General features: G+C 72.8%; 47 protein-coding genes and 2 tRNA genes (1 of these 49 running past the window's edge). 39 read left to right on the top strand and 10 right to left on the bottom strand.

Translation table 11 applies throughout. The features are described from left to right. Window positions 1-513: 513 nt before the first annotated feature. Both A3IG_RS31315 and A3IG_RS31320 read right to left on the bottom strand, forming a co-directional pair. On the bottom strand, window positions 514-909 hold the full coding sequence (locus tag A3IG_RS31315) for a PIN domain-containing protein (protein ID WP_018386455.1): 396 nt from the start codon (window positions 907-909) through the stop codon (window positions 514-516). Between the two features lie 206 nt (window positions 910-1,115). Continuing rightward, the gene (locus tag A3IG_RS31320) at window positions 1,116-1,388 is read right to left on the bottom strand and encodes a hypothetical protein (RefSeq protein ID WP_018386456.1); all 273 of its coding nucleotides are present in this window, start codon (window positions 1,386-1,388) and stop codon (window positions 1,116-1,118) included. 301 nt (window positions 1,389-1,689) lie between these two features. On the opposite strand from A3IG_RS31320, the gene A3IG_RS0125685 reads away from it, so the two are divergent. The 5 genes from A3IG_RS0125685 (at window position 1,690) to obgE (ending at window position 9,327) form a co-directional block, all read left to right on the top strand. Beyond that, on the top strand, window positions 1,690-2,529 hold the full coding sequence (locus tag A3IG_RS0125685) for a TIGR03936 family radical SAM-associated protein (RefSeq protein WP_026220662.1): 840 nt from the start codon (window positions 1,690-1,692) through the stop codon (window positions 2,527-2,529). A 254-nt stretch (window positions 2,530-2,783) separates the two neighbouring features. Next, window positions 2,784-6,914 carry a ribonuclease E/G gene (locus A3IG_RS0125690; protein WP_018386458.1) on the top strand — a complete coding sequence of 1,377 codons (4,131 nt, stop codon included), beginning with the start codon at window positions 2,784-2,786 and terminating at the stop codon, window positions 6,912-6,914. 201 nt (window positions 6,915-7,115) lie between these two features. After that, complete coding sequence (gene rplU, locus A3IG_RS0125695) at window positions 7,116-7,433, top strand: 50S ribosomal protein L21 (RefSeq protein ID WP_018386459.1); 318 nt, start codon at window positions 7,116-7,118, stop codon at window positions 7,431-7,433. A gap of 12 nt (window positions 7,434-7,445) precedes the next feature. After that, the gene (gene rpmA, locus A3IG_RS0125700; RefSeq protein ID WP_026220663.1) at window positions 7,446-7,706 is read left to right on the top strand and encodes a 50S ribosomal protein L27; all 261 of its coding nucleotides are present in this window, start codon (window positions 7,446-7,448) and stop codon (window positions 7,704-7,706) included. A 181-nt stretch (window positions 7,707-7,887) separates the two neighbouring features. After that, complete coding sequence (gene obgE, locus A3IG_RS0125705; RefSeq protein WP_018386461.1) at window positions 7,888-9,327, top strand: GTPase ObgE; 1,440 nt, start codon at window positions 7,888-7,890, stop codon at window positions 9,325-9,327. A 47-nt stretch (window positions 9,328-9,374) separates the two neighbouring features. Here the strand turns inward: obgE and A3IG_RS0125710 are convergent, their stop codons facing one another. Further along, window positions 9,375-11,684, bottom strand: coding sequence for a hypothetical protein (locus A3IG_RS0125710; RefSeq protein WP_018386462.1), 2,310 nt, complete (start codon window positions 11,682-11,684; stop codon window positions 9,375-9,377). A gap of 349 nt (window positions 11,685-12,033) precedes the next feature. On the opposite strand from A3IG_RS0125710, the gene proB reads away from it, so the two are divergent. The 4 genes from proB (at window position 12,034) to A3IG_RS0125730 (ending at window position 16,417) form a co-directional block, all read left to right on the top strand. Then, the gene (gene proB / locus A3IG_RS0125715; protein ID WP_018386463.1) at window positions 12,034-13,140 is read left to right on the top strand and encodes a glutamate 5-kinase; all 1,107 of its coding nucleotides are present in this window, start codon (window positions 12,034-12,036) and stop codon (window positions 13,138-13,140) included. A 144-nt stretch (window positions 13,141-13,284) separates the two neighbouring features. Continuing rightward, window positions 13,285-14,553: a glutamate-5-semialdehyde dehydrogenase gene (locus A3IG_RS0125720; RefSeq protein WP_026220665.1), complete on the top strand. Its 1,269-nt coding sequence runs from the start codon at window positions 13,285-13,287 to the stop codon at window positions 14,551-14,553. Between the two features lie 91 nt (window positions 14,554-14,644). Then, complete coding sequence (locus A3IG_RS0125725; protein ID WP_018386465.1) at window positions 14,645-15,178, top strand: SCO2584 family spore wall biosynthesis protein; 534 nt, start codon at window positions 14,645-14,647, stop codon at window positions 15,176-15,178. A gap of 144 nt (window positions 15,179-15,322) precedes the next feature. Further along, window positions 15,323-16,417, top strand: a complete 1,095-nt coding sequence (locus A3IG_RS0125730; protein WP_018386466.1) for an SCO2583 family membrane protein — start codon at window positions 15,323-15,325, stop codon at window positions 16,415-16,417. 23 nt (window positions 16,418-16,440) lie between these two features. Here A3IG_RS0125730 and A3IG_RS0125735 read toward each other — a convergent pair whose 3' ends face one another. Further along, window positions 16,441-17,547, bottom strand: a complete 1,107-nt coding sequence (locus A3IG_RS0125735) for a M48 family metallopeptidase (RefSeq protein WP_018386467.1) — start codon at window positions 17,545-17,547, stop codon at window positions 16,441-16,443. Window positions 17,548-17,669: 122 nt separating this feature from the next. On the opposite strand from A3IG_RS0125735, the gene A3IG_RS34425 reads away from it, so the two are divergent. The 11 genes from A3IG_RS34425 to A3IG_RS31330 all read left to right on the top strand — a co-directional run bounded on the left by A3IG_RS34425 (window position 17,670) and on the right by A3IG_RS31330 (window position 28,325). Then, window positions 17,670-17,834 (top strand): hypothetical protein, encoded by a 165-nt coding sequence (locus tag A3IG_RS34425; RefSeq protein ID WP_018386468.1) that lies wholly within the window; start codon window positions 17,670-17,672, stop codon window positions 17,832-17,834. Between the two features lie 143 nt (window positions 17,835-17,977). Next, window positions 17,978-18,130, top strand: a complete 153-nt coding sequence (locus tag A3IG_RS34680; RefSeq protein WP_026220666.1) for a hypothetical protein — start codon at window positions 17,978-17,980, stop codon at window positions 18,128-18,130. Between the two features lie 21 nt (window positions 18,131-18,151). After that, window positions 18,152-18,817 carry a nicotinate-nucleotide adenylyltransferase gene (gene nadD, locus A3IG_RS0125750; protein ID WP_078500945.1) on the top strand — a complete coding sequence of 222 codons (666 nt, stop codon included), beginning with the start codon at window positions 18,152-18,154 and terminating at the stop codon, window positions 18,815-18,817. A gap of 24 nt (window positions 18,818-18,841) precedes the next feature. Next, window positions 18,842-20,752 (top strand): LytR C-terminal domain-containing protein, encoded by a 1,911-nt coding sequence (locus tag A3IG_RS0125755; RefSeq protein ID WP_018386471.1) that lies wholly within the window; start codon window positions 18,842-18,844, stop codon window positions 20,750-20,752. A gap of 208 nt (window positions 20,753-20,960) precedes the next feature. Beyond that, window positions 20,961-21,446, top strand: coding sequence for a ribosome silencing factor (gene rsfS, locus A3IG_RS31325; RefSeq protein WP_018386472.1), 486 nt, complete (start codon window positions 20,961-20,963; stop codon window positions 21,444-21,446). Window positions 21,447-21,481: 35 nt separating this feature from the next. Beyond that, window positions 21,482-22,096: a histidine phosphatase family protein gene (locus A3IG_RS0125765; RefSeq protein WP_018386473.1), complete on the top strand. Its 615-nt coding sequence runs from the start codon at window positions 21,482-21,484 to the stop codon at window positions 22,094-22,096. A gap of 76 nt (window positions 22,097-22,172) precedes the next feature. Beyond that, window positions 22,173-22,245: transfer RNA gene (locus A3IG_RS0125770), tRNA-Ala, on the top strand. Between the two features lie 225 nt (window positions 22,246-22,470). Continuing rightward, a tRNA-Ala gene (locus tag A3IG_RS0125775) sits at window positions 22,471-22,543 on the top strand. A 259-nt stretch (window positions 22,544-22,802) separates the two neighbouring features. After that, window positions 22,803-23,990, top strand: a complete 1,188-nt coding sequence (locus A3IG_RS0125780; RefSeq protein WP_026220670.1) for an aminotransferase-like domain-containing protein — start codon at window positions 22,803-22,805, stop codon at window positions 23,988-23,990. A gap of 389 nt (window positions 23,991-24,379) precedes the next feature. Beyond that, on the top strand, window positions 24,380-27,259 hold the full coding sequence (gene leuS / locus A3IG_RS0125785; RefSeq protein WP_018386475.1) for a leucine--tRNA ligase: 2,880 nt from the start codon (window positions 24,380-24,382) through the stop codon (window positions 27,257-27,259). A 418-nt stretch (window positions 27,260-27,677) separates the two neighbouring features. Beyond that, window positions 27,678-28,325: a hypothetical protein gene (locus A3IG_RS31330; protein ID WP_018386476.1), complete on the top strand. Its 648-nt coding sequence runs from the start codon at window positions 27,678-27,680 to the stop codon at window positions 28,323-28,325. Window positions 28,326-28,632: 307 nt separating this feature from the next. Here the strand turns inward: A3IG_RS31330 and A3IG_RS0125795 are convergent, their stop codons facing one another. Further along, on the bottom strand, window positions 28,633-28,953 hold the full coding sequence (locus tag A3IG_RS0125795; RefSeq protein WP_018386477.1) for a hypothetical protein: 321 nt from the start codon (window positions 28,951-28,953) through the stop codon (window positions 28,633-28,635). 306 nt (window positions 28,954-29,259) lie between these two features. Between A3IG_RS0125795 and A3IG_RS0125800 the strand changes: the two genes are divergently transcribed. From A3IG_RS0125800 to A3IG_RS31335, 3 genes are all read left to right on the top strand, one after another. After that, window positions 29,260-30,105 (top strand): DegV family protein, encoded by an 846-nt coding sequence (locus A3IG_RS0125800; protein ID WP_018386478.1) that lies wholly within the window; start codon window positions 29,260-29,262, stop codon window positions 30,103-30,105. 111 nt (window positions 30,106-30,216) lie between these two features. Then, window positions 30,217-31,371, top strand: coding sequence for a helix-hairpin-helix domain-containing protein (locus A3IG_RS33080; protein WP_078500947.1), 1,155 nt, complete (start codon window positions 30,217-30,219; stop codon window positions 31,369-31,371). Next, complete coding sequence (locus tag A3IG_RS31335; RefSeq protein ID WP_018386480.1) at window positions 31,368-33,821, top strand: ComEC/Rec2 family competence protein; 2,454 nt, start codon at window positions 31,368-31,370, stop codon at window positions 33,819-33,821. The genes A3IG_RS33080 and A3IG_RS31335 overlap by 4 nt, the downstream gene beginning before the upstream one ends. Window positions 33,822-33,894: 73 nt before the next feature. Here the strand turns inward: A3IG_RS31335 and A3IG_RS0125815 are convergent, their stop codons facing one another. Next, window positions 33,895-34,491, bottom strand: coding sequence for a TetR/AcrR family transcriptional regulator (locus A3IG_RS0125815; protein WP_018386481.1), 597 nt, complete (start codon window positions 34,489-34,491; stop codon window positions 33,895-33,897). 70 nt (window positions 34,492-34,561) lie between these two features. Between A3IG_RS0125815 and A3IG_RS0125820 the strand changes: the two genes are divergently transcribed. The 4 genes from A3IG_RS0125820 (at window position 34,562) to holA (ending at window position 38,207) form a co-directional block, all read left to right on the top strand. After that, a complete protein-coding gene (locus A3IG_RS0125820) occupies window positions 34,562-35,383 on the top strand; it encodes a class I SAM-dependent methyltransferase (RefSeq protein ID WP_026220672.1) in 822 nt (273 codons plus the stop codon). A gap of 327 nt (window positions 35,384-35,710) precedes the next feature. Further along, complete coding sequence (locus A3IG_RS31340) at window positions 35,711-36,415, top strand: RNA polymerase sigma factor (RefSeq protein ID WP_201787550.1); 705 nt, start codon at window positions 35,711-35,713, stop codon at window positions 36,413-36,415. Further along, entirely contained in the window at window positions 36,412-37,146 is a 735-nt protein-coding gene (locus A3IG_RS32145) for a hypothetical protein (RefSeq protein WP_018386484.1), read from the top strand. Before A3IG_RS31340 ends, A3IG_RS32145 begins: the two co-directional genes overlap by 4 nt. A 71-nt stretch (window positions 37,147-37,217) precedes the next feature. Beyond that, window positions 37,218-38,207: a DNA polymerase III subunit delta gene (gene holA, locus A3IG_RS0125835; protein WP_040912362.1), complete on the top strand. Its 990-nt coding sequence runs from the start codon at window positions 37,218-37,220 to the stop codon at window positions 38,205-38,207. A gap of 160 nt (window positions 38,208-38,367) precedes the next feature. Here the strand turns inward: holA and A3IG_RS31350 are convergent, their stop codons facing one another. Beyond that, complete coding sequence (locus A3IG_RS31350) at window positions 38,368-39,261, bottom strand: hypothetical protein (RefSeq protein WP_157862358.1); 894 nt, start codon at window positions 39,259-39,261, stop codon at window positions 38,368-38,370. Between the two features lie 291 nt (window positions 39,262-39,552). Further along, window positions 39,553-39,819 carry a 30S ribosomal protein S20 gene (gene rpsT / locus A3IG_RS0125845; RefSeq protein WP_018386487.1) on the bottom strand — a complete coding sequence of 89 codons (267 nt, stop codon included), beginning with the start codon at window positions 39,817-39,819 and terminating at the stop codon, window positions 39,553-39,555. Between the two features lie 493 nt (window positions 39,820-40,312). Here rpsT and lepA point away from each other — a divergent pair, with 493 nt between their 5' ends. The 3 genes from lepA to hemW all read left to right on the top strand — a co-directional run bounded on the left by lepA (window position 40,313) and on the right by hemW (window position 45,546). Beyond that, window positions 40,313-42,187 carry a translation elongation factor 4 gene (gene lepA / locus A3IG_RS0125850; RefSeq protein ID WP_018386488.1) on the top strand — a complete coding sequence of 625 codons (1,875 nt, stop codon included), beginning with the start codon at window positions 40,313-40,315 and terminating at the stop codon, window positions 42,185-42,187. 148 nt (window positions 42,188-42,335) lie between these two features. Next, a complete protein-coding gene (locus A3IG_RS0125855; RefSeq protein WP_040912365.1) occupies window positions 42,336-44,225 on the top strand; it encodes an AMP-dependent synthetase/ligase in 1,890 nt (629 codons plus the stop codon). 88 nt (window positions 44,226-44,313) lie between these two features. After that, window positions 44,314-45,546 carry a radical SAM family heme chaperone HemW gene (gene hemW, locus A3IG_RS0125860; protein WP_018386490.1) on the top strand — a complete coding sequence of 411 codons (1,233 nt, stop codon included), beginning with the start codon at window positions 44,314-44,316 and terminating at the stop codon, window positions 45,544-45,546. Between the two features lie 26 nt (window positions 45,547-45,572). Here the strand turns inward: hemW and A3IG_RS0125865 are convergent, their stop codons facing one another. Together A3IG_RS0125865 and A3IG_RS0125870 are read right to left on the bottom strand one after the other, a co-directional pair. After that, complete coding sequence (locus A3IG_RS0125865; protein ID WP_018386491.1) at window positions 45,573-46,400, bottom strand: DUF3097 domain-containing protein; 828 nt, start codon at window positions 46,398-46,400, stop codon at window positions 45,573-45,575. Between the two features lie 26 nt (window positions 46,401-46,426). Further along, a complete protein-coding gene (locus tag A3IG_RS0125870; RefSeq protein WP_026220673.1) occupies window positions 46,427-47,164 on the bottom strand; it encodes an MBL fold metallo-hydrolase in 738 nt (245 codons plus the stop codon). A gap of 153 nt (window positions 47,165-47,317) precedes the next feature. Here A3IG_RS0125870 and hrcA point away from each other — a divergent pair, with 153 nt between their 5' ends. The 9 genes from hrcA to A3IG_RS31360 form a co-directional block, all read left to right on the top strand. Next, window positions 47,318-48,334, top strand: a complete 1,017-nt coding sequence (gene hrcA / locus A3IG_RS0125875) for a heat-inducible transcriptional repressor HrcA (protein ID WP_018386493.1) — start codon at window positions 47,318-47,320, stop codon at window positions 48,332-48,334. After that, window positions 48,335-49,474 (top strand): molecular chaperone DnaJ, encoded by a 1,140-nt coding sequence (dnaJ, locus tag A3IG_RS0125880; RefSeq protein ID WP_018386494.1) that lies wholly within the window; start codon window positions 48,335-48,337, stop codon window positions 49,472-49,474. Between the two features lie 25 nt (window positions 49,475-49,499). Continuing rightward, window positions 49,500-50,567 carry a nitronate monooxygenase gene (locus A3IG_RS0125885; RefSeq protein WP_018386495.1) on the top strand — a complete coding sequence of 356 codons (1,068 nt, stop codon included), beginning with the start codon at window positions 49,500-49,502 and terminating at the stop codon, window positions 50,565-50,567. Then, window positions 50,564-51,313: a 16S rRNA (uracil(1498)-N(3))-methyltransferase gene (locus A3IG_RS0125890; RefSeq protein WP_026220675.1), complete on the top strand. Its 750-nt coding sequence runs from the start codon at window positions 50,564-50,566 to the stop codon at window positions 51,311-51,313. The genes A3IG_RS0125885 and A3IG_RS0125890 overlap by 4 nt, the downstream gene beginning before the upstream one ends. Window positions 51,314-51,424: 111 nt before the next feature. Then, on the top strand, window positions 51,425-51,802 hold the full coding sequence (locus tag A3IG_RS0125895; protein WP_157862359.1) for a hypothetical protein: 378 nt from the start codon (window positions 51,425-51,427) through the stop codon (window positions 51,800-51,802). Between the two features lie 583 nt (window positions 51,803-52,385). Then, window positions 52,386-55,595, top strand: coding sequence for a S41 family peptidase (locus A3IG_RS0125900; protein WP_018386498.1), 3,210 nt, complete (start codon window positions 52,386-52,388; stop codon window positions 55,593-55,595). 48 nt (window positions 55,596-55,643) lie between these two features. Next, window positions 55,644-56,003, top strand: a complete 360-nt coding sequence (locus A3IG_RS0125905) for a histidine triad nucleotide-binding protein (protein ID WP_026220676.1) — start codon at window positions 55,644-55,646, stop codon at window positions 56,001-56,003. Between the two features lie 20 nt (window positions 56,004-56,023). After that, window positions 56,024-56,995 carry a ribonuclease Z gene (locus A3IG_RS31355; RefSeq protein WP_018386500.1) on the top strand — a complete coding sequence of 324 codons (972 nt, stop codon included), beginning with the start codon at window positions 56,024-56,026 and terminating at the stop codon, window positions 56,993-56,995. Between the two features lie 154 nt (window positions 56,996-57,149). Next, window positions 57,150-57,671 carry the start of a PhoH family protein gene (locus A3IG_RS31360; RefSeq protein WP_018386501.1) on the top strand. 567 nt of this gene lie beyond the right edge of the window, so the window shows 522 of its 1,089 coding nt (coding positions 1-522); the start codon lies at window positions 57,150-57,152; its stop codon lies beyond the right edge, outside the window.

The following is a 57,671-nucleotide window of genomic DNA, read 5'->3' on the forward strand; positions in this document are numbered from 1 at the left end:
GAAGGAGGGGGCGGTGGTGTCGCGGGTGATGGTGGATCGGTTGGCGTCGATGACCAGGCGTCCGGTGATGTCGGGTAGGGGTGTGGTGAGGGTGTAGGTGCAGCCGGGGCGGAGGGAGAGGCTTCCGCCGCCGGCGTTGTTGGCGGCGGTGATGGCGTCGCGGAGGGCTGTTTCGTTGCAGTCGACGGGGGTCTGCGCGGAGGCGGGGGTGGCCAGGGACGCCGCGGCGGCCACGGCGCCGATGCACAGCACGCGNGCGGTGTGCGCCAGGAATGTGCGCATGGTTCACTTCCTTCGGATTTGGGGGCCTCAAGAATTACCGCACCGAATGCCGGCTTTGGTTGATTTTCCGGCGTATCCACCTCAATGGTGGTTAAGGGGGTGATGTTCATTGACGGGATGTTCGGTCCCCAGCGTGGGTGCCCAGCGCAGGTGTCCAGCCTTGGGCAGCACGCTCCGGCCGGAGCGCGGTGCGCCCAACGGTGCGTGCGATCGGTACGGCCCGGAGGGCCCTCAGGCGGGGACGACGGTGACCGTGGCTCCGGCAGGACCGAGGCGGACGAGCAGGCGACGCAGGCCGTCCTCGTTCGAGGTGGGAACCACCGCGCGCAGTCGAGCGGCGAGCACCACCACCGCGGCGTCCACCGGGTCGGCCGTCCCAGCCCGCTCCAACAACTCCCCGACCTCCCGGGCCATGGCGTGGTCCAGCGGCACCACCTGGCAGCCGCGCAACAGCAGGCTGAGCCGGGACTTGGCGACCCGGACCCGCCAGGCCTCGACCACAGCGGCTGCGGGGACCCGGGGCACGGTGCCGGCCAACAGGTAGCCGCGGTGGCGGTGCCACACCGTCCGTTGCGCCCTCCCGGCCGCGATGAGCGTCCCGGTGTCGTACACCACGGGCCTGTTCACCAGTCCCCCCTCGTCGGTCGCACCACCTGCCCCATTGCGAACCGGGCGCCTTCTGCCGCGGACCAGCGACGGCGCACGGCGCCTGACGGACGGTGGTCCGGGAGCGGCTCGCCGGCGTCGCGGCCGGAGGGTGCGGCGCGCCCCACCGGCTCGGGCCCCACCGGCTTGCGCCCCTCCGGCTCAGGTCCCGCCGCGAACGGTCCTGCTCAGGCGACCCGATCGGTGGCCGGAGGGCGGTCGGTGGCGGCGTCGGACTCCAGATCCACCAACGCGTCCACCCCGCTGCGTCCCTCGGGTCCCGGGGGCCCGAGCTCGGCGAGCACCTCGTTGGCCGCGGCCAGCCCGTCCTCGATCTTCGCCGCCCAGGCGGCGGCCCGGGAGAGCCAGGCGGACACGCTCAGACCGTCCCGCTCCGCGGCGGCCCTGGCTGCCGCGAGGGTTTCGCTCGGAATGGTGATCGTGATTCTCTCCAAGCTCATATTCCGGATCGTATGGATAGTGCCGCGGAAGGTACCGGCTTCCCCCCATAGTTCACCCGAACGGGGAAACGGCAGGCCAGGGCGTGGGCAAGGGCGGGGTCCCGGCCTTCCGCCCGGGGCGAGTGGCGGGGCTCGGCGCGCAGCCGCCACCGCTGCTCCGTGTCCAGCCGTCCGCGGGTCGGGCCTCCGGCACGCGGTGTCCGTCAGGCCGCGTACCCTGGTCTCAAGGAACCTCCGACATTCGAAGGACTGAACGACACTGGGACGCCGACAGCCCGAAGGGCCGCCGCCTGCGCCGGTGGTGCAGCGCATCCGACTGCGTTACACCAAGCGCGGTCGCCTTCGGTTCACCAGCCACCGCGACTTCCAGCGTGCGTTCGAACGCGCGCTGCGGCGGGCCGAGGTTCCGATGGCCTATTCCGCGGGGTTCACCCCGCATCCCAAGGTCTCCTACGCCAACGCCGCACCCACCGGTGTGGGCAGCGAGGCCGAGTACCTCGAGATCGCCCTGTCGGCGGCGACCGATCCGGAGCGGCTCCGGGCGTTGTTGGACGAGTCGCTTCCCCGCGGTCTCGATGTGCTGGCCGCCGTGCCGGCCCTGACCTCGGGATTCGCCGAGAGGCTCGAGGCGTCGGTGTGGCGGGTGCGGCTCTCCGGCGTCGACCGGTCCACCGCCGAGGCGGCGGTCGGGAAGTTTCTGGCCGAGGACCGGGTTGAGGTGAAGCGGATGACCAAGAACGGCATCCGGGGCCTCGACGCGCGCAGCGCCGTGGTGGCCCTGGAGGTGCTCGACGCGACAGACGAGCAGGTCGCCGGGGACATCAACGGCATTTTCGAACGTGAGGCCGATAGGCCGCAGGGTGTTGCCTGTGCGATACTGCGGCTGGTTGTTCGGCACCTGACACCTGCCGTGCGACCAGACGACGTCCTTTCCGGCCTCCGCGCGGTGGCCGACCTGGCGCCGCCGGTCCCCGCAGAGGTGACCAGGCTGGCGCAGGGGCCGCTCGACGAGGAGTCCGGCACGGTCACCGACCCGTTCGCGCCCGACCGCGAAGCCGCCACGGCCGATCCCACCACGACCGGCGGGCTGTCCGCGGTAGGGGGTGCCCCCGACGGGGGGACACAGGCAGGGACCACCTAGGACCGTCGTCGACGCGTCACCGAAGCGCCAGGGAGCCCTCCTCCTCGCCCGTCAGCGAGCCGGAGAAGCCCAGGGGCCCGGACGGCGCGCTGACACACACAAGACTTTCGTCCGAGCAGTGGAGACAGCGCGGACGAGTGAGACAACAGCTCCTGTGCGGCGCCCACGCCGATCGGAAACGGCACCGCCCCGAAACGGGGCCCATGCCAGGAACACGGCGCGGCGCCCGGGAGCGTGACGGGAGAACCGCCCGCATGCTCGAGAACACCGAGCCGAACAACGAGACCACACCGACCACCGAACCCGCCGAGACCACCGGCACCGCCCCGGCCCAGGAGGCCGCAGCCGCGCCGCGTCGCCGGCGCAGGGCCGCGTCCCGCCCCGCGGGCCCGCCGGTCAGCGCGGACACCAGCACGCCGATACCGCAAGCGGCACGGCTCGCCGGAGCCACCGAGGACGCGCCCGCCAAGCCGCTCCAGGAGGAGCGCGCCCACCCCGACACCGCCCCCGCGGACGAGCGGCCTGAGCCGGCCCCGGAGAAGCCCAAGCGGGTGCGGCGCAAGTCCACGGCGAAGGCCGCGGAGCAGCCCGAGGAGACCGCCACCGCCACGGACGCGCCGGCTGAGCCGGCTCCCCGGCGGACCCGCCGCCGGGCCACGGCCGTGGCGGCCCCCGAGCCGGCGCCCACCGAGCAGCCCGAGGACACCGCGCCGCAGAAGCCGGAGGCGGTGCCCGCCACGACGGACGAGCCCCAGCCCACGCCCCGGCGGACCCGTCGCCGCGCCACCGCCCCGGCGGGGGCCCCCGAGGCGGCCACCACGGAGGACGGCGCCGAGCCGGCCGCACCCGTGGCGGAGCCGGTCGCCGAGGAGCAGGCCCCCACGGAGCCCGCGCCCCGGCGCAGGCGCCGCCGCGCCGAGGCGCCGGCCGGTGCCCCGGCCCCGTCCCCCGCCGAGGGTCCCGCCACCTCCGCCCCCACCGAGCCGCCGGAGTCCATGGTCGAACCGGAGGCTATGCCCGCGCCCAAGCGCACCCGCCGGCGTGCGGTCGCCGCGGCCGGTGCCCCCACCCCGGACCAGGCTCCGTCCGAGCCTGCCGGACCCACAGCCGAGCAGGCCGTGGCGGAGCCGGCGCCCAGGCGCACCCGGCGTCGGGCCGCCATCACGACCCCGCCCGGGGAGGTGGCCCCCGCCGACGTCGCCGCGAGCGAGGACGCGCCCGTCAAGCCGCTCCAGCAAGAGGAACAGGACCGCGCACAGGAGCAGGAGCAGGAGCAGGAGCCGGAACAGGGGGCCACGCGGCCGGGCCGGCGGCGTGCCGTGCGGCCGCCCACGGCCGTGTTCCAGGCGCCCGTCTTCGAGGCCCCGGTGTTCGCGGCGCCGGTCTTCGTCGTGCCCGAACCGGAGATCGAGGACGAGGACGTCGAGGTGTTCGAGGCCCCGGCCCGGCCCCGTCGTCGCCGGGCCGAGCCGGAGCAGCCGGCTGAGGCCGTCGAGGCGGTCGAGGACGAGCTGGAGGTCGAGGAACCCGTCCGCGACCACGTCGAGGACGAGGCCGACGAGCGGCCGTCGCGTCGCCGTCGTCGTGGGGGCCGTCGCCGTCGTCGCGGCGAGGCCGCCGAGGACTTCGACGAGCACGTCGAGGAGCCCGAGGCGGAGGAGGAGCCGGCCGAGGCCGTTGAGGAGCCCGAGGAGGAGTTGTCCGCCTCGGGGACCAGCAGCAGCCGGCGTCGCCGGCGTCGCCGTCGGCGCAGCGAGGGCGGTGTCGAGGGCGAGGTGAGCGCGGACGACCCCGAGCGCACGGTGGTCAAGGTCCGCGAGCCCCGGAAGAAGACGGAGGACGTGGACGAGGTCCAGTCCATCAAGGGCTCCACCCGCCTCGAGGCCAAGAAGCAACGCCGCCGGGAGGGCAGGGAGCAGGGCCGTCGCCGGGTCCCGATCATCACCGAGGCCGAGTTCCTGGCCCGCCGGGAGGCCGTGGAGCGGGTGATGGTGGTCCGCCAGCAGGGCGACCGCACCCAGATCGGGGTGCTCGAGGACAACGTCCTGGTGGAGCACTTCGTCAACAAGGAGCAGTCCACCTCCTACGTCGGCAACGTGTACCTGGGCAAGGTCCAGAACGTGCTGCCGTCGATGGAGGCCGCGTTCGTGGACATCGGCAAGGGCCGCAACGCCGTGCTGTACGCGGGTGAGGTCAACTTCGAGGCGCTGGGCGCCCACGGGGGGCCGCGCCGGATCGAGAGCGCGTTGAAGTCGGGGCAGCCCGTCCTGGTCCAGGTCACCAAGGACCCCATCGGCCACAAGGGCGCCCGGTTGACCAGCCAGGTGTCGCTGCCGGGCCGCTACCTGGTCTACGTGCCCGAGGGCTCGATGACCGGCATCAGCCGCAAGCTGCCGGACACCGAGCGGTCCAGGCTCAAGCAGATCCTGAAGAGGATCGTCCCCGAGGACGCGGGAGTGATCGTCCGCACCGCGGCCGAGGGGGCGAGCGAGGAGGAGCTCTCCCGCGACGTCGCCCGCCTCCAGGCGCAGTGGGAGGAGATCCAGAAGAAGGCGGCCTCCGGTAACGCCCCGAGCCTGCTCTACGGCGAGCCGGACATGACCGTCCGGGTGGTCCGCGACATCTTCAACGAGGACTTCTCCAAGGTCATCGTCTCCGGGGACGAGGCGTGGGAGACCATCCACGACTACGTCTCCCATGTCGCGCCCGACCTCGCCGACCGCCTCCAGCGGTGGACCAGCGAGGTGGACGTGTTCGCCACCTACCGGATCGACGAGCAGTTGCTGAAGGCCCTGGACCGCAAGGTCTGGCTGCCGTCCGGTGGCTCGCTGGTGATCGACCGGACCGAGGCGATGGTCGTCATCGACGTCAACACCGGGAAGTTCACCGGGCAGGGCGGCAACCTCGAGGAGACGGTCACCAGGAACAACCTGGAGGCGGCCGAGGAGATCGTGCGCCAGCTCCGGCTGCGGGACCTCGGCGGCATCATCGTCATCGACTTCATCGACATGGTGCTGGAGTCCAACCGTGACCTGGTGTTGCGCCGGTTGCTCGAGTGCCTGGGCCGGGACCGCACCAAGCACCAGGTGGCCGAGGTCACCTCGCTCGGCCTGGTGCAGATGACCCGCAAGCGGGTCGGCCAGGGGCTCCTGGAGTCGTTCTCCGAGACCTGCGTGCACTGCAACGGCCGTGGCCTGCTCGTCCACATGGACCAGGCGACCATGGCCGGGGGCGGAGGCAAGCGGCGTCGTCGGGGCAAGGCCGCGAGCACGGCCCAGCCCCCGGTCCACGAGCTGCCCGAGGCAGCCGAGGGCGTCGTCGAGCCGGTGGAGGTCGAGGCGGAGCCGGTGACCCCGGTGGAACCGGTGGAGGTGGCGGGCGTCGAGTTGGTGGACGTCACCGCGGAGCGGGAGCCGGTGGTCGAGGAGCCGGTCGCCCCGGAACCGGCGCCGGAAGCCGCGGAGGCCAGGCCGCCGCGGGCCCGTCGCCGGGCGTCCCGCAAGGCCATGGCTCCCGCGGGTCCGCCGCCCTCGGCCACGGCGGAGCAGGCGGTGGTGGTGGTCCCGTCCACCACGCCGTCGGTCGACGAGGAGGCCAGGGCCACGGAGCCCGGACCCGGCGAGCCCACCCCCGTTGAGGCGGCGCCGCTTGCGGCGACCCTCACCGGGGAGGCGGAGCCGAGTGGCGTGGAGCCCGGGGAGGCCCCCGCGGTCGAGGAGCCCGTGACCCCGGAGCCCGCCGCCGGTGAACCGGTCCAGCAGGCGCCCGCGAAGAAGCGGGCCGCACGCAAGGCCGCGACGCGGAAGACGGCCGCCAAGGCCACCACGGCCCGCAAGACGACCGCTCGCGAGGCCGTCGCCGAACGCGTCGAGGTGGAGGGCGAGGTCACGGCGCCGGCTGCGGAACCGGCCGAGAAGGCCGAGGCCGGCACGGAGACGGCTGCCAAGAAGGCCCCGGCCAAGAGGGCCGCTGCCAAGAAGGCGACGGCCAAGAGGGCGCCGGCGAAGAAGGCGGCTGCCAAGAAGGCCACCGTCGTCGAGGCCGCGCCGGTGGAGCCCGCGGTCCCGGCGGCGGGAGCCGGGGAGGCCGTCCCCGAGGGGGCTGAGGCCGGTGAGGCCGGGCTGAGGCAACCGGCGCCCCGGAAGGCGGCCGCCAGGAAGACGGCAGCCAAGAAGGCTCCGGCCAAGAAGGCCCCGGCGAAGAAGACGGCTGCCAAGAAGACGCCGGCGAAGAAGGCCACCACCGGCAGGGCGGCCGCGAAGAAGCCGGCGGCTGCGGCCGGCGCCGCCCATGCGGGTGGTGGGAGTGCGACGACTGCCGCGGCGCAGCAGGCGTCCGCGTCGGTGGTGTCCGCGCAGGTGCCGCTGGAGGACCCGGCTGACTGACTGGGCCGGACTGCCCACCCCGGGCTGGTTTGACCCCGGGGTGGGCACTTCAGTAGCGTTGTCCCTCGGCGTGTTTCACGCCGCTCCTGAGCAACCACCTCCCTGTCCCGACCTCTGGTCCTAACGGGAGAGGCCGTCCGTGTCCGTGATCCGGATGGCTGGCGTCAGGGGCTTCGTTCGAGAAGAGAGAGTGGGTTCGCGGTGTACGCGATCGTCCGCAGCGGCGGCAGGCAACACAAGGTTGCCGTCGGCGATGTTCTTGAGGTCGACAAGATTCAGGCCAAGCCCGGCGACACCGTGGAGCTCTCGACGCTCCTGGTCGTTGACGGGGACCTGGTCACCAGCGACCCGTGGGTGCTGGCCGGGGTGAAGGTGCACGCCGAGGTCGTCGACCAGACCAAGGGCGCCAAGATCGACATTCTGAAGTACAAGAACAAGACCGGTTACCGCAAGCGCCTTGGCCACCGCCAGCAGTACACGGCGATCAAGATCACCGGCATCGACTCCGCCGCGAAGTAAGGGGCGTAACAGATGGCACACAAGAAGGGCGCCTCTTCCACCCGGAACGGGCGCGACTCCAATGCTCAGCGGCTCGGCGTGAAGCGCTTCGGCGGCCAGGTCGTGAACGCCGGCGAGATCATCGTTCGCCAGCGCGGCACCCACTTCCACCCCGGAGCCAACGTGGGCCGGGGCGGCGACGACACGCTGTTCGCCCTCACCGCCGGTGCGGTCCAGTTCGGCCGCTCCCGTGGGCGCAAGGTCGTGAACATCGTTCCGGTCGCCGCTAGCTGACGCCCGCGACCGTCCGGACGGCACACCGTCACCAAGGGCGGGCTGTCCTCTCCGCCGCATCGGGGAGGACAGCCCGCCTTCGGCGTTGTGCCGGACGAACGGGAGGGGGCGGGCGGCACACCGACGGGTCGTCGGCGTGCACTATGGACATGTCACAACGAACCACCCGGGAGACACACAGATGACCACCTTCGTGGACCGCGTCGAACTCCAGATCGCCGCGGGTAACGGGGGGCACGGTTGCGCCTCGGTGCACCGGGAGAAGTTCAAGCCGCTCGGCGGCCCCGACGGCGGGAACGGCGGACGCGGCGGGGACGTGGTCCTGGTGGTCGACCCGTCGGTGACCACCCTGCTCGCCTACCACCACTCCCCCCACCGCAAGGCCACCAACGGTCGACCAGGCATGGGTGGCAACCGCTCCGGCGCGGACGGTGCCGACCTGACCCTGCCGGTCCCCGACGGCACCGTGGTCAAGGACAGCCGCACCGGTGAGACCGTGGCCGACCTGGTCGGCGCCGGAACCCGCTACGTGGTGGCCCAGGGCGGGCGCGGCGGGCTCGGCAACGCGGCGCTGGCCTCCCCGCGGCGCAAGGCCCCCGGCTTCGCTCTGCTGGGCGAGCCCGGGGAGTCCGGCAGCTACGTGCTGGAGCTGAAGACCGTCGCCGACGTCGCGCTGGTCGGCTTCCCGAGTGCCGGCAAGTCCTCGCTGGTCTCGGTGCTCAGCAAGGCACGTCCCAAGATCGCGGACTACCCGTTCACCACCCTGGTGCCCAACCTGGGCGTGGTCACCGCCGGCTCCACCGTGTTCACCGTGGCCGACGTCCCCGGGCTGATCCCCGGCGCCAGCGAGGGCCGTGGACTCGGCCTGGAGTTCCTGCGGCACGTGGAACGCTGCTCGGTGCTGGTGCACGTCCTGGACTGCGCCACCCTGGAGTCCGACCGGGACCCACTCACCGACCTGGACGCCATCGAGGCGGAACTCGCCGCCTACGGCGGGCTCGCCGACCGACCGCGGCTAGTCGCCCTCAACAAGATCGATGTGCCGGACGCGCGGGACCTCGCGGACATCGTCCGTCCCGAGATCGAGAGGCGGGGCCTGCCCACCTTCGACATCTCCGCGGCCTCCCACGAGGGCGTCAGGCAGCTCTCCTTCGCCATGGCGGAGATCGTCGCGGGGGCCAGAGCGGCACGTCCGGTGGAGGAACCCACCAGGGTCGTGCTGCGCCCCAAGGCGGTGGACGACACCGGGTTCACCGTCGCGGCCGAGGAGGACGTGTTCCGGGTGCGCGGCGAGAAGCCGGAGCGCTGGGTGCGGCAGACCGACTTCAGCAACGACGAGGCCGTCGGCTACCTCGCCGACCGGCTGGCACGGCTCGGCGTCGAGGAGGAACTGGTCAAGGCCGGGGCGCGGCCGGGCGACACGGTCGTCATCGGGGACACCGAGGACGCCGTGGTCTTCGACTGGGAGCCGTCGGTCGCCGCCGGGGCGGAGATGCTGGGCCGACGCGGCGAGGACCACCGGTTCCAGGCCCCGCGTCCCGCGGTGGAACGCCGCAGGGAGCGGCAGGCCGCGCGGGACGAGGTGGAGGCGGAGTACCAGGGGTTCGACCCGTTCGGGTGAGCGGACCCACGGGTTCGTGAGCCGGCCCCTGGGTACGGGGCCGGCGCTCACGCCACCCGCACGGTGGTGGGGGTGCCCCCGCCGGGCTGCGGCGACTCCGCCCGGGCTCCTTCGACCGCCGGCTCCGCCACGCCCTCCGCGGCGGGCTCCCCGGCCGCCGCCGCGTCCACCGGCTCCCCGGCGTCGTTCGCAACGGAGGCGACGGCCACCGGCGGGACATCCCCCGCGGACCCCCGGGGCCCGGACGGGGTGGGTGCCGGTGAGGACGGTGCGGGCTCCGCCGGATCGCCGTGAGCCGTCGTGGCACCGGCCTCGGACAGCACCTCTTCCCGCTGCGGCGGGAGGTCCGACCCGGCCGCCAGCCGGACCGCCATCCGGAGGCGCCGTTCGTCCGCCTTGGCCGCCAGGGCCAGCACCGCCTCGTTGAACCGCTCCAGGGACCTGGGCTCGGCGGGACCGAGCAGGTAGGTCTTGAGCTCGGCGCGAGCCGCGGCGAGGTGGTCCATGGCGGGGACCCGCACCGACTCCAGCAACTCGGGGATGCCGTCGCCCGACGGATCGAGCAGCGTGGCCGCCCGCACCGTCGGGAAGCGCTCCCGGAACTGCTGCTCCTCGAGACCCGAGGTGTTGGCCACCGCGTACGGCTTCTCGCTGGCGAGGTAGTCGGACACCACGCTGGAGACGTCGCTGATCAGCAGGTGGGACTGGTTGAAGCAGGAGTAGAGGGCCGGCCGGCTGCCGCTGATCACCTGGTGCTCCCACTCCGGCAGGCTGGCCCAGTACGCCTCCTCCCAGTTCCTGGTGGCCACCTGGAGGGCGGCGGAGCGCTCCGGGTCGGGCCGGCACTGCACCGCCATGCGCTCCAGCTCGTCCGCCGATGACCGGAAAGCGACGGCGGTGACCTCGGCGAGTTCCTGGGTGCGCCGTTCCAGGACCTGCTGCTTCTCCGGCCCGACCTGGGCGTTCGCCGGGTCGGCGGACCGCTGGTGGTTGGCCTCCGCGATCATCGCCTTGATCCGCTCGTTGGCCTGTGCCGCGCGCGGATCGACCGAGCCGGTCAGCGGGTGCGGCTTGTAGAGCAGGCGCACCCCCGGGTCGTCGAGGAGCTGGCGGACGAGGTTCTCACCCGCCAGGATGACCGAGGTGTTCCCCGGGTCGTCGGTCCATCCCTCCCAGGTGGGCGCGTACAGCACGGTGGTCATCTCCCCGTCCGCCGGCGCACCCCGGTACGCCTCGATCGGGGAGAGCTGCGGCCGGCCCACCTCCACGACGTCCTGGTCCTGCACGCCGACGTCCGCCAGGGCGTAGCGCTGCCGGGCCGCGGGGCCGGCCACCCAGACCTCGTCGTAGGCCTTGGCGTACGGGTTGCAACTGGAGAGCTTGTCGCTCTCCCCGTGGTTGATGAACGCGTGTTTGATCGTGGGGACGCGCAGTACCTGCGAGGTCTTGCCGGAGTTCGACGGGTGGAGCATGACCTGGAGAGTGGACTGCTCCAGGTTGAGTACGTGGGCGGCCTTGGGGATGCACACGATCGGGATGTCGGTGGCGTCGATCTTCTGCACCATGAACCGTTCCCGGAGCACGATGAGCGGCTTGCCGTCCAGCGCCGCGAGCGTGGAGAGCCACATGTTGGCCTGGTAGGCGGAGGTCTGGCCGCCGGAGAAGTACATGCCGACCGTCGGCTGGTACTCGGCCAGCCACCCGTTGAGCCACTCCAGTGCCTCGGCGCTGTTCGCCGGGCGCCTGCCGGGCAGCAGCCACGTGCCGAGCCACGCGGCACCACCCAGGGCGAGCGCCAGCGAGAGGGACAGCCCCAGCACGCCCCAGGTCGCGTCCTGGGTCCCCGCGGTCGCCATCAGCCCCGCCGTGGCGGGCACGGAGAAGCGCAGCAGCCGGTACGCGGGGCGCCGCAGCAGCTTCGGCGGCGCCGGGGAGAGCCGCAGCCCGGAGGCGTCGATGTTCCTGGTCACCACGGGCAGGGTGCGGCTGCGCCGGACCAGGATGACCAACGCCTGGCAGACGAAGTGCACCAGGTAGAAGCCCAGGAGCAGGGCGAGCAGCGGGAACTGTTCCCCCGTCGGGTCGATGCCGTCGATGCGCAGCAGCGCGATCAGGGTGAGGGTGTCCCGGAGCTGCTGACGCACCGTGGCGTCCAGGCGCGTCTTGCTGAGCAGTGCGGCCAGAGCTGGCTGCCGGTGCTGCACGTACAGGTCGATGACCAGACCCGCCGAGGTACCGACGATCAACGCGGGCACGTGGGGCAGTATCGCGGCCACGAGCTGGACGGAGAACGCCAACGCCAGCGCGACGAGGCTGAGGAGCTGTGCGGCACGGGTTCGAGGTCCGGCAGAGGGCACGGGCGTGGCTCCTGGAGCAAAGACGGGTTATGCGGGCGAAGACCACCGGGTGGAGGTCAGGCGCCCCGCGGGACTGTTCGACAGAGCCGCGGGACATGCACGTGATACATCTCAGGTTTGAAGGTTAAGGCGATCGTCACCGCGGTGACAAAGCGGCGTGGCCTGGTTCGGAACTGTGACTTCCCGACCATCTTGAGCCACTCACCGATTTACTGTCTGAAGACCCACTCGGGTTCCACAGAACGAACACAGGAGCGTGACACGAGGACGCTCCCGTACATTGCCGGCAGATCAGGCCGACGAGTCGTCGATTGTGGGGACGGGCAGGGTGGCAGCGGACAGGCAAGAGGTGGTGGAAGCCCGCAGGGTCGTGGTCAAGGTGGGGTCATCCTCCCTGACCACCACATCGGGTGGTCTTGACGCCGACCGGGTGGATGCGCTGGTTGACGCGCTGGCCAAGGCGAGGGACGGCGACGCCAAGGAGGTCGTGCTGGTCTCCTCGGGCGCCATCGCGGCGGGCCTGGCGCCGCTCGGGCTGCGCCGGCGACCGCGGGACCTGGCCCGGCAACAGGCCGCGGCCAGCGTCGGGCAGGGCCTCCTGGTGGCGCGCTACACCGCGTCGTTCGCCCGGTACGGGGTACGGGTGGGGCAGGTGTTGCTCTCCGCGGGTGACATCGCCCGCCGGGCCCACTACCGCAACGCCTACCGGACCCTGGACAAGCTGCTGGCGATGGGTGCCCTGCCGGTGGTCAACGAGAACGACACGGTGGCCACCGACGAGATCCGCTTCGGCGACAACGACCGGCTGGCGGCGCTCGTCGCCCATCTCGTCCGGGCCGACCTGCTGGTGCTCCTGTCCGACGTGGACGGCCTGTACGACGGGCCGCCCGGCACCCCCGGAGCGGCCAGGATCGCCGAGGTCAGCGGCCCCGCGGACCTGGAGGGGGTGTCGATCGGCAGCGCCGGCCGCGCCGGGGTGGGCGTCGGCGGCATGGTCACCAAGGTGGAGGCGGCGCGGATCGCGGCCGGCGCCGGCATCCCGGTGGTGCTGACCGCGGCGAGCAGCGCGGCCGACGCCCTCGCCGGACGCGCCACCGGCACCCTGTTCCACCCCACCGGACGGCGCTCCGCCGGCCGACTGCTGTGGCTGGCCCACGCCAGCGAGCCCCGGGGGGCGCTGCGCCTGGACCCCGGGGCGGTGCAGGCGGTGGTCGAGCGCCGCAAGTCCCTGCTGCCGGCCGGGGTCGTCGGTGCCGAGGGGGAGTTCTCCGCGGGCGACCCGGTGGACCTCCTCGACGAGAAGGGCCACGCCGTCGCCCGGGGGCTGGTCAACTTCGACGCGAAGGAGCTGCCCCGGCTGCTCGGCCGGTCCACGCGGGAGCTGGCCCGGGAGCTGGGCCCGGCGTACGAGAGGGAGGTCGTGCACCGGGACGACCTGGTGGTGTTGCGGGGCTGAACGGGCCCGTGCGTGCCGGGCCCGTGCGTGCCGGGGGGAGGAGCGGGGAACGTGTCGTGACGCGGTGGCCGTCCACCGACGGGCCGGCATCTCGAGTGATGAACCTCTCGAGTGTTCCTCAGGGCGGGTCAGTAGGCTCGCCGCATGAGCAGCGAATCGACTTCCCCCGTGATCGACACCGCTCGCCGCGCCCAGGAGGCCGCCGCGGAGCTGGCACCGTCGCCGCGCACCGTCCGGGATGGCGCGCTGCTCGCGATCGCCGACGCCCTGGTCGCCCGCACCGAGGAGATCATTGCGGCGAACGCCGAGGACGTGGCGAAGGCGCGGGCCGCGGGCACCAGCGAGGCCGTCGTGGACCGGCTGACGCTGACCCCTGAGCGGGTGGCGGCCATCGCCTCCGACGTGCGGGACGTGGTGGCCCTGCCGGACCCGGTGGGCGAGGTGGTGCGCGGTTCCACCCTCCCCAACGGTCTCGAGCTGCGGCAGGTCCGGGTGCCGCTCGGGGTGGTCGGCATCGTCTACGAGGCCCGCCCGAACGTCACCGTGGACGCCGCGGCGCTCTGCCTGAAGTCCGGGAACGCCGTGCTGCTGCGCGGCTCCTCGTCGGCCTACGCGTCGAACACCGCCCTGGTGGGGGTGCTGCGGGACGCGGTGGCCGGCGCGGGGCTCCCCGCTGACGTGGTGCAGCTCGTGCCGGGGGAGGGCCGCGAGTCGGTGCGGGAGCTGATGCGGGCCCGTGGGCTGGTGGACGTGCTGATCCCGCGCGGCGGCGCCTCGCTGATCCGAACGGTGGTGGAGGAGTCCACCGTTCCGGTGATCGAGACGGGGGTGGGCAACTGCCACGTCTACGTGGACGCCGCCGCGGACCTGGACATGGCGGTCAGCATCCTGCTCAACGCCAAGGTCTCCCGCCCCAGCGTGTGCAACGCCGCGGAGACCCTGCTGGTCCACGCCGACGTCGCCGAGGAGTTCCTGCCGATGGCGCTGAAGGCGCTGGGCGAGGTGGGGGTCACGGTGCACGGCGACGAGACGGTGCAGCGGTTCACCGGGATGGGCGCGCCGGTGCTGCCGGCCACGGACGAGGACTGGGAGACCGAGTACCTCTCGTACGACATCGCCGTCGCCGTGGTGCCGGACCTGGACGCCGCCGTGCGGCACATCCGCCGGTGGAGCTCGGGGCACTCGGAGGCGATCGTCACCGGTTCACAGGCCGCCGCGCGGCGCTTCGTGCAGCGGGTGGACTCCACCGCGGTCCTGGTGAACGCCTCCACCCGGTTCACCGATGGCGGCCAGTTCGGTTTCGGCGCGGAGATCGGCATTTCCACCCAGAAGCTGCACGCCCGGGGTCCGATGGGCCTGCCGGAGCTGACCTCGACGAAGTACGTGGTGACCGGCGACGGCCACGTGCGCTGACTCGGGGCCGGCCGCGGGTTCGGCCGGGGAGCGGCCCGGGGCGTCAGAGAAACTCTGTTCATGCTCATGCGTCCGGTAATACGCTGGTTGGGTGCCGGACGACGTGGGTGGCTCGCCGTTCCCGGAGGGGAGCGACCACGGAGGCGCGGACGACGAGTTCGCCTCCGTGGTGTTTGACGAGGCCTTCGTCAGCGCGGCCCGCATACACGAGCCCACCGCCCAGGAGCGCCTGGTGGCGGCGGCCCAGGCCCGCGCGGAGGCGGAGCAGACCCGCACCAGGGTGAGTCCCCACGACGAGTCCCCGGACGAGAGGGACGGCTTCGCGCACGGCCACCCGGACGACGACTACGGTCCGGAGTGGGCCGACGACCCGTTCATGGAGTTCCCCGAGGGGTACCGGCACCGACAGGGGCGCTGGCACCGGACGGTGGCCTGGGTGCTCGCGGTGGTGATGGGCGTGGGGGTCGTCGCGCTGACCGTCGCCGCCATCTACCGCGGGGCCTCCAGCGGGCGCCAGCAGCAGCCGCCACCTCCGGGGAACAGCCGGATGGACCCCTCGGGCTCCTCCACCCCGTTGCGTCCCGAGACCCCCCGATTGGTGCAACCCGTCGTTCCCCGGACCTAGGGCCTGTCTGGTGAATCCTGCCCCCGGCGTCCCACCTCGTGCGCGCCGTGGGCTCCGCCGAACCGCTCAAACGCCGCTGAATGGGGCAAAGTTGTTCGCCCGGCGAACCACCCCACGTCAGGGAGCCCGACTTACCCTGGGGGCATGACCGGGCGTGGAGACCCTCCCGAAGGGGCACCGGACGGCGCCCCGGGAGGGGACGACGAGTACGGGCGGCCCTTCGTCTTCGATGAGTCATTCGTTCGGGCTGCCCGCATCCAGGAGTACTCCGCGACCGAACGGATGCGTTCCGACGCCAGCGCGGTGCGTGCCCGGCGGACGCGGCCCGGCGGGGGAGTGTCCCGGCAGGCGCTCGCCCTGGTGCTGCTGATCGTGCTGGCCTTCGGCACCGCCGTCTACATGGGCATCCAGCACCCGTACGCCGAACCCCAGCGGGTGCCGCGGCACGAGCTCGCGGTGACCCTCGTCCCGCTGGTGCCCCGCCGGGACGCCGAACCCGTCAGGGGACCGGTCGACGAGCAACTCAGGCGCAGTCCCGCGGCGGGCTACCGGGTCGGAGCCGAGGGGATCACCCTGCCACCGGCACGCCGCACCGAGCACTACAACGTCAGCCAGGTCCTGCGGGCCAGCACGGAGGCGAAGAACTTCGTGGTGGCCTCCTCCCTCAACCCCGACGTGGTGGCGAACGGGGAGACCGACCTGGTGCGCCAGATGGTGGACCCGGCGCAGGTGGGGCAGTTCGACCGCAGTGTGCGGCGGCCCAGGAACGACGGGCGGTACGCGGCCACCGGCTGGATGGTGCGTTTCGATCCCCAGCGGGTGGAGTTGGCCGACCCCCGGGTGTGGGCGGACGGTTCCATCGAGGTCGGCGAGGACGGCTCGGGCGCGCTCCAGGTGGTCACCGACCACACCCTCGTCTACGCCCTGCGGCCGGCCGGGGGCCCCGCCTCGGCGGAAGCCGTCCGCGGGAGCGACCCGGTGCTCTTCACCGTGCGCCGGGAGCTGCGGATGCGCTTCGACCGGGAGGCCCTGCGCACGTCCCACGTCACCCTGCTGGAATCGGCGACCGAAGCGGGGCCCCAGGCGTGCTCGGCGGAGGCCGCCGGTTTCTTCCAGCCCCTGTTCGACGCCGGGGACGGCGCCGGGGACGGCGATCCCAGGGGGTCGGGCGGCACCGACCCGTTCGACCACGACCGGCCGGTCGCCGCGGCCTGCGGGGAGCTGGCGACCAACCCCTGACCGCGGCCGGCCGCCCCTCCCCCTCAGCCCTCGTCGCCGTCGCCGTCGCCGGGCCGGGAGGTGCCGTTCCCGTCGGGACGTTCCGCGGACGCCTGCCCGTTCTTGTCGGACCGCGTGCCCGTGAACCGCTCCCGGAGCTTGGTGCCGACGTCACCGGCACCGGAACCGAGGTCCCGGATCAGCCCCATCAGGGGGTCCTTGCTGTTCTTGACCGTGTCGGAGTAGTGGCTGGCCGACTCCCGGAAGGCGTCGGAGAACGAGGTGTCCTTGTCCTCGCCGCGCCGCGGGTAGTGACCGTCCATGATCCGCTGGTAGTCGCGGCTGCTCGCCCACTTCTTCAGCTCGGCGGCGCGCACGGTGGTGAACGGGTGACTGCGGGGCAGCATGTTCAGGATCTTCAGCACGGAGTCCCGCAGGTCGCCGCCCTGCTCGTAGTCGTCGGCCTGCTTGAGGAAGGCATCGACGTTCATCTCGTGCAGGTGGTTGCCGCCCGCCAGCTTCATCAGCCCCCGCATCGACGCCTGGAGGTCCTGGCCGACCAGCAGGCCGGCCCGGTCGCACGACAGCTCGGACTTGCGGTACCACTCGCGGAGCGCGGTGACGATCGCCATGATCGCTATGTTTCCGAGCGGTATCCAGGACACCTTGACGGCGAGGTTGGTGAGGAACAACAGGATGGTGCGGTAGACGGCGTGGCCGGACAGCGCGTGCCCCACCTCGTGGCCGATGACCGCGCGCATCTCCTCCTCGTCGAGGAGCTCCACCAACCCGGTGGTGAGCACGATGATCGGCTCGTCCATGCCGATGCACATGGCGTTCGGCTGGGGGTTCTGCGCCACGTACATCGCCGGGACCCGCTCCAGGTCCAGGATGTAGCAGGCGTCGCGGAGCATGTCGTGCAGGTGGGCGAACTGCTGGTCGCTCACCCGCACCGAGTCGGAGAGGAAGAGCAGGCGCAGCGAACGTTCCGGGAGCACGCCGCTCAGCGCCTTGAACACCGTGTCGAACCCGGTGAGCTTGCGGAGCGCCACCAGCGCCGACCGGTCGGCGGGGTGCTCATAGGCCCGGGAGGATATCTCCGGGAAACGGGTGCGGTTCCGGCTCGGCACGCTGTCTGCTGGCTCGGTCATCGAAGGTGTTCCCCCCTGGTTGCCGTGACGGGCTGGTCGTTGCGGCCGTGGGTCCCTCGCGCCCGGTGCGCGGGCCGGGGTTACGGTGGTTCGTCCGACCATACGCGAGGAGTGCGCCTGTGATGCCCGAGATGTCGAACCGCCTGCCCGAACTGATGACCGTGGCCGCCCAGCAGTCCGGGAACAACGATCCCGGGGTGCTGCTGAAATGGGTCCTGGTGATCTCGGTGATCGGCATCGCCTTCCTGGCGTGGTTCCTGCTGCGCGGATACCGGAACGAGGACTGACCCGGGCGCGGGCCCCGGTTCCCGGATCGGGCGGCCGGTGCCCAGAAGGACGAACGGAGCCTGCGTGAGGTTCCCCGGCGCCGCGCCCGTACCATGGGCGCACGATAACCCGCACCACTGACAGACCGTGAGGGCCTGCCGCGATGACCGCTCATAACGCTGTGACCCTGCTCGCCGAGGCGTCGGAGCACAGCAACAAGCACGAGAGCCTGAACCCCTACCTGACCGGTGGCGGTGCCCTCCTGGCGCTGCTGCTCCTGCTCTTCATCACGACGCGGTTCAACCGCGACCGCTGACCCGGCGCCCCAGAAGGACGTATGGCAGCGCAGACAGGGTTGGTACGGCCCGAGTCCGTACCCGTGGTGTCCCCACCCCCCGGGGTCGAGGGACCGGCGAAGAAACGACTCGGCGTGATGGGTGGCACCTTCGACCCCATCCACAACGGCCACCTCGTGGCGGCGAGCGAGGTCGCCTCGCTCTTCCGGCTGGACGAGGTGGTCTTCGTCCCGACCGGGCAGCCGTGGCAGAAGAGCGACCGGAAGGTGTCCGCGGCCGAGGACCGCTATCTGATGACGGTCATCGCCACCGCGTCGAACCCGCAGTTCTCGGTGAGCCGCAGCGACATCGACCGGGGCGGCCCCACGTTCACCATAGACACCCTGCGGGACCTGCACGCCGAGCACGGCGAGGCGGACCTGTTCTTCATCACCGGCGCCGACGCCCTGTCGCAGATCTTCTCCTGGCGCAACGCACAGGACCTCTTCGACCTCGCCCACTTCATCGGGGTCACCCGTCCCGGGCACACCCTCGCCAACCCCGGGCTCCCGGAGGGCGGGGTCTCCCTGGTCGAGGTGCCGGCGCTGGCCATCTCCTCGTCCGACTGCCGGGAGCGGGTCTCCAAGGGCGAACCGGTCTGGTACCTGGTGCCGGACGGAGTTGTGCGGTACATCAACAAGCGGGCGCTGTACCGAGACGTCGGATAGCGCGCGGACGACCGAAGGGACGCTGTGAACGACGCCAACTCCCCGAGGAACGACGCCGCGGACGGGTCCGGTGGTCAGCCACACCCGGGGGACACGGGCCAACTGCCGCCCTACGACCCCTATGACCCGTACGGGCAGTACCAGCAGGCCGCGTACGGGTACGACCCGTACGCGCAGGGAGGCGGCCAGCAGCACGACCCGAACGCCTACGGCTACGATCCGTACGCGGCGCAGTCGCAGCAGTACCAACAGCCACCGCAGCACTCCACGTCACCGCAGTATTCGCAGCCCCAGCAGTACCAGCAGCCCCAGCAGGTGCCGCAGCCCCAGCAGGCTCAGTACCAGCAGACCCAGTACCCACAGGGCGGGTACGCAGACCCGTACGTCGGGAACTCCCCGCCCTCCGTGGACACCGGCGCTGTCCCGCGCATCCCGCAGCAGTACCCCTACCCCGCCCAGACGCCGGCCCACCACTCCGGCCAGTCCGACACCGGCCAGTCCGACACCGGGCAGTACGACACCGGGCAGTACGACACCGGGCAGTACCCCGCCCACCCACAGGACGAGGACGCCCCCCGGGCGACACCGCCGGACAACCCCTACGACGAGCTGGCGGAGCTGCGTTCCCCGGAGCCCGAGTCCGACGGGGGGCCGGCCGGGCAACGGCCCGAGACGGGCGCGGGGGAGTACAAGACCGAACAGTTCGCCTTCGTGGATGACCAGGAGGAGGACGAGGAGGTCATCGACTGGCTCAAGTTCGCCGAGACCCGCACCGAGCGGCGGGACGAGCGGCGCCGCCAGCTTCGCAACCGACTCGTCGGGCTCTGCCTGGTCATGGCGCTCGTGCTGACCGGCGGCGTGGGTTACCTCTGGTGGCAGGACAAACTGATCTTCAGCGACTCCAGCACCTCCGCCGGACCGAACGCGGGCCAGAAGCGCGACGTGATCGTGCTGCACCTGAAGGAACTGGACAGCGCCCGCAGCTCGACGGTGCTCCTGGTGAACAACGAGACCTCCGGCAAGGGCACCAGCGTGCTGCTGCCGAACGCCCTGGCGGTGTCCACCGAGGAGGCCGGTTCCACCACCCTGGGCCAGTCGGTGGACGAGGAGGGCGCAGGCCCGACCCGGGACGCCCTGTCCACCCTGCTGGGCGCGGACATCAAGGGCACCTGGCGGCTGGACACCCCGTTCCTCGAGCTCCTCGTCGAGTCCGTGGGCGGCATCGCCGTGGACACCGACACCGAGGTGCGCGGCACCGGTAAGGAGAAGGGCAAGGTCCTGGTCACCAAGGGCGCGGGGCAGCAGTTGCGCGGTGCCGCCGCGGTCGCCTACGCCACCTACCTCGGACCGGGGGAGTCGGCCGACCAGCAGCTCGCCCGCTTCGGCGCGGTCATGCAGGCGGTGTTGAAGAAGGTGCCGAGCGAGCCCGCGAGCGCGACCCGGCTAGTGGAGAGCCTGGGCCTGGTTCCCGACCCCTCGCTCCCCGAGAACGAGCTCGGCGCCAGTCTGGCGCCCCTGGCCGCCTACGCCAAGACCGGCAAGTACCGCACCATCGCGCTGACCGCGCAGGAGGACGGGACGCTGGACGAGGAGACCACCAAGTCCGTGATCAAGGACGTGCTCGGCGGGACGGTGCGGAACACCGACCCCCAGGCCACCCCGCGGGTCAGCGTGCGCAACGCCACGGGGGACCCGGACGCCGCAGGCACCGCCAAGGTGGCCCTGGTCAACGGCGGCTACACCTACGCCTCGGGCGGCACCGCCGAGGAGCCGGTCGACACCTCCCGGGTGGAGTACGTGGACCAGGTCCGCAAGGAGGTCGCCGAGGAGGTGGCCAGGACCCTGGGCCTGCCGAAGAGCGCGGCCAAGAAGGTCCCCGGCGATGACGGCGACCTGGACCTCACCGTGGTGCTCGGCGAGGACTACTCCGGGTGACCGACCTCCCGGCCGGACCGCTCCCCGTGGACCGGTCCGGCCGGGCGCGAACCTCCGGGCCCTCCGGCCCGGCCGGAGTCGCGCGGGGGGCAGAACCCGGGCCGGCGGTCCGGGGGCGCCCGGACGAGCCCCCGGATATCGGGGAGAGCGCTGGCAGGGGGACATGTCATCCTGGGGAGGTACCCACCATCGAACGGGAAGCGTACTTGTGACCGCTACTGACCGTGCCGTCGAGCTCGCCAACACCGCCGCCCAGGCAGCCGCCGACAAGCTGGCGCACGACATCGTCGCCTACGACGTGAGTGACGTCCTCGCCATCACCGACGTCTTCCTGCTGGCGTCGGCGCCGAACGACCGGATGGTGAAGTCCATCGTGGACGAGGTCGAGGAACGGCTGCTCAAGGAGTGCCAGACCAAGCCGGTGCGCCGGGAGGGCGAGCGCGACGGCCGCTGGGTGCTGCTGGACTACGTGGACGTGGTGGTCCACGTCCAGCACTCCGAGGAGCGGGTCTTCTACGCCTTGGAGCGGCTGTGGAAGGACTGCCCCCAGCTCGAGCTGCCCGAGGACGCCGTGGCCACCCGGGGGCGTGCCGCCGAGCACGCCAGGGCCCTGCGGGAGGACTCCGGGTCGGACGGGGCGGTGTACGACGGCGCCGATCTCGGCGCCACCGGCATCCGCGGGGGGCGGCGCTGAACGGGCGGCAGTACGGCCGGGGCCGCAAGATCGTGATGTGGCGGCACGGCCAGACCACCTGGAACGTCGAACGCCGCTTCCAGGGCAGCACCAACATCCCGCTCACCGAGGTGGGGCGGACCCAGGCCCGCCGTGCGGCCCGGCTGCTCGCCGCGCTCGGGCCGGACCTGATCATCTCGTCCGACCTCGACCGGGCGGCCCACACGGCCGACGAGCTGAGCGCGGTCACCGGTCTCGAGGTCACCCACCATCCCGGGCTGCGGGAGACCTACGCCGGGGTGTGGCAGGGGCTGACCGGTGAGGAGATCCAGGCGAAGCACGGTGCGGAGTACCTCGCCTGGAAGCGGGGCGAGCCGGTGCGCCGCGGCGGTGGGGAACTGGAGACCGAGGTGGCCGACCGTGCCGCCCCGGTGGTGCTCCGCGCCGTGGAGTCCCTGCCGGACGACGGCACCTTGGTCGTGGTCAGCCACGGCGGGGCCATCCGCGTCACCATCGGCCGGCTGCTCGGTCTCGACCCGCGCACCTGGGAGGCGCTGGGCGGCCTGTCGAACTGCTGCTGGTCGGTGCTCGGCGAGGCGCTGCGCGGCTGGCGCCTGCTGGAGCACAATGCCGGTTCCCTCCCGGAGCCGGTCCTCGGCGACGACGACTGAAGGCCCCGGAGCGTTGGCGCCGGTCGGCGATTTCTCGCTCACCGGGGTGACACGCTAAGCTTCTACCAGTTGCAGCGGGGCTATAGCTCAGTTGGTAGAGCACTTGCATGGCATGCAAGGGGTCAGGGGTTCAAATCCCCTTAGCTCCACAGGACGACCGTCCTCGGGTCAGCTCGGGGTGAGTCGGTCAGATCCCGCCCGATCATTCAGATCGGGCGGGTTTTCGGCTTTGGGGACTCCTGGGACTCCTCGTTGCGGTGTCCGGCCGTGGCTCTGCTCCTGCCGGCCGGCAGGCAGGCCAAAGGCCTTGGGCAAACCCCGCGCCCGGCGTGTAAAGTAGGCCAGGTCGGCCGGTGATCCGGCGGCGATTTCTCGGGGCTATAGCTCAGTTGGTAGAGCACTTGCATGGCATGCAAGGGGTCAGGGGTTCAAATCCCCTTAGCTCCACTCGTTTTGACCTGACCGGCCGCGCATTCACGCGGGGTTTTCCGGTCGGAGCATCCCCCGCCGGTCCGTCCCTGGCCATCCCAGGCCCGACCGCCGTTCGCCCCCCTCTGGCGCGACCTCCCGTCGGGGCGTGATCGACCACTGCTGCACCGACTCCATCCCAGGTCATCCATGCCGCACATATTCTTGTAATGGCCATTTATGTTCCCGGTGTGCCGACCGGGTCCCGCCGCCGACCACGAGGGACAGGAGTCGCCCGATGCCCCCCGCAGTTCCCCCTCCAGCGCTGTCCCCGCGTGCCCGTGCCGTCGGTGGCTCGGCCGTACGGGAGATCCTGGCGGTGACCGCGAAGCCCGAGGTGATCTCCTTCGCCGGGGGGCTGCCCGCGCCGGAGCTGTTCGACGTGGCCGGGCTCGCCGCCGCCTACCAGGCGGTGCTGGCCCAGGCGGGCGAGGAAGCCCTCCAGTACTCCACGACCGAGGGCGACCCCGGGCTGCGCGCCGTGGTCGCGGCGCGGCTGAGCGCCCGGGGACTGCCGACGGGACCGGACGACCTGCTGATCACCTCGGGGGCGCAGCAGGGGCTGGCGCTGCTCGCCACCACCCTGCTCGAGCCCGGATCGACCGTGCTGGTGGAGGACCCCTGCTACCTCGCCGTCCTCCAGGTGTTCGGCTTCGCCGGGGCCCGAGTCGTGCCGGTGCCCTGCGACGAGGACGGCCTGGACCCGGAGGCGCTGGACCACCTGGTCAGCCGGGAGCGGCCGACCCTGCTCTACACGGTGCCCACCTTCCAGAACCCCACCGGACGCACCGTCCCCGCCGACCGCCGGGCCGCCATCGGCGAGGTCGCGGCCCGCAGGGGGCTGTGGATCGTGGAGGACGACCCGTACGGCGACCTGCGGTACGAGGGCCAGCAGGTGCCGTGGATCGCCTCGTTCCCCCAGGCCGCCGACCGCACGGTGCTGCTCGGCTCGTTCTCGAAGATCATGTCGCCGGGGATGCGCCTGGGTTGGTTGCGGGCCCCCGACGCGCTGCGGCAGGGCTGCGTCGTCGTCAAACAGTCCGCCGACCTGCACACCCCGACCGTCAACCAGCTCGCCGCGGCCCGCTACCTGGCGGACCGCGACCTCGGGGCGCACATAGCCACCGTCAGGGACGCCTACCGGGCGCGCAGGGACGCCATGCTGGCCGGTCTCCCCGACGCCCTGCCGCCGGGGTCGCGGTGGACCCGCCCGGAGGGCGGCATGTTCGTCTGGGTCAGACTGCCGGACGGGTACGACACCGTGTCGCTGCTGCGCCGGGCCGTTGAGCACGACATCGCCTACGTCCCCGGAGCGCCCTTCTACGTGGCCGAACCCGACCGCGCCACCATGCGGCTGTCCTTCGTCACCCACCGTCCTGAGGAGATCGCCGAGGGGCTGCGGCGACTCGCCGAGGTGCTGCGCTGACCCGGTGGAGGCACCGGCGCCCGGGGCGCGGCCGGGGCCCTGGTGCCCCGCGGCGGCGTCACCGCCATGCGGGTGGGGGACACGCTGCGGTACCCTACGGGTATGCGATCCGTGCGCCGTCTGCTTAGTCGGCCGCGCTGACCAGGACCGATCCGTGGCCCTGCCAGACCGTGATCCGCGAGAAGGCGAACCACCAGGGTGATCCGCCGGCTCGCGGGGCCGTGGCGGGCTCCGGGCTCGGAGTCAGCGCGGCGTCCCCTCCTGAGCGGGGGGATTTTTTGTTGGCCGCGGCCGGCCCGTGACGGGTCCGAGCCCGCCCGTGAACCATGACGAACCGGCCGGCAGGCGTCGCATCCGATCGCCGTGATCCCGATGGAGTTCCCAGGACGATGAGCGAGACCACCTCGGCCACTGAGCCGCAGCAGACCGCGACCCAGAAGTACACCGCGGAGTTGGCCGCGCGGATCGAGGCGCGCTGGCAGGACGAGTGGGAGCGGCGGGGCACGTTCCAGGCCGCCAACCCCGCCGGGTCGCTGGCCGGTCCCGGCGCCACGGCCCGCCCACCCGCGTACATCATGGACATGTTCCCCTACCCGTCCGGGGCGGGACTGCACGTCGGGCACCCGCTGGGGTACATCGCCACCGACGTCTACAGCCGCTACCTGCGGATGACCGGGTACAACGTGCTGCACACCCTGGGCTACGACGCGTTCGGCCTGCCCGCGGAGCAGTACGCGGTGCAGACCGGCACCCACCCCCGGGTGACCACCGAGGCCAACATGGTCACCATGCGCGCCCAGTTGCGCCGTCTGGGCCTGGGGCACGACAGCCGCCGCTCCGTCGCCACCATCGACCCGGGGTTCTACCGGTGGACCCAGTGGATCTTCCTGAAGATCTTCGAGTCCTGGTACGACCCGGAGCAGGACCGGGCGCGGCCCATCGCCGAGCTGGTCGAGGAGTTCGCCTCCGGTGCCCGCCCGGTGCCCGGCGGTCGCCCCTGGGGAGAGCTGGACGCGGTCGAGCGCTCCGCGGTGCTGGACGACCACCGTCTGGCGTACGTCAAGGAGGCGCCGGTCAACTGGTGTCCGGGTCTGGGCACGGTGCTGGCCAACGAGGAGGTCACCGCGGACGGCCGGTCCGAACGCGGTAACTTCCCCGTGTACCGGGCCAGCCTGCGGCAGTGGATGATGCGCATCACCGCGTACGCCGACCGCCTGCTGGACGACCTGGACCTGTTGGACTGGCCGGAGGCCATCAAGCTGCAACAGCGGAACTGGATCGGCCGCTCCGAGGGCGCCCGGGTGGAGTTCCGGCTGGACGCCGCGGGTGGTGAAGACGACAAGATCGTCGTCTTCACCACCCGGCCGGACACCCTGTGGGGCGCCACCTACATGGTGCTGGCGCCCGAGCACCCCCTGGTGGACCGGATGGTGCCCGCGCGCTGGCCGGAGGGCACCAGGGAGGCGTGGACCGGGGCCGCTCCCACCCCCGCCGCAGCGGTGGCCACGTACCGCAGGCAGGCCGCGGCCAAGTCCGACGTGGAGCGGCAGGCCGAGGCGAAGGACAAGACGGGGGTCTTCACCGGGGCGTTCGCGGTCAACCCGGTCAACGGGGAACGCATCCCGATCTTCATCGCCGACTACGTGCTGATGGGCTACGGCACGGGCGCGATCATGGCCGTGCCGGCCCACGACCACCGCGACTTCGCGTTCGCCCGGGCCTTCGAGCTGCCCATGCGGTGCGTGGTGCAGCCCGGCGACGACCGTGGCCAGGACCCGCGGACCTGGGACGACGCGTTCGTCTCGCACGACGCGCGGATCGTCAACTCGTCCGGCTCCGACATCTCGTTGGACGGCCTGGGCGTGGCCGAGGCCAAGGCGCGGATCACCGCGTGGCTGGCCGAGCGGGGCATCGGCGAGGGCACCGTCAACTACCGGCTGCGGGACTGGCTGTTCAGCCGGCAGCGCTACTGGGGCGAGCCGTTCCCGATCGTCTACGACGAGGACGGGGTGCCGCACCCGCTGCCGGCCTCCATGCTGCCCGTCGAACTGCCCGAGATCGATGACTACGCGCCGCGCACCTTCGACCCGGACGACGCCGACTCCCGGCCGGAGACGCCCCTGTCCCGGAACAAGGAGTGGGTGGAGGTCACCCTGGACCTGGGCGACGGCCCCAGGCAGTACCGCCGGGAGACCAACACCATGCCCAACTGGGCCGGCTCGTGCTGGTACGAGCTGCGGTACCTGGACCCGGACAACGACGAGCGGTTGGTCGACCCCGAGGTCGAGCGGTACTGGATGGGGCCCCGCACCACCGGTGGCTCGGGCGGCGCCGACCTGTACGTGGGCGGTGCCGAACACGCGGTGCTGCACCTGCTGTACGCCAGGTTCTGGCACAAGGTGCTGTACGACCTGGGGTACGTCTCCTCCAGGGAACCGTTCCACCGCCTGTTCAACCAGGGCATGATCCAGGCGTACGTCTACCGGGACGAGCGCGGGTTCCCGGTGCCCGCCACCGAGGTCGTCGAGGAGGACGGCGGCTTCTGGCACGACGGCCAGCCGGTCCGCCGCGAGCTGGGCAAGATGGGCAAGTCCCTGAAGAACTCCGTCACCCCGGACGAGATCTGCGCCGAGTACGGGGCCGACACCCTGCGCCTGTACGAGATGGCGATGGGGCCGCTGGACGTCTCCCGCCCCTGGGAGACCAGGGCCGTCGTCGGCTCCTACCGCCTGCTGCAACGCCTGTGGCGCAACGTGGTGGACGAGGCCACGGGTGAGGTCGTGGTCACCGACGAGGAGCCGGACGAGGAGACCCTGCGCGCCCTGCACAAGGCGATCGACGGCGTGCGTGCCGACATGGAGGGGCTGCGCTTCAACACCGCCGTCGCCAAGGTGACCGAGCTGAACAACCACCTGACCAAGCGGGGCTCGGTGCCGCGTTCCGTCGCCGAGCCGCTGGTCCTGATGATCGCGCCGCTGGCCCCGCACATCGCCGAGGAGCTGTGGCGGCGGCTGGGGCACACCGAGTCGCTGGCCCACGAGCCGTTCCCGGTGGCGGACCCGGCACTGGTGCAGGACCCGACGGTGACCTGTGTGGTGCAGGTCAAGGGCAAGGTCCGGGCACGGATCGAGGTGCCGGCGACGATCGGCGACGGCGACCTGGAGGCCCTGGCGCTGGCCGACCCCGCGGTGCGCAGGGCGCTGGGTGACGCCCAGGTCCGCAAGGTCGTGGTCCGGGCGCCCAGGCTGGTGAACGTGGTCCCGGGCTGACCCGTCCGCCGAGGGGCCTGGTGTCACCACCGACCCGGCCCCTCGACGCGGGCGGCGCCTGTCGTCGTCCCCTTGCGGCCCGTGCCCCGGTTCGGCGTTCCCCGGGGCACGGGCCGTTGCCCGCGCTGCTCCGGCTGACGGCGGCGGGCAGCGGACTCCGGGTGGCCCGGGCGGGGCACTCCCGCGGCCCTCGGGGGAACTCGCCGCCGGTCCGGCGCGTTCTCCCTGCGATCAGCGATTGACGCTACGGTGGGACGGGCTGATCCCGCGTCGTCTGATCGCTGTTCCGCCTGCCCGGCGCGCTTCCGGACCCGGTGAGTCCTTCCGGTTCGCCGCCCTGTTGGGCGTCCTGGTTCGCCGTTCACAGGTGGCCTGTCCCGTCCCGCCCCGACTTCCGCCGTTCCAGGGAGGCGCGCTCGTGGATATCGTTCTCGCCGTCGTCGCGCTGTTCTTCGTGATGACGACCGCGCTGGCCGCGGTGGCCGTCGTCAAGACCAAGCGCGCCGTGCAGCGCGGTCTGGAGCGCCACGTTCCGCAGGCCCGCCGGATGATCGAGGACACCACGCTCAAGGCCCGCAGGGTCGCCCAGCCGGGCGTATCGGGGCAGATCGCCGACGTCAGACTGGCGATGCGGGCCTCGCTTGACTCCACCCGGCGCACGCTCCGCGCCGCCTGCGCCGAGGACGTCTCGCTGGGGGAGTCGCTGGCGCTGTGTGACCGGCTCGACGCCCACGCCCGTGCCCTCGAGGAGGAGCTGAAGGTGCTGGAGCGGGAGCCGGACAAGGCCAGGGTGTCCGTCCGACTCCCCGAGCTGAGGGAGCGCGCCGAGCGGATCGCGCACTCCGCGGACACCCTGCGCTGGGCGGCGCAGGACAGGGCCCGACGGTTCGCCGACGAGGAACTGGTCGAGCTGAGCCGGATCTGTGAGGGCGAGGCGGCGGCACTGCGGCACTGGACCGGCCCGGAGCCGGCGGTGGACGAGCCGCAGGAGAGCGCCCCGGGCTCGCTCGGCGCGGGCGACCCGCCGAAGGCGTTCCCCGGCAGCCCGAGCCCGGCCGAGTCCTGAAGGGTGGTGCAGGACCGGGCCTTCAGGTCCTGCACCACCCCACTCCCTGGGGTGCGGAGTGGGGCGACACAGAGAGCCGGCGGGGCGGGTCGCAGTTGTCGTGTCTCACCGGCCGGCTCGACGACGAACAGCCGGACCGGCCACGGAGCGTCCCGGAGAACCTCGCCGACACGGGTGTGGGTGCGGAGGCGACGAGAACGGCGTCTCGTCCTGCCACGTGTTCTGACACGGCCGATGTGGTCGGCGAGGTTGTCGGCGCACCGTCCCCAGCGCTGCGCCAGGCCATGGCGGAAGTCGCTTCGACCGGTCACAGACCGGTGACGACGTCGGTCCTCTTGAGCACGGAGTCGAGCGCGTCCACGGCGGCGTCGTGCCGCCTCGTGCGCGCCGCCCGGTCCGCCGGCACCAGCCGAGCGGCGGCCTGTACGGCGTACGCGTCCGGGTCGCCGAAGGCAGTCCGCGGTTGCTCTGCCGTAGCCGCGCAGTGCGCCGTGACATCCTTGACCGCCTGGAGCACGACTGCCCGGTCCACGCCCGGCTGCATGGCCAGCCGTACCTGGAAACGCGCCATCCACTTCTCGCGGTCCTTCTCCCTCGCCGAGGCCGTCGTCTGGTCCTTCTTCGCCACGTGCTCCCCCGGGTGATCGGCAGCAGTCCCGTCGTGGAGTTGGACGCTGGGCCATCGAAGTGGGTTGCGTGAACAAGATCCCGATGTGTTTCCCACGTGACTGCCCGGGGAGCCGTGGCAGTACCCACCGGCCCACGGTTACCGAACGTCACAATCAGGTGTTCTGGGGACTGCCCGCCCCACCCCGCCCGGGGCGCGCCCCTGGTTTCGGGCGGGACCCACCGAGGCCCCCGGACCCGCGCGGTGTCAGGAACGGCACGCCCGGGCGGGTGCCCCATCCACGTGGCTGAGGGTAACCTCGCGGGCATGTCCAGCCATGTCGCCATCGTCACGGACTCCACGGCCTACCTCCCCCGGGGGATATTGGACCGCCATCGCATCACGGTCGTCCCGCTGACCGTGGTGGTCGGCGACGAGGCCATGGAGGAGGGCACCGAGGCGTCGGCCCCCGCGGTGGCCCGTGCGCTCCAGCACAAGGACCGGGTGACCACCTCGCGTCCCAACCTCGAGGACTTCGCCGCGGCGTACCGTGCGGCCGCTGGGGCCGGCGCCACCGAGGTGGTGTCGCTGCACCTGTCCGCCGAACTGTCCGGCACCTACGAGTCGGCCGTCAGCGCCGCCGAGGGGGCGCCCCTGCCGGTGCAGGTGGTGGACACCCGGATGGTGGCGATGGCCCTGGGGTACTCGGTGATCGCCGCGGCCGAGGTCGCGGAGGCAGGGGGTGCCGCGCGGGAGGTGGTGGCGGCGGCCGAGAAGCGGGCCGGTGACGCGTCGGCGTTCTTCTACGTGGACACGCTGGACCACCTGCAGTCGGGCGGAAGGATCGGCGCCGCCCAGGCCATGCTGGGCTCCGCGCTCGCGGTCAAGCCCCTGCTGCACCTGGCGGACGGGCGGATCCAGCCGCTGGAGAAGGTGCGCACGGCGGCCAGGGCCATTGCCAGGCTCGAGGAGATCTCGGTGGAGAGGGCCGGGGCCGGGGCAGTGGACGTAGCCGTCCACCACCTGGGGGCGGCCGACCGGGCAGGGGCACTCGCGGAGCGGCTGCGGGGCCGGGTGCCCGGGATCAAGGACATCCAGGTCAGTGAGGTCGGAGCAGTGATCGGTGCCCATGTGGGCCCGGGACTGCTCGGCGTGGTGCTGGCCCCGCGCTGACCAGGGGAAACTCACTCCTCCGGGTGACGGGGATATCCACAACCACCGAGTGCTCCACAGAAGGGCGAGCAGCCCGGCGGGGTCGTCGGAGAACGACTTATGGTCCGTGCCATGAGTGCTCCAGCCACCGCCCGAGGCAGGCGGTCCAGTGATGTCGTCCCCGACACCGGAGGGGCTGGCTCCGCCGTTGACGAGTCCGGCGCAGCCCCCCGAGTCCCGCGCGGTGCCCGCGCGCGCGGTGCGCCCGCTCGCGGCGCTCCGCCCAGCGGGGTTCGCCACAGCGGGGTTCGCCACAGCGATGTTCCCACGGACGGTGTCGGCGGCCCGGGCGTCCGCGCCCCCAGGGCTCCTTCCGAGGCCGCGTCCGCTCGTGACGCCCCCACCCGCGCCGCAGCTCCACGGCGCGCCCCCACGCGGGCCGCGGGCCGGGGCGGTGGGGGCGGGGCCGAGGCCCTGAGGCAGCGTGCCGCCGCGCTCTTCCCCGGGGGAGCACGTCAGGGCGAGCTGCCGCCCGACACCCCCGCGGCGGGCCCTGACGCCGCGTTACGCCGGCCGCTGCGGCGCCGGGTCCGGTTACGCCTGGCGCTGCTGGAGCGGCTGCCCACGGCGGTGCGGGTCCGCTGTGGGCTGGAGGTCAGGGCCGTGGTGGGCCTGGCCCTGGTGCTGCTCGTGGCGGTGGCCCTCGCCGCGCACCACTTCCTCGCCGGGCGCCCGCAGGAAGTCGGGGTACCGCCGTTGTCCGAGCCCGGGCCCACGGCTCCGCGCGCGTCGGCGGCGCCCGGTGCCCCCCGGCCCTCCGTCCCCACGCTCCCGCCGTCCCCCGCGGCCAGCGGCGCCGAGTCCGGGGTGGTGGTGCACGTCGCGGGGGAGGTGCGCAGGCCGGGCCTGCGCACCCTGCCCCCCGGCAGCAGGGTGGGTGACGCGCTGGGAGCCGCCGGAGGAGCGCTCCCGGGGTCGGACACCGACGGGCTCAACCTGGCCCGGGTGCTCGGGGACGGCGAGCAGGTCGTGGTCGGCGCGCCGGCGCCGGCTGGTTCCCCGGTCACCACACCCGCCGCGTCGGGCCCCGGCCCCGGCCCGATCAGCCTGAGCACCGCCACCGCGGAGCAACTCGACTCCCTGCCGGGCGTGGGCCCGGTCCTCGCCCAGCACATCATCGACTACCGCACCCAGCACGGTGGCTTCACCACCGTGGACCAGCTCCGCGAGGTCACCGGGATCGGCGAGCGGCGCTTCACCGACCTGCGACCACTGGTCCGGGCGTGACCACCGCCCCGCGGGCTCCGGCGAGTCACCCTCCCGGAGGTCAGCGCGCCGAGAACGCCCAGGGCCCCAGGACACTGGCCACCGAGAGCCGTCCCATCGACCTGCGTCTGCTCCCGCCCGCCGCCGCGGCCTGGGGCGCCGCGGCGTGGGCGCCGTCGGCCCCGAGGGCTGGTGTCCTGCTTCTGGCCGGGCTGGCGCTGACCACGGCCGTGCTCCTGGTCGTGGTGCGCCGGCACGGGGCGCTGTCCCGGATCTGTGCCGTGGCGCTGCTGTGCGGCGCGGCGTCCGCCGTCGTCGCCGCGGGGCACGCCGCAGACCTCCACCGCGGACCACTGCCCAGGCTCGCCGCCCAGCATGCCCGGGTCGGTGTCGAGTTCACCGTCACCACGGACCCGCGCGGCCCGCGCCCGTCGGCCGAGGGAGCGGCCGGGCGCGGGCAGGCGGTCGTGGAGGCCACTGCCCGCCGGGTGGACGGCCCCGACGGTGTCACCCGGGTCCGCACCCCCGTGCTGGTCGTCGCCCGCGGACCGGGCGCGGAGGGCTGGCTCTCCCTGTTGCCCTCGGCCCGGGTGGTCGCCGAGGGCAGGTTGGGGGAGGGGGACGGCCGGGTCGCCGCCGTCCTGCACGTCTCCGGCGCGCCCCGGATCTGCGCGCCGCCCAACCGCATCCAGCGGATCGCGGGTGAGTTGCGCTCCGGCCTGCGCGAGGCCACCGACGGCCTGTCACCCGACGCCCGCGCCCTGGTGCCGGGGCTCGCCGTCGGCGACACCTCCCGGATGCCCCCCGAGCTCGTCGAGGACTTCCGGGCCACTGACCTGAGCCACCTGCTCGCGGTGTCGGGCGCCAACCTGTCGATCCTGCTGTTCGTGCTGGTCGGCCCGCCCGGGCGGGCGGCCAGAGCCGAACGCGGCGGGCTCGCGCCCCGCCTGGGCGTCCCGTTGCGGGTCACCGCTGTGCTGGGAGGGCTCCTCACCCTCGGCTTCGTCGTCCTGTGCCGGCCCGATCCCAGCGTGCTGCGGGCGGCGGCCTGCGGCCTGATCACGCTGGTCGCCATCGGGACCGGCCGTCGCCGAAGCCTGGTCCCCGCGCTGGCCGCCGCGGTTCTGCTGCTGGTGCTGTTCCTCCCCCGGCTGGCTCGCTCCTACGGGTTCCTGTTGTCCGTGTTGGCGACCGCGGCCCTGCTGGTGCTGGCTCCGCGCTGGAGCAGGGTGCTGCGGGACCGCGGGGTGCCGGGTCGGCTGGCCGAGGTGGTGGCCGCCGCTGCCGCGGCGCAGGTGGTGTGTGCCCCGGTCGTCGCGGTGATGGCGGCCCGGGTCAGCCTGGTCGCGATCCCCTGCAACCTGCTGGCCGAGCTCGCGGTCGCCCCGGCGACGGTGCTGGCGTTCGCGGCGCTCGCGGCGGCGCCGGTGGCGATGCCGCTGGCCAGGTGGCTCGCCTGGCTGGCGGGATGGCCGGCGGAGTGGATCGCCGCCGTCGCCCGCACCGGCGCCGGGCTGCCCGGCGCCCAGGTGGACTGGCCCGGTGGCTGGGCCGGTGGGCTGGCGTTGGCCGTGGTCACGGTGGCCGGCGTGCTGACTGCCCGTCGGTTGCTCCACAGCGCGGTGCTGAGCGCGGTGGTGGTCCTGGTGCTCGTGGCCGCCGTGCTCAGGCCCGTCCCGTTGCCCCGTGTCCTGTCCGGTTGGCCGCCAGGGGAGTGGCGGATCGCGGCCTGCGACGTCGGCCAGGGCGACGCCATCGTGCTGTCCGCCGGTCGGGGCTCCGCGGTCGTCGTGGACACGGGGCCCGACCCCCGGGCCGTGGACGCCTGCCTGCGCGACCTGTCGGTGACCCGGGTGCCCCTCGTGGTCCTGTCGCACTTCCACGCGGACCACGTCGCCGGGCTGCCCGGGGTGCTGCGCGGCAGGGCGGTGGGGGCCGTGCAGACCACCGGCTGGGAGGTGGGCCCGCCCGAGCGGCGCGCCCCGGTGGAGCGTCAGGCCGCCACGGCTGACCTCACGGTGCTGCGGGCCACGGCCGGGGAGGCCCGCAGCGTGGGGCCGCTGTCCTGGCGGGTCCTGTGGCCGCCCCCGTCCGTGCCGCTGGACCAGGAGCCGAACAACACCAGCGTGGTGATGCTGGTCCGGGTCGCGGGTCTGACCGCGCTGCTCCTCGGGGACCTCGAGCCCTGGGCCCAGAGGCGCCTGTTGGCCGCCCTCCCGGACCTGCCCAGGGTCGATGTGCTCAAGGTGGCCCACCATGGTTCCGCCCACCAGGACCCGGATCTGCTGCGCCGCCTCCGCCCCCGGATCGCTCTGGTGTCCGCAGGCAGGGAGAACCCCTACGGTCACCCCTCACCCCGTACCGTGGCGGCGCTGCGCGCCTTGGGGTCCACGGTGCTGCGCACCGACACCGACGGCTCCGTGGCCGTCCTGGGCAGCGGCGGGTCACTCCGCGCGGTGACCAGGAGGTGACCGGTGATCTGGCGGTGAGCTCGCTGGTTCGGGGGCGCGGACCGCCGTGGGCGGCGTCCTGGGGCGTCAGGGGTCAGCGCTGCCGTTGCACGCCGGCGAGCACCGTGGTCACGAGCCTGTTGACGGCCGCGGTGGTCGGCGGGCCCGGGTCGCGGTCCACGAACAGGAGGTGCCCGCCTCCGACCAGGGAGAGGGCGAGTGAGTCGATGTCGGCGTCGGCCGCGATGCGGCCCATGTCGCGCTCATCCGTCAGGTACGCGGTGATCGCGGTCGTGACGTCGGCGAGGATCGCGACGCCACCCCCGGGCCTGGCCTGCCGCAGCCGCGTGCGCAGCTCGTCCCGGAAGGTGACGAGCGGGATGATCGCCATCGGCACCGGTCCGAACAGGGCGGTCAGCGCACCAGTGAGGTTGTCGGTCACGGTGCCGGTGCCAGCGGCCTCGCGCAGCGTGCGCGCCTGCGTCTCGAGCCGTGCGGCCCGGTCGAGCACGAGCTCGGTGAGGAAGGCGTCGAAGTCGGTGAAGTGCCGGTGTAGGACGCCTTTGGCGCATCCCGCCTCGTCGGTGACGGCCCGACTGGTCAGCCCGTTCGGGCCGTCGCGCAGCAGCACGCGTTCGGCGGCGTCGAACAGTTGCTGTCGCGCGTCGCGTAGGTGCACCCCGGTCGGCACTCACGGATCCTCTCGTACGCCCGTCCTGGCATCCGTTGTCCAGTGGGCGTCTGCCCACTAAAGTGAACGCATGCCCACTCTATCGCGGGAGCAGCCAGAACCGGCGCCGCCGCACCGGGCTCGGCGGGTGGCCGAGTCGTTCGGCGTGGCCGCTGAACGCTACGACCTGGCCCGGCCCGGCTACCCCGACGGCCTGGTGGCGCGGATCGTGGCCGGGAGCCCGGGCCCCGACGTGCTCGACGTCGGGTGCGGGACCGGCATCGCGGCGCGCCAGTTCCAGGCCGCCGGCTGTGCCGTGCTCGGTGTCGAGCCGGACGTGCGGATGGCCAACCTCGCCCGGGCCCGCGGCCTGCGTGTCGAGGTGGCCACCTTCGAGGCGTGGGAGCCGACCGGCCGGGTGTTCGACGCACTGGTCGCCGCCCAGTCCTGGCACTGGGTGGACCCCGCCGTCGGCGCCGTGAAGGCGGCCCGGGTGCTGCGTCCGAACGGGCGCCTGGCGATCTTCGGGCATGTGCTCGAGCCGCCTGTCGAGGTGGCGGAGCCCTTCGCCGTCGCCTACCGTCGGGTGGCGCCCGACTCCCCGTTCGGCAACCAGCCGGCGCGACGCCCACTGGACGCCTACCAGGCGGGGTACGCGCGGATCGCGGACAACATCCGCGAGACGGAGCAGTTCGACGCCCCCGAGCAGTGGCGGTTCGACTGGGAGCGGTCCTACACCCGGGACCAGTGGCTGGACCTGCTCCCCACCACCGGCGGCCTCACCCGTCTTCGTTCCGACCAACTGGCCGAGGTGCTGGGCGCGGTGGGAGACGCCATCGACGCACTGGGTGGCCGCTTCACGATGCGGTACACCACTCTGGCAACCACCGCCGTCCGCGCCGGCACCCCGTGACGCTGCCTCACCGACGCGGCGGGCCCGCAGCAGAGCATGGGGGAAAGACCCACCCCTCCCGCGCCATCCGTGAGCGCCCCGGCAGACGCATCCGGCGGTCATCCGCGTCCCCGCTGATCACCGGGGACGCTGGCCGCGTCGAGGCGGCCCACCGGCCTTCGGTCGTCAGGGCGCCACACGCGACACCGTCGAGCGGCGCGCCGACCGGAACAGGTGACCAGGCGGCGCGGGCCGCCCCGCGGACTCACCTTTTGTGACGGGGGTCACACAGTTGTGCGGTAACGCCGTCCGGTCGTCCGCCCAAGTACGGGTGAAGGGCTCGACGACATGGGAGAGGCCCAGGTGCAGAAAACCAGCAGAAGTCCTTGTGGGCCCGCCGAGGCGGCGCGCGACCCCCGGGTGTTCGCCGACTTCTACCGGCGGCACATCGACGCGGTGACCCGGTTCCTGGCGCGTCGCGTGGAAGACCCGCACGCCGTCGCGGACCTGACGGCGGAGGTGTTCCTCGCCGCCATCGACTCCGCGCACACCTACCGCCCGGGGCTGGGCAGTGAGATCGCCTGGCTCTACGGCATCGCCCGGAACGTGGCGTCGGCGGAGCGCCGCCGGGCCGCCCGCGAGGCGGTGATGAACGAGCGGGTCTGTGGTCGCCGGCTGCTGGACTCCGACGACATCGCCCGCCTCGAGGACAAGCTCGACGCCGAGAGCGAGGGGCGGCGGCTGCTCAGGGCCATCAGCGGGCTCCCCGAAGGAGAGCGGGCCGTCCTGGAGCTGGTCGCGGTGGACCAGCTCACCGTCTCGGAGGCGGCAGCGGCCCTCGGCATCCGGCAGGTCACCGCGAGGGTCCGGCTCCACCGGGCACGTCGGGCGCTGCGCAACACAACCGAGGCCGAACCGGCCGGGCCCGCCGAGCGACACGGGCCGCCCGGACCGCCCCCCACGGCGTCCCGCGGCTGCGTGCCCGGGGCCGCGGTCTCCGAGGCGCCCACCCGGCTCGCGTTCACAGCAAGGCTCGCAGGGAGAGAGGCATGACGAAGAAGACGTTCGAGGACCGACTGCTCACCGAACTCCAGATGGAGGTGGAGCTGGGCCGCGACGACCGGCCGCAGCCGGCCCGCCGCATGGTCACCGCCCGGCGTGCCGGCATGGTACTGGCGGTGTGCGCGGGCATGGCCGTGGCCGGGGCCGTGTTCCCCGGCTCCACCAGCACCCCCGCCTACGCGGTGGAGAAGAACCCGGACGGTACGGTCACGCTCAGCATCAACGAACTCATGCTCCCCATGGAGTCACAGGACCGGCTCGTGGTGGAGCTCCGCCGGGCCGGTCTGGCGGCGGAGATCGACCTCCTCCCGAAGGGGTTCGTGTGCCTGCCGCGGTCGGGGGACCGGCTGGGCATGATGGAAGTGCGTGTGGACGGGAAGCCGATCGCTGAGTCGATGGCACTGCACCGGGCCGGCGAAGGAACGACCGAGGGCCCTCCCGCGCCGGACCTGCCGGGCCGCGACGAGGTGACCGCCCGCCCTGCTGAGCCGGACCCGGGCGGCGATGGGTGGCTCGATGACCTTGCCAGGTCGGCACCGCCGAGCAAGGCGGTGCTGAACCCGGCCGGTCCCCTGATGGACATGTCCCTCACCCTTCGCCGCGGTGACACGCTGGTCATCGAGAACTCCCTGGTGGAGGGGAACGGACGGTCCGTTTCCTACTACCGGGTCAGTGGGGAGGTCCCGCCCTGCCAGCGGGTGCCCGCGGACACCGTCCGTTAGCCCACCGTGGGTCCGGCCGGTCGCCCACGGGACCGCAGCCGGTGTCGGTGCGGCATGGGATGCTGTGGGGGATGGCCAGGACGACGAAGAAGGACGACCCCCTCGCCCCGGTGACCCTCGCGGTCGGGCAGGAGGACCTGCTGGTGGACCGGGCCGTCGCCCAGGTGGTGGCGGCGGCCAGGGCCGACGACCCCGACACCGACGTCCGGGAGCTCACCCCGGACCTGCTGCGGCCCGGCACGCTGGCCGAGTTGACCAGCCCCTCGCTCTTCGCCGAGCGCAAGGTCGTGGTGGTGCGCGCCGCCCAGGACGTGGCCGCGGACACCGTCAAGGAGCTGAAGGCGTACCTGACCGACCCGGCAGCGGAGATCACCCTGGTGCTCGCGCACGCCGGCGGGGCGAAGGGCAAGGGCCTGCTGGACGCGGCGCGCAAGGCCGGGGCGCGCGAGGTGCCCTGCCCGAAGATGACCAAGCCGGCCGAGCGGCTGGGGTTCGTGCGGACGGAGTTCCGCGCCGCCGGGCGCTCGGTCACCGAGGAGGCGTGCCGGGCGCTGGTGGACGCCATCGGCAGCGACCTGCGCGAGCTGGCCAGCGCCTGTGGGCAACTCGCCGCCGATGTCGAGGGCACCATCGACGAGGCCGTGGTCGCCCGGTACTACACCGGCAGGGCCGAGGCGTCGAGCTTCACCGTCGCGGACCGGGCGGTGGAGGGCAGGACCGCCCAGGCACTCGAACAGCTCCGCTGGGCGCTGGCGGTGGGGGTGGCACCGGTCCTGATCACCAGCGCGCTGGCGCAGGGTGTGCGGGCCGTCGGCAAGCTGGCCACCGCCCCCCGGGGGATGCGGCCGGGCGACCTGGCCCGGGAGCTGGGGATGCCGCCGTGGAAGGTGGACAAGGTGCGGCAGCAGATGCGGGGGTGGACCGGCGACGGGCTGGCGGTCGCCCTGCGGGCCGTGGCCGAGGCCGACGAAGCGGTCAAGGGAGCCGGGAGCGACCCCGCGTACGCCCTGGAGCGGGCCGTGGTCGCGGTGGCGCAGGCAGCCCGTTCCGGCGGTCGTTAGCGTCCACGTGCCTGCAGGGGCGCACCAGCGTCAGCCCCGGTCCTGCGGGCGGCTGGTGGTCCCGCCCCGCGGGCCCGCCCGATGCGCACGCCGCCCCGCCCGCTCGTGCACCCGTGCCGGTGACCTCCCCGAACGCCTCCCGGCACCGGAGGGCGGCGCGTCACTGGCTGAGCTTCTTCAGGGTGGCCTCGGTGTCCTTCTTGATGACCGGTGTGATCTCGGAAACCGACTCCTCGCTGGAGGTGTCGAAGTCGCTCCAGGACATGGTGTACGTCATCCAGCCGTCCCGGACCCCCAGGTACACGGAGCGACTGGTGTTCTCGTCGTTGGGGTCGGGGGTCACCAGGTACGCCTTGTCGCCCAGGCCGTCCACCTCCTCGACCTTGTACTTGGTCTCCAGGTGGGCGTAGCTCTCCCAGCGTGCCTCGAACTCCGCCGACGGGTCGGTCTTCTTGTGCAGCTCCACGTTGATCGACAGGTAGGCGTTCGAGTAGTCCGCGCCCTCCTTCTTCAACGAGAGGTTGCAGGACATGCTGTCCAGCGCCGCGTGTTCCAGCTCGTCGTGGCTGGGGTCCTCGTCCTCCACCGGGTACTTCTCCTTCATACCCGAGATGTCGGACGCGGCGCAGAGGTTGTCCTTCAACGCGTAGGCGCCGAGGTCGGCCTCGTCGTCGCCCAGCATCTGGAAACCGACCAGTGCTCCGCCCCACAGCACCGAGGCGATGCCCGCGCCGAGCAGTGCGTACAGCGCCTTCTTGCCGCCGCCGCCCGCGACCGGTGCCCCCGGGGGGCCGGGCGGCGGGACACCCGGGCCGTAGGGCCCCGGCTGGCCGGTGGGCGGCTGCGCGTAGGGGTTGGGGCCGCCGGGCGGGGCGGGCTGCGGCTGGATGTAGGGGTTGGGTTGTCCGGTCCCGGTGCCCTGGTAGGACTGGGGCCCGGGCTGTCCGGGCACGCCCGGTGGGGTAGCCGGCTGCCCTGGCGGCGGTGGATAGCCGCCCGCGCTCTGCGGGTTCGGGTACGGGTACGAACTGGGCTGGTCTGGGGGCGTGGACATGGCGCGACCCTACCCAACACGCCAACAACCCCGCCCGGCTGGTGGGTAATCGTTCCAGAACGATTACCCACCAGCCGGGCGGGGTTCCGCGGGTCCTGGCGGGCCGGACCGAGGAGATCCGGGCCGCCGACCCTCCGTCGCGTGAGGCGCCGCACCCGCGTGGCGAACGTCGGCCGCGTGCGGCGTCCAGGGCTGGACCGGGGCGGGTGAGAGGGACCGCGGGTTCCGTTCCAGCGATCCGGGGTCGCGGCACGCCGGCCGTGGGCCCGGAGGACGGGACGAGGAAGCGGGTCAGCCCTTGAGGGTGGCGACCCGGTGGGCGAGGGCCGACTTCTTGTTGGCCGCGCTGTTCTTGTGGATGACGCCCTTGCTGGCGGCCTTGTCGAGCTTCCGCGAAGCCTCGCTGGCCAGCGCCGTGGCCTTCTCGAGGTCGCCGGCCTCCACGGCCTCACGGGTCTTGCGGATCGCGGTCTTCAGCGAGGACTTGACCGCCTTGTTCCGCTGCCGCGCCTTCTCGTTCGTCTTGATCCGCTTGATCTGGGACTTGATGTTCGCCACGAAAGAGCCTCTGAGTGGGTCGGGAACCTGTTGTGCCTGCTGGCGGGTGGTGCTCGGCCGACTTCGCGGGTCACGCGGCGCGGGTCACGGGTGCCGGGTGCACAGTGCGGGCGAGCGGTGTCGAACCACGCAGTGCGCTACCGAGCGTCGTGGACCAGGCAGCGTGGGGCCACGCGTCGAGGGCCGTCCGGCGCGGTCGTGCTGGGCAGTGGTACTGCCTGGCAGGAACGGCGCCGGGCGCGTCGCGGAAACAGGCGCGATGCGCAGTGGAACAGGGTACCAGCAGGCCGGATGACCGCCCAAAACGCCCCGGGTGGGCGGTGGGCTCGGATGGCGCCCGGCCGGCAGCGCGCCCGCGGGGGGCCGTCGCCGCCCGGGCTCGTGGGACTATGGGAACGACGAACCGATCAGACCGCGCCGTCCGCCATGTCCGCCGCTCCCGGCCCAGGGGGCGGCAGCCCGGGCGGCGGACCGAACAGAATCTGGACACCGCGTGCCCGCGACCTCCACCCATGTGCCGGAGCCGAGCCGTACCGAGCCGGCTCTGATTCGCAACTTCTGCATCATCGCGCACATCGACCACGGCAAGTCCACGCTCGCCGACCGGATGCTCCAGCTCACCGGCGTGGTCGACCAGCGCCAGATGCGTGCACAGTACCTGGACCGCATGGACATCGAGCGGGAGCGCGGCATCACGATCAAGTCCCAGGCGGTGCGGCTGCCCTGGGCGCCCACCCAGGGGGCGTCCGCGGGCACCACGCACATCCTGAACATGATCGACACCCCGGGGCACGTCGACTTCACCTACGAGGTCTCCCGCTCCCTCGCGGCCTGCGAGGGGACGATCCTGCTGGTGGACGCGGCCCAGGGGATCGAGGCCCAGACCCTGGCCAACCTCTACCTGGCCTTGGAGAACGACCTCACCATCATCCCGGTGCTGAACAAGATCGACCTTCCCGCGGCCCAGCCGGAGAAGTACGCCGCCGAGCTGGCCCACATCATCGGCTGCGATCCGGGTGACGTCCTCAAGGTCAGCGCGAAGACGGGCGAGGGCGTCAGCGAGCTGTTGGACGTGGTGGTGGAGCAGGTCCCGGCGCCGGTGGGCGTGGCCGACGCCCCTGCCCGGGCAATGATCTTCGACTCGGTCTACGACGCCTACCGCGGCGTGGTCACCTACGTACGGGTCGTGGACGGTCACCTGTCCAAGCGCGAGCGCATCCAGATGATGTCCACGGGGGCCGCCCACGAGCTGTTGGAGATCGGCGTCATCGCCCCGGAGCCCAAGGCGTCCGACGGCCTCGGCGTCGGCGAGGTGGGTTACCTGATCACCGGGGTGAAGGACGTGCGCCAGTCCAAGGTCGGCGACACCGTCACCCGGCTCTCCAAGGGCGCCACCGAGCCGCTGGGCGGGTACAAGGACGCCAAGCCCATGGTCTTCTCCGGGCTCTACCCCCTGGACGGCTCCGACTACCCGCTGCTGCGCGACGCGCTGGACAAGCTCAGGCTCAACGACGCCGCGCTGGCGTACGAACCGGAGACCTCCGTGGCGCTCGGCTTCGGCTACCGCTGCGGCTTCCTCGGCCTGCTCCACCTGGAGATCATCCGGGAGCGCCTGGAACGCGAGTTCAACCTGGACCTGATCGCCACGGCGCCCAACGTGGTCTACCAGGTCCAGATGGAGGACGGCACGGAGCACACCGTCACCAACCCCAGCGAGTTCCCCTCCGGCAAGATCGCCGCGGTGCACGAGCCGGTGGTGCGGGCCACGGTGCTGGCCCCCAGCGAGTTCATCGGCGCGATCATGGAGCTGTGCCAGGCCCGCCGGGGCACCATGCTGGGCATGGACTACCTCTCCGAGGACCGGGTGGAGCTGCGGTACACCCTGCCGCTGGCGGAGATCGTCTTCGACTTCTTCGACCAGTTGAAGTCCAAGACCCGCGGCTACGCCTCACTGGACTACGAACCCACCGGGGAGCAGACGGCCGACCTGGTCAAGGTGGACATCCTGCTGCACGGTGACAAGGTGGACGCGTTCTCCGCCATCGTGCACAAGGACAAGGCGTACAACTACGGCGTGCAGATGGCCTCCAAGCTGCGGGAGTTGATCCCCAGGCAGCAGTTCGAGGTGCCGATCCAGGCGGCCATCGGGTCCCGGGTCATCGCCCGCGAGACGGTCCGGGCGATCCGCAAGGACGTGCTCGCGAAGTGCTACGGCGGTGACATCTCCCGCAAGCGCAAGCTGCTGGAGAAGCAGAAGGAGGGCAAGAAGCGGATGAAGGTGGTGGGCCGCGTGGAGGTCCCGCAGGAGGCGTTCATCGCCGCCCTGTCCACCGACTCCGACGGCTCCGAGAGCAAGGGCCGCAAGTAGTCGAACCCGCCCCGTGGTCAAAGCCTTACGCACCGGGCCCGGCGCCCGTACCCTGATCACCCTGGCTGTTGGTTACTGGTGAGTTAAGCCTGGTGTGCGGGCCCCGGAGGTTGATGTGAGCGAATCCGCCGAGAAGTCGGTCACTGTCATGGTCGAGGACCGGCCGTCATCCGTGGCGGCGATCTTCCTCGACCGGATCGAGTCGACGCCGGACGCCGAGGCGTACCGTTTCCCCGTGCTCGGTGGCCGACCCGGGGGCGACGCGGGGACGGAGGGCCGGGAGTCCGGCGCCGAGCCGTGGGAGTCGCTCACCTGGGCCCAGGCCGGGCAGCGGGTCAAGCACGTCGCCGCGGGCCTGATGGATCTGGGGGTGCGCCCCGAGGAGCGGGTCGCCATCTCCTGCAGCACCCGGGTGGAGTGGATCCTGGCAGACTTCGGCATCCTGTGCGCGGGTGCGGCCACCACCACCATCTACCCCTCCACCAACGCCGAGGAGAGCGCCTACATCCTGGCTGACTCGGGCAGCCGCATCCTGGTCGCCGAGGACGCCGCGCAGCTCGCGAAGGTCCGGGGTCTGCGGGAGCAACTGCCCGACCTCACCCACGTCGTGGTGGTGGACGGCACCGGGGTGCCCGACGACGACTCCGGCTGGGTGCTGTCCCTGGCCGAGCTCGAGCGACGTGGCGCGACGTACCTCGAGGCGCACCCGACCTGCGTGGCCGACTCGGTCGCCGCGCTCCGCCCCGACCAGCTCGCCACCCTCATCTACACCTCCGGCACCACCGGCCGCCCCAAGGGAGTCCGGCTGGTCCACGACACCTGGTCGTACATGGCCAGGGGCATCGAGGCGACCGAGCTGATCAACGCGCAGGACGTCCAGTACCTGTGGCTGCCGCTCGCCCACGTCTTCGGCAAGGTACTGCTCGCGGCCCAGGTCGGCCTCGGTCACGTCACCGCCGTGGACGGCCGGCAGGACAGGATCGCCGCCAACCTGCCGCTGGTGCGGCCGACCTTCATGTGCGCCGTGCCCCGGGTGTTCGAGAAGGTCTACAACGGCATGGCCGCCAAGGCCAGGGAGGGCGGCCCCACCAAGTACAAGATCTTCAAGTGGGCGGCCGGAGTGGCCCGGGAGTACGCGCGGGTCACCCAGGAGAACCAGCGCCGCACCGGCACCCCCTCCGCCCCGTTCCGGCTGGCCCGCAAGCACGCCCTGGCCGACCGGCTGGTCTACTCCAAGCTCCGGGCGGCGTTCGGCGGCAACCTGCGCGCCTGCTGTTCCGGCTCCGCCGCCCTGTCCCCGGAGATCGGCTACTTCTTCTCCGGCGCCGGGATCCACATCCTCGAGGGCTACGGGCTCACCGAGTCCAGCGCGGCCAGCTTCGTCAACCCGGCGGTGTACCGCACCGGCACGGTGGGCAAACCGCTGCCCGGCACCGAGGTCCGGCTCGCCGAGGACGGGGAGGTCCTGCTGCGCGGCCCCGGCATCATGGAGGGCTACCACGGGCAGCCCGAGATGACCGAGGAGGTGCTCGACCCGGACGGCTGGCTGCACACCGGGGACATCGGCGAGCTGTCCGAGGACGGCTTCCTGACCATCACCGACCGCAAGAAGGACCTGATCAAGACCTCGAACGGCAAGTACGTGGCGCCGACCGAGGTCGAGGGACAGCTCAAGGCGATATGCCCGTTCGTCAGCAACGTGGTGGTGCACGGCGCCGGGCGGAACTTCTGCTCCGCGCTGATCGCCCTGGACGAGCCGTCGATCACCACCTGGGCCGAGGAGAACGGACTCGGCCACCTGTCCTACTCCGAGATCGTCGCCGCGCCCCAGGTCCGCGAGCTGCTCGAGGGGTACGTGGCCCGGCTCAACGAGGGGCTCCAGCGCTGGCAGACGATCAAGAAGTTCGCCGTCCTGCCGCGGGACCTCGACCTGGAGCACGGCGAGGTGACCCCCAGCCAGAAGGTCAAGCGCGCGGTGGTGGAACGCAACTACGCCCACCTGCTGGAGGAGATGTACGCCGGGACCCGGGAGGCGTAGTCACCCGCCCGGCGCGGCCGTGCCCGGCGGTCGCCCCGGTACCCCGGTACGCGGGCCGGTTCCCCCAGCGGTGCGGGACAATGGGGACATGCCCTCCGCACTCCCCGACGGCGAGCCGGTCCCCCCGGACGGTGCGCTGCCCGCATCCGCGCTGGACGGAGCCGGGACCCGCCCGCTCGGCTTCTACCTCCACGTCCCGTACTGCGCGACTCGCTGCGGGTACTGCGACTTCAACACCTACACCGCCGGTGAACTGCGCTCGGCGGACGGGGCCCGGGCCACCCAGGAGGGCTACGCGGACCTCGTCGTCGAGGAGGTCCGCCTGGCCAGGAAGGTGCTGGGGGACACCGACCGCGAGGTCAGCACGGTCTTCGTCGGCGGCGGCACCCCCACCCTGCTGCCCGCGGCCGACCTCGGGCGGATGCTGCGGGCGGTCCGGGACGAGTTCGGCCTGGCCCCGGACGCGGAGGTCACCACCGAGGCCAACCCCGAGTCGGTCGACCCCGAGTACCTGGCCGAGTTGCGCGGGCACGGGTTCGACCGGATCTCGTTCGGCATGCAGAGCGCCCGTGAGCACGTGCTGCGGGTCCTGGACCGCCGGCACACCCCCGGCCGGCCGCAGCGCTGCGTCGCCGAGGCCAGGGCGGCCGGGTTCCGGCAGGTCAACCTGGACCTGATCTACGGGACCCCGGGCGAGTCCGACGACGACTGGCGGGCCTCCCTGGACGCGGCCCTGGGGGCCGCGCCGGACCACGTCTCGGCGTACGCGCTGATCGTCGAGGAGGGCACCGGGCTCGCCCGGCGCATCCACCGCGGGGAGGTCGCCCCCGTCGACGACGACGTGCACGCCGATCGCTACCTGATCGCCGAGGAGACCCTGACCGCGGCCGGCCTGGCCTGGTACGAGGTCTCCAACTGGGCGGTGGACGCCGCGGCCCGTTGCCGCCACAACGAGCTGTACTGGACCGGAGCCGACTGGTGGGGCGCCGGCCCCGGCGCGCACAGCCACGTCGGCGGGGTCCGCTGGTGGAACGTCAAACACCCGGCCGCCTACGCGCAGCGCCTGGACGCCGGCCGCTCACCGGGGGCCGGCCGGGAGGTCCTGACCGACGAGGAGCGCCGCACGGAACGCGTCCTGCTGGAACTGCGGCTCGCCGACGGCTGCCCGCTGGACCTGCTCACCCCCACGGGGGCTGCCGCCGCCGGGCGCGCCGTCGCCGACGGCCTGCTGGAACCCGTCCCGTTCCGGGCCGGCCGCGCGGTGCTCACCCTGCGGGGCCGGCTGCTCGCGGACGCGGTGGTGCGGGACCTGGTGGACTGACACCGGCGCCATGGTCCGGGCCCGGGTCAGGCCTCCGCCGTCACGAAGTCGATCAGCTCCTCGACCCGGCCGAGCAACTCCGGTCGCAGGTCGCGGTAGGAGTGCACCGCGCCCAGGATCCGCCGCCAGGCCGCCGGCGGGTCGTCGGGCCAGCCCAGGGCCCGGCAGGTGCCCCGTTTGAAGTCCTGCCCCGGTGGGACGTCCGGCCACCGGTCGATCCCGAGCGCCGAGGGTTGCACCGCCGCCCAGACGTCCACGAAGGGGTGTCCCACCACCAGCACGTGCTCCCCGGTGACCCGGGCGGCGATGCGGGACTCCTTGGAGCCCGGGACGAGGTGGTCGACCAGGACACCGAGCCGGGCGCCGGGGCCCGGGTCGAACCGCCGGACGATCTCGGGGAGGTCATTGATCCCCTCGAGGTACTCCACCACCACCCCCTCGATGCGCAGGTCGTCGCCCCAGACGCGTTCCACCAGCTCCGCGTCGTGCCGACCCTCCACGAAGATCCGCCCCGCCCTGGCCACCCGGGCCCTGGCGCCGGGCACGGCGAGGGAGCCGGACGCGGTGCGTGCGGGCCCCCGCCCGGTCCCCCCGGCCGGCGGCCTGACCAGGGTGACCACCTGGCCCTCGAGCAGGAAGCCGCGCGGTTCCATGGGGAAGACCCGGTGCTTGCCGAACCTGTCCTCCAGGGTCACGGTCAGTCCCTGGGCGGTCTTCTCGCAGCGCACCACGGCGCCGCAGAAACCGCTGCTGACCTCCTCCACCACCAGGTCCGGTTCGGCGGGCACCTCGGGCACCTGCTGCCGCCGCTGCCAGGGCGGGGTCAGGTCCGGGTCGTAGCTCCTGCTGCGCATGGGAAGACGGTAGTCGCCCGGGGCCGTCACGCCGTGCCGAAGCGCCGGGCCAGGGCGTCGCGCTGGGCCCCGACGAAGGCGGCGTCCACCACCGCGCCGTGGCCCGGTACGTAGACGGCGCCGGGGCCGCCCTCGGCGAGCAGCCGGTCCAGGGCGGCCGGCCAGCCACCGGGCACCGCGTCGGGACCGGCCTGCGGCGGCCCGGACTCCTCCACCAGGTCGCCGCAGAACACCACGGGCGTGGGGCCGCCGCGCACCACCACCGCCAGGTCGTGGTCGGTGTGCCCCGGGCCCGGGTGGACCAGGCGCACGGCCAGCCCGCCCAGGTCCAGCTCCAGCTCGTCGTCCACCAGGTGGTCGGGCGGGACCAGCGCCCGGACGGCCGCCCGGGCCACCGCGGGATCGACGCCGTACCGCACCGCGTCCGCCGCCAGTTCCTGCGGCACCAGCGCGCCGACCAGGCCCCGTTGCCCGTACACCGCCGCCCCGTCCGGGGTGTCGGGACCCGGGCGGAAGGCGGCCGTGCCCAGGCAGTGGTCGAAGTGCCCGTGGGTGACGACGACGTGGTCGGCGCCGCGTCCGGTGGCCGCCCGCACCGCCGCGGCCAGGTCCGCCCCCTCCTGGAGGGAGCCGCCGGTGTCGATCACCAGCACCCCCCGGGCGCCCGCCACCACCCCGACCGTCGCGTCGTGACCGGGCAGCCGGCGCCGTGCCACGGCAGGCCCCAGCGGCTCCCAGCCGCCCTCGTCCCATCCTGCTGTCATACCGCGACGGTAGTCCGAGCGGCGCCCGATACGGTGTCCGCCATTTCGGAGCGTTGCTACCCGGCCGTACACTGGCTCCGGGTCTGTTGGCACTCGGTTGAGCAGAGTGCCAAGGCGATTGGTGGTCAAGACCACGGGCTGGAGGTGTGGGCCATGCTCAGCGAACGCAGGCTTGAGGTGCTCCGCGCCATTGTCCAGGACTATGTGGGCACGGAGGAGCCGGTGGGTTCCAAGGCACTCACCGAGCGTCACAACTTGGGAGTGTCTCCCGCGACGGTCCGCAACGACATGGCGGCGCTCGAGGAGGACGGCTTCATCCATCAGCCGCACACCAGTGCGGGACGCATCCCCACCGACAAGGGCTACCGGCTGTTCGTGGACCGGTTGGCCGGGGTCAAGCCGATGTCCGGGGCGGAGCGCCGGGCCATCCACAACTTCCTCGGCGGAGCGGTGGACCTGGACGACGTGATCGCCCGCACGGTCCGCCTGCTGGCCCAGCTCACCCGGCAGGTCGCCGTCGTCCAGTACCCGTCGCTCACCAGGTCCACGGTGCGCCACGTGGAGCTGCTCGCGCTGGCCCCGGCCCGGTTGATGCTGGTGCTGATCACCGACACCGGTCGGGTGGAGCAGCGCATGGTGGACTGCCCCTCCCTCGTGGGGGAGGTGGCCCTCGCCGACCTCCGGGCCCGGTTGAACAGCCGGGTCGCCGGCCGCCGGTTCACCGACGTGCCTCAGCTCCTCCAGGACCTGCCGGAGGCCTTCGAGCAGGATGACCGGCCCATGGTCACCATGGTCCTGGCCACGCTCCTGGAGACCCTGGGGGAGGAGACCGAGGAGCGGCTGATGATCGGCGGCACCGCGAACCTCACCCGGTTCGTCCACGACTTCCCGATGACCATCCGCCCGGTGCTCGAAGCCCTGGAGGAACAGGTCGTGCTGCTGAAGTTGCTGGGCGAGGCAAAAGACTCCGGAGTAACCGTACGAATCGGTCATGAGAACGCTCATGAGGGACTGAACTCCACCTCCGTCGTGTCGGTCGGCTACGGTTCGGGCGACGAGGCGGTTGCGAAACTCGGCGTGGTCGGCCCGACCCGCATGGATTACCCCGGAACGATGGGAGCGGTACGCGCAGTGGCACGTTACGTCGGACAGATCCTGGCGGAGTCGTAAGTGGCCACGGACTACTACGCGGTCCTGGGGGTTCGCCGTGACGCGAGCCAGGACGAGATCAAGAAGGCGTTTCGTCGACTTGCCCGGGAGCTCCACCCGGACGTCAATCCGGACCCGAAGACCCAGGAGCGGTTCAAGGAGATCAACGCCGCCTACGAGGTGCTCTCGGACCCGCAGAAGAAGCAGGTCTACGACCTCGGCGGGGACCCGCTGTCCAACACGGCCGGCGCCGGCGGAGCCGGAGGCTTCGGCGGCGCCGGGTTCGGCGGCTTCAGCGACATCATGGACGCGTTCTTCGGGACGACGTCCCAGCGCGGCCCCCGCTCCCGGACCCGCCGCGGCCAGGACGCGATGATCCGCCTCGAGGTGGAGCTGGACGAGGCCGCTTTCGGCACCACCAAGGACATCCAGGTGGACACCGCGGTGGTCTGCGGCACCTGCGAGGGCGAGGGCGCGGCGCCGGGCACCTCGGCGCAGACCTGCGACATGTGCCGGGGCCGCGGGGAGGTCAGCCAGGTCACCCGCTCGTTCCTCGGCCAGGTCATGACCTCGCGTCCGTGCCCCCAGTGCCAGGGCTTCGGCACGGTGGTCCCCACCCCGTGCCCGGAGTGCGCGGGCGACGGCCGGGTCCGCTCCCGCAGGACCCTGACGGTGAAGATCCCGCCGGGCGTGGACAACGGCACCCGCATCCAGCTCGCCGGCAGCGGCGAGGTCGGCCCGGGCGGAGGCCCCGCCGGTGACCTCTACGTGGAGATCGCCGAGCGCCCGCACCCGGTGTTCCAGCGGCGCGGTGACGACCTGCACTGCACGGTGACGCTGCCGATGACCGCGGCCGCCCTGGGCACCAAGGTGCCGCTGGAGACCCTGGACGGGATGGAGGAGGTGGACATCCGCCCCGGCACCCAGTCCGGGCAGTCCATCCCCCTGCACCAGCGCGGCATCACCCACCTGCGGGGCGGCGGTCGCGGCGACCTCATCGTGCACGTCGAGGTGCAGACGCCGAACAACATCGACCCCGAGCAGGAGGAGCTGATCCGTCGGCTGGCCAAGCTCCGCGGCGAGGAGAGGGCAGCGGGCCAGTTCGCCCCGGGCCAACAGGGGCTGTTCTCCCGGCTGAAGGACGCGTTCAACGGCCGCTGACCCCCGGACGGGGGGCCGTGACACCATGGGCCACATGGTCGAATTCCTCGGTCTGGCAGCCCATCCGGTCGTCCAGGCGCCCATGGCCGGCGGGGTCTCCGGCCCGGAGCTGGCCGCCGCAACCTCCCGCGCCGGTGGTCTCGGCTTCCTGGCGGCGGGCTACAAGACCCCCGAGGCGATGGCGGCGGAGATCGAGCGACTGCGCCAGCTCACCGGGCGGCCCTTCGGCGTGAACCTCTTCCTGCCGCAGCCGGGCAACGCCGACCCCGCAGCGGTCACCGCCTACCGTGACCGGCTCGACGGCGAGGCCACCCGGTACCGAGCCGCGCTCGGTGACCCCGGCCAACCGGCCGACGACGGCTACCAGGCCAAGGTGGCGGTGCTGGTGCGCGACCCGGTGCCGGTGGTCAGCTTCACCTTCGGCTGCCCCTCCGCCCGGACCCTGGAGTCGCTGCGCCGCGTCGGCACGGTCACGGTCGTCACCGTGACCACCCCCGCCGAGGCGGTGGCCGCCGAGCGGGCGGGAGCCGACGCGGTCTGCGCACAGGGCGTGGAAGCGGGCGGCCACCAGGGGACGCACCACGACGACGCGGGGCGGGACGGCGCCGGCCTGGGACTGCTGGCGCTGCTCGCCCTGGTCCGGGACGCCGTGACCCTCCCGGTGATCGCCGCGGGCGGGCTGATGCGGGGCGGGCAGATCGCCGCGGTGCTGGCCGCGGGGGCGAGCGCCGCCCAGCTCGGCACCGCGTTCCTGGCCTGCCCTGAGTCCGGGGCGCACCCCCTGCACAAGGCCGCGCTGACCGACCCGGGTTTCCCCCACACCGAGCTGACCCGGGCCTTCTCCGGGCGGCCGGCGCGGGGCCTGGTCAACCGCTTCCTGCGCGAGCACGGCCGGCGGGCGCCCGCCGCCTACCCGCAGGTGCACCACGTCATCGCGCCGCTGCGCAGGGCCGCCGCCGAGGCGGGGGACCCCCAGGCGATGGCGCTGTGGGCCGGCCAGGGCCACCGGCTGGCCCGCGACCTGCCGGCCGGGGAACTGGTGGGGACCCTGGTCGAGGAGATCGCCGCGGCCCGCAGGGGGTGGGACCGCTGAGCGCCCCGGTCTTCCTGGTCCCCACGGAACGACTGGCCGCCGCGGGGCCCGGGGACACGCTGCTGGTGGACGGCGCGGAGGGACGGCACGCCGTCTCGGTGCGTCGGCTCCGGGTGGGGGAGGAGGTCGTGCTCACCGACGGCGCGGGCAACGGCGCCAGGACCCGGGTCGCCGCCGTCGAGGGCAAGGACACCCTGCACGCCGTCGTGCTCGAGCGGACAGCCGAGCCCGAGGCACCGCTGCGCCTGACCGTGGTCCAGGCCCTGCCCAAGGGGGACCGTGGGGAACTGGCGGTGGAGACCATGACCGAGGTCGGGGTGGACGCCGTCGTGCCCTGGTCGGCGTCCAGGTGCGTCACCCAGTGGCGGGGGGAGCGGGCGGCCAAGTCGCTCGCCCGCTGGCGCGCCTCCGCCCGCGAGGCCGGCAAGCAGGCCCGCAGGCTCCGGTTCCCAACGGTGCACGAGCTGATGACGACGGATCAGGTTTCCGAGCTGTTGGCCACCGCCGACCTCGGGGTGGTCCTGCACGAGGAGGGCGCCGCCCCCCTGGCCACCGCCCCCCTGCCGGCGCGGGGCTCGATCGTGCTGGTGGTGGGCCCCGAGGGCGGGCTGACGGAGGAGGAGGTCGCGACGTTCGCCGCGGCCGGGGCCCGTCCCCACCGCCTCGGACCCAGCGTGCTGCGCACCTCCACGGCCGGGGTGGCCGCCGCCGCCTCGGTGTTCACCCGTACGGGACGGTGGGCCTGATCCCCCATAGCGGCCCCGGGATGACGGTCCGTCGCAAGGTGTAGACCCGTCACCACCCGGTCCTGCCCGTGCCCGATGCGCCTCCAGGACCTGGTCGGCACGCTGAAGGACATGGGAGCACACAGATGGATGGCAGTGTCGCTGACCGGACTCCTCGTCGCCTTCGGGCCGGCCCTGGTCGCCTGTGACGAGGCCGAGGAGGAACTCACCGAGGCAGCGGTGGAGCTCGCCGTGGACAAGCTCGGCTCGGACCGGCTGCGGGACGCCGGGGTCGAACTCGACGGGATGGACTGCGACACCTCCCACCAGGACGCCGAGGACCGGGTCTCGGTGGTCTGCACCGGGGAGACCGACGACAACCGGAAGATCAGGATCACCGGCACGGTGAGCGACGAGGGCGGCGACTGCGTCCGCGGCGCCCTCAAGGCGGTGGTGGGCACCCGCACGGTCTTCGACCTCAACGCCCTCGGCGACTGCGCCACCCACTAGCCCCGCCCAGCGACACCATGCGGCCGGCGCCGCGGACCGCGCCCCTGCCAAGTGACGAGGCCCGGCGGCCGAGGGCTCCCACATCATGCGGCTGGCGCCGCGCGGGGGGAGCGGGCTGAGGAGCGCCGGCAGGGGCTCCCCAAAGGCGGCCGGCGGCGAGCGAACCCCAGCAAGGCGCCGCAGTGTCGTGCACCCCCACCCCGGCGTCGCGGAGACGTGAGCGAGCCGCAGTGACACCATGCGGCTGGCGCCGCGGACCGCGCCCCTGCCGAAGAGACGAAGAGAAGGTCGCGAGGAACGAGCGACCGCACGACGAGGAACGCCGGCAGGGGCACCCGAAAGCGGCCGGCGGCGAGCGAACCCAAAAAGAGGCGCCGCAGTGTCGTGCACCCGCACCCCGGCGACGCGTAGACGTGAGCGAGCCAAAGGCCGCTGCCCCTGCCAAGAGACGAGGAGCAGGTCGCGAGGAACGAGCGGCCGCACGACGAGGAGCGCCGGCAGGGGCTCCGTAAGCGGCCGGCGGCGAGCGAACACAAAAGGAGAGCCCCCGGCGGCGAGCGAACACCGAATATAAGGTATCCGGGTGACTCACTCTCGTTACCTCCGCTATCCGCATCTGCACGGCAGCCTGCTGACGTTCACCGCCGAGGACGACGTGTGGATCGCTCCGCTCGACGGGGGCCGTGCCTGGCGGGTGAGCGCGGACAACATGCCGGTCGACCACCCGAGGTTCTCCCCGGACGGGGCGCGGATCGCCTGGACTTCCACCCGGGACGGCGCACCCGAGGTGCACGTGGCCCCGGTGGAGGGTGGGCCTGCGACGCGGCTGACGCACTGGGGGGGCTACCAGACCTCGGTGCGCGGCTGGGCCTCGGAAACCGAGGTGCTGGCGCTCACCGCGGCCGGGCAGGCCTCCACCCGTCGCACGTGGGCGCACGCCGTTCCGCTCGACGGCGGCCCGGCGCGCCGGTTGCCGCACGGACCGGTCGGTGACGTCGCCTACGGCCCGGGCGGCGCCACCTTGCTGCTTTCGGCCACGATGGGGCGGGAGGCCGCGTACTGGAAGCGCTACCGGGGCGGGACCGCGGGCAAGCTGTGGATCGACCGGGAGGGGGACGGGGAGTTCGTCCGGCTCCACCAGGACCTCGACGGCAACATCGAGTGCGCGCTGTGGGTGGGTGACCGGATCGCCTTCCTCAGCGACCACGAGGGCGTGGGCGCGCTCTACTCCAGTCTTCCCGACGGGTCCGATCTGCGCCGGCACTCCCCGGTCGACGGCTTCTACGCCCGGCACGCCGCCACCGACGGCTCCCGTGTGGTCTACGCCAGCGGGGGCGGGCTGTGGCTGGTCGAGGACCTGGCGGGTGCCGCTCCGCGGCGTCTGGACCCGAGGACCGGGGGGTCCCGGGTGGACCTGACCCCGTACCCGGTGCGCCCCAACCGGTACCTCGGCGGGGTGGCCCCGGACCGGACGGGCCGGGGGAGCGCGGTCGAGGTCCGCGGAACCGTGCACTGGGTGACCCACCGGGAGGGCCCGGCCCGGGTCCTGACGGACCGGCCGGAGGTGCGCGCCCGGCTGCCGCGGGTGCTCGGGGACCAGGTGGTGTGGGTGACGGACGCGGAGGGCGCGGACGCGCTGGAGTTCGCCCCGAGCACCGGCACCGTGCCGGGGTCCACTCCGCGGCGGCTGGCTGCCGGGCAGCTCGGCAGGGTGCTCGACCTGGCCGTCTCACCGGACGGCCACCGCATCGCGGTCGCCTCCCACGACGGACGGGTGCTGCTGGTCGAGGCGCAGACCGGCGAGGTGCGGGAGGTGGCGCGGAGCGAGTACGGCGACGCCGACGGGCTGGTCTTCTCGCCGGACTCCAACTGGCTGGCCTGGTCCCACCCAGGCCCGGAGCCGCTGCGCCAGGTGAGGTTGGCCAATGTGACGGACCTGTCCGTGGCGGACGCCACTCCGCTGCGGTTCAGGGACTTCTCCCCGGCGTTCACCCTGGACGGGAAGCACCTCGCCTTCTTGTCGGAACGCAGCTTCGACCCGGTCTACGACACGCACGCCTTCGACTTGTCGTTCCCGGCCGGCTGCCGTCCGTACCTGATCACGCTGGCGGCGGCCACCCCGTCCCCGTTCGGTCCGCAGCGGCACGGCCGACCGGCGGACAGCTCGGACAAGAGCGACGACGAGAACCGTGAGGGCTCCAGGGGCGAGGGCGAGGAATCGACCCCGATGACCCGGGTCGACCTCGAAGGGCTGGCTGACCGGATAGTGCCGTTCCCGGTCCAGGCCGACCGCTACTCTTCCCTGCGCGCGGCCAAGGGCGGGGTGCTGTGGCTGTGTCATCCGCTCCAGGGCGTGCTGGGAGCGAGCCTGGCCACCCCCGACGCGGAACCCCCGGGGCCGGCCCTCGAGGTGTTCGACCTCACCACCCACCGCCTGGAGGAGCTCGCCGACGACGTGGTGGACTACGCGGTCACCGGGGACGGCTCCCGGTTGCTGCTGGTCCAGGACGGCAAACTGCGGGTGGTGCCGTCCGACCGCAAGCCGTCCGACGCCGACGACAAGGTCACCGTGGACCTCTCCCGGGTGAGGGTCACCGTGCGCCCGGTCCGCGAGTGGCGACAGATGTTCGACGAGACCGGCCGGCTGATGCGGGACAACTTCTGGCGTCCTGACCTCGGCGGCGTGGACTGGGACGGGGTCCTGGACCGGTACCGGCCCCTGCTCGACCTGCTGTCCACCCACGACGACCTGGTGGACCTGCTCTGGGAGGTCCAGGGCGAGCTGGGCACCTCGCACGCCTACGTGGTGGCCCACCGGGGTCGGGCGAGCGCGCTGTGGAGGCAGGGGCTGCTCGGCGCGGACCTGGAACGCGACCAGGACGGCGTGTGGCGCGTCGCCAGGGTCCTGCCCTCGGAGAGCTCCGACCCCAAGGCCCGTTCCCCGCTGACCGCGCCGGGTGTCTCGGTGCGGGCCGGGGACGCGCTGCTGGCCGTGGACGGCCGCCCGGTCGATCCGGCCACCGGTCCTGGACCGCTGCTGGTGGGGACCGCGGGCACCCCCGTGGAGCTCACCGTGGGCCCTGCCGACGGCGGGGACCCGCGCCACGTGGTGGTGGTGCCGGTGGCCGACGAGGAGCCGCTGCGCTACCACGACTGGGTAGCCGGCCGCCGCGCCTACGTCCACCAGCGGTCGGACGGCCGGATCGGTTACCTGCACGTTCCGGACATGGTCGGCTCGGGCTGGGCGCAGCTCCACCGCGACCTGCGGGTGGAGGTGGCCAGGGAGGGTCTGGTGGTGGACGTCAGGGAGAACCGGGGCGGCCACACCTCGCAGTTGGTCATCGAGAAGCTGGCCCGTCGGATCGTCGGCTGGGACGTGCCGCGTGGCATGCGGCCGTCGAGCTACCCGCTGGACGCCCCGCGCGGGCCGATCGTGGCGGTGGCCGACGAGTTCTCCGGCTCGGACGGTGACATGGTCAACGCGGCGATCCAGGCGCTGGGCCTCGGTCCGGTGGTGGGGGTGCGCACCTGGGGCGGGGTGATCGGGATCGACTCCCGCTACTCCCTGGTGGACGGCACCGGCGTGACCCAGCCGAAGTACAGCACCTGGCTGGAGGGCTACGGCTGGGACGTGGAGAACCACGGCGTGGACCCGGACGTCGAGGTGGTGTGCACCCCGCAGGACTACGCGGCCGGGCGTGACCCGCAGCTCGACAAGGCGATCGAACTGGCCCTGGAGACCCTGGCGAGGCAGCCCGCCGCGGCCCCGCCCGAACTGCCGGAGCTCGGGTGACCCGGCACCGTTACCATCCACCGTCGGCGTTGAGAGGGAGTGTTGTCCGTGGCCGGTGAGAGGCAGCCGGACTGTCTGTTCTGCAAGATCGTTTCAGGAGAGGTGCCGGCGACGGTGGTCCGGGAGACCGAGACCACCGTGGCGTTCCGCGACATAAACCCGCAGGCACCGACCCACGTCCTGGTCATCCCCAAGGTCCACTACCCGGACGCGGCCACCCTGGCAGCCGCCGAGCCGGGAGTGGCGGCGGACGTGCTCCGGGAGGCCGGTGCGGTCGCCGACGACGAGAAGCTGGACTCCAGCGGCTACCGGATCGTCCTCAACACCGGCAGCGGGGCCGGGCAGACCGTGTTCCACGCGCACGCCCACGTGCTCGGGGGCCGCGGCCTGACCTGGCCTCCCGGCTAGCCGCGGCACCGGCGGTCACGATGCGTGAACTCGTCGTCCTGGGCACGGCGAGCCAGGTGCCCACCCGGCACCGGAACCACAACGGCTACCTGCTGCGGTGGGACGGCGAGGGCATCCTGTTCGACCCCGGTGAGGGCACCCAGCGCCAGATGCTGCTCGCCGGGGTGGCCGCCAGCGACCTCACCAGGATCTGCGTCACCCACTTCCACGGGGACCACAGCCTGGGACTCGCCGGGGTGGTGCAGCGGCTGAGCCTCGACCGGGTGCCGCACCCGGTCACCGCGCACTACCCGGCGACCGGGCAGGTGTTCTTCGACCGGCTGCTCCACGCCACGGCCTACCACCAGGTCGCGGAGGTGCGCGGCGCCCCGGTGCACCAGGAGGGGCTGCTCGAGGACACCGGGGCGTTCACCCTGTGGGCGCGCCGGCTGGACCATCCGGTGGACTCCTTCGGCTACCGGATCGTCGAGCCGGACGGCCGCCGGATGCTCCCGGAGGCGCTGGCCGCCCACGGCCTCGCCGGCCCGGCGGTCGGGCGGTTGGCCAGCGCCGGCGAGGTGGTCGCACCGGACGGTCACACCGTCACCCTGGACCAGGTCAGCGCGGTCCGCCGGGGGCAGCGGTTCGCGTTCGTCATGGACACCCGGCTCTGCGACGGGGCCTTCGCCCTGGCCGAGGGCGCTGACCTGCTGGTGATCGAGTCCACGTTCCTGGAGCAGGACGCGGACCTCGCCACCGAGTACGGGCACCTGACCGCGGCCCAGGCCGCGCGGGTGGCCGCCGAGGCGGGGGCGCGGCACCTGGTGCTCACCCACTTCTCGCAGCGTTACCCGGACCCGGCCGGGTTCCTCGCCGAGGCCCGCGCCCACTTCACCGGGCCGATCACCGTGGCGGCCGACCTGACGCGGGTGCCGCTGCCCCGCCGCCGGCCCCCCGCGGCGGGCACGTCCGCGGTACCGGGTGCCACGGGTCCGTCACGGACCGGAGCCTGACCGGCGCCCCTCGGGGGCGGGTCCCCCGGCGGGTGCGGGACCGGCGGCCGGTGGGGTAAAAGCGTTCGCGCCCGGGAGGTCGCCGCCGGTTACCATGGCCAGTGTCACAGCCCTCGAGAGAGAATCGGGATGAGCTGGCCCCCGTGGCCGACCCATGACTCAGACATCGCCCTCGCGGACCGGGTCCGCGCACCAGGCCCACGCCCGCATCGTGGTGCCTGCCAAACACCCCATGGTGACCGTCCTCGGCTCCGGTGACGCACTGCTGCGCGTGATCGAGGAGTCGTTCCCCGCCACCGACATCCACGTCCGTGGCAACGAGGTCAGCGCGACCGGAGACCCGGCGGAGGTCGCCCTGGTCCAGCGCCTCTTCGACGAGATGATGCTGGTGCTGCGCACCGGCCAGCCCATGACGGAGGACTCGGTGGAGCGGTCCATCGCGATGCTCCGCCAGGCGCAGGAGGGCGGCCAGACCGAGCGTCCCGCAGAGGTCCTGACCGCCAACATCCTGTCGAACCGGGGCCGGACCATCCGCCCGAAGACGCTCAACCAGAAGCGGTACGTCGACGCGATCGACAAGCACACGGTCGTCTTCGGCATCGGGCCCGCCGGCACCGGCAAGACCTACCTGGCCATGGCGAAGGCCGTCCAGGCGCTCCAGGCCAAGCAGGTCAAC

The sequence above is a fragment of the Wenjunlia vitaminophila DSM 41686 genome (genome assembly GCF_000380165.1).
Taxonomy (GTDB): domain Bacteria; phylum Actinomycetota; class Actinomycetes; order Streptomycetales; family Streptomycetaceae; genus Wenjunlia; species Wenjunlia vitaminophila.

Bases quoted from the DNA above. Each gene is read 5' to 3' on its own strand.
- A3IG_RS31320 (WP_018386456.1), bottom strand. From the start codon at position 1,388: ATGAGCTTGGAGAGAATCACGATCACCATTCCGAGCGAAACCCTCGCG.
- A3IG_RS0125690 (WP_018386458.1), top strand. From the start codon at position 2,784: ATGCTCGAGAACACCGAGCCGAACAACGAGACCACACCGACCACCGAA.
- rpmA (WP_026220663.1), top strand. From the start codon at position 7,446: ATGGCACACAAGAAGGGCGCCTCTTCCACCCGGAACGGGCGCGACTCC.
- obgE (WP_018386461.1), top strand. From the start codon at position 7,888: ATGACCACCTTCGTGGACCGCGTCGAACTCCAGATCGCCGCGGGTAAC.
- A3IG_RS0125720 (WP_026220665.1), top strand. From the start codon at position 13,285: ATGAGCAGCGAATCGACTTCCCCCGTGATCGACACCGCTCGCCGCGCC.
- A3IG_RS0125730 (WP_018386466.1), top strand. From the start codon at position 15,323: ATGACCGGGCGTGGAGACCCTCCCGAAGGGGCACCGGACGGCGCCCCG.
- A3IG_RS0125735 (WP_018386467.1), bottom strand. From the start codon at position 17,547: ATGACCGAGCCAGCAGACAGCGTGCCGAGCCGGAACCGCACCCGTTTC.
- A3IG_RS34425 (WP_018386468.1), top strand. From the start codon at position 17,670: ATGCCCGAGATGTCGAACCGCCTGCCCGAACTGATGACCGTGGCCGCC.
- A3IG_RS34680 (WP_026220666.1), top strand. From the start codon at position 17,978: ATGACCGCTCATAACGCTGTGACCCTGCTCGCCGAGGCGTCGGAGCAC.
- nadD (WP_078500945.1), top strand. From the start codon at position 18,152: ATGGCAGCGCAGACAGGGTTGGTACGGCCCGAGTCCGTACCCGTGGTG.
- A3IG_RS0125765 (WP_018386473.1), top strand. From the start codon at position 21,482: ATGTGGCGGCACGGCCAGACCACCTGGAACGTCGAACGCCGCTTCCAG.
- A3IG_RS0125780 (WP_026220670.1), top strand. From the start codon at position 22,803: ATGCCCCCCGCAGTTCCCCCTCCAGCGCTGTCCCCGCGTGCCCGTGCC.
- leuS (WP_018386475.1), top strand. From the start codon at position 24,380: ATGAGCGAGACCACCTCGGCCACTGAGCCGCAGCAGACCGCGACCCAG.
- A3IG_RS0125800 (WP_018386478.1), top strand. From the start codon at position 29,260: ATGTCCAGCCATGTCGCCATCGTCACGGACTCCACGGCCTACCTCCCC.
- A3IG_RS33080 (WP_078500947.1), top strand. From the start codon at position 30,217: ATGAGTGCTCCAGCCACCGCCCGAGGCAGGCGGTCCAGTGATGTCGTC.
- A3IG_RS0125820 (WP_026220672.1), top strand. From the start codon at position 34,562: ATGCCCACTCTATCGCGGGAGCAGCCAGAACCGGCGCCGCCGCACCGG.
- A3IG_RS31340 (WP_201787550.1), top strand. From the start codon at position 35,711: ATGGGAGAGGCCCAGGTGCAGAAAACCAGCAGAAGTCCTTGTGGGCCC.
- A3IG_RS32145 (WP_018386484.1), top strand. From the start codon at position 36,412: ATGACGAAGAAGACGTTCGAGGACCGACTGCTCACCGAACTCCAGATG.
- holA (WP_040912362.1), top strand. From the start codon at position 37,218: ATGGCCAGGACGACGAAGAAGGACGACCCCCTCGCCCCGGTGACCCTC.
- A3IG_RS31350 (WP_157862358.1), bottom strand. From the start codon at position 39,261: ATGTCCACGCCCCCAGACCAGCCCAGTTCGTACCCGTACCCGAACCCG.
- A3IG_RS0125855 (WP_040912365.1), top strand. From the start codon at position 42,336: ATGGTCGAGGACCGGCCGTCATCCGTGGCGGCGATCTTCCTCGACCGG.
- hemW (WP_018386490.1), top strand. From the start codon at position 44,314: ATGCCCTCCGCACTCCCCGACGGCGAGCCGGTCCCCCCGGACGGTGCG.
- A3IG_RS0125865 (WP_018386491.1), bottom strand. From the start codon at position 46,400: ATGCGCAGCAGGAGCTACGACCCGGACCTGACCCCGCCCTGGCAGCGG.
- A3IG_RS0125870 (WP_026220673.1), bottom strand. From the start codon at position 47,164: ATGACAGCAGGATGGGACGAGGGCGGCTGGGAGCCGCTGGGGCCTGCC.
- hrcA (WP_018386493.1), top strand. From the start codon at position 47,318: ATGCTCAGCGAACGCAGGCTTGAGGTGCTCCGCGCCATTGTCCAGGAC.
- A3IG_RS0125885 (WP_018386495.1), top strand. From the start codon at position 49,500: ATGGGCCACATGGTCGAATTCCTCGGTCTGGCAGCCCATCCGGTCGTC.
- A3IG_RS0125895 (WP_157862359.1), top strand. From the start codon at position 51,425: ATGGGAGCACACAGATGGATGGCAGTGTCGCTGACCGGACTCCTCGTC.
- A3IG_RS31355 (WP_018386500.1), top strand. From the start codon at position 56,024: ATGCGTGAACTCGTCGTCCTGGGCACGGCGAGCCAGGTGCCCACCCGG.